Below are 56,223 nucleotides of genomic sequence, written 5' to 3'. Positions count from 1 at the left end.
TGCCGTTGGTGGCGGCGGTGACGCGCGGGTCGGCGGAGACCGTACGGGTGCTGCTGCGGCACGGTGCGGACGCCGGGTCGCAGCGGGCCGCTCTCGACGAGGCGCGGCGGTGGCTCGCGCTGGACACCGAGCAGGAGGCGCGTCGGCAGCTGGAGGAGAGTTACGGGGGCGCGTTCGGTTCGGTCGCGCGCCGGGTCGTCGAGGAGGGCGGGGTGACGGTCCTGGTCGAGCTGGTCGGTGCGGGTGCGCCCTGGGCGGGCGCCGAGCAGCAGAGCGGCCATGCGGCGATCGCCACGCTGCTGGAGGCGGAGCTGGGGATCCGGGCGCCGTTCGAGGAGTTGGCCGACCGGGCGCTGCGCTGCGGGGATCCGGCGGACGACGACTGGGCCGAGGCGATGCACGCGCTGCAGCTGCGGGGGGACGAGGAGACCTTCCAGGCGGCGGTGGCCCGGGCGGCGAGCGCGGATCCGCTGCAGCGGGCGTTCGCGGCGGATGTGCTGGGGCAGTTGGGCTTCGCCACGCAGAACAGGCCGTTCGTCGCGCGCAGTCTGCCGTTGCTGCTGGATCTGGCCGACCGTACGGCGCAGGCAGCGGATTCGGCCGGGGGCGACGTGCTGATCGCGTCGGTGGTGCAGGCGCTGGGCCACCACGATGACCGGGCCGCGCTCCCCGCGATCCTGCGTCACGCCGGGCACCCGGACGCGGAGGTACGGCTGCGGGTGGCGCTCGCGCTGCACGGTCTGGTCGAGGCGGCGGACAGTGCCGCGGTGGACGCGCTGATCGTACTGAGTGAGGACTCGCATCCCCGGGTGCGGGACTGGGCCACGCTGGGTCTGGCGACGGTGGACGCGGACACCCCGCGGCTGCGGGAGGCGCTGGCGGCCCGGCTGGACGATGCCGATCCGGACACGGCGGCCGAGGCGGCCCGCGGTCTGGTGATGCGCGGGGATCCGCGCGCCACGGACACGCTGATCCGGATCCTGGCGGACGAGGACCCGGACGGTTACGCGCACGGCACGGCGCTGGAGGCGGTCGGCGACGTGGCCGATCCGGCGGTGCGGAGCCGGTTGGAGCGGACGCTGCCGCGCTGCCGCTGACCGCGCCGCCTCGTTCCCGGAGGGCGGACACACGAAAGCGGAGGCAGGGTGAGTGTGCACCCCGCCTCCGCCCCGGACGAGATCAGGCGGCGGCCCTGCGACCGCCCTGTCCGCCCTGGCTGCTGCCGCGGCCCTGTGCGCCACGGCCTGCTCCGCCGCGGCCCTGACCGCCCTGGCTCTGTGCGCCACGGCCCTGGCCGCCGGCCTGGGCCTGGCCTGCGCGGCCCTGACCGCCACGGCGTCCGCGGCTGCCGCGCGCCTGGCCGGACGACCCGGCGGCACCCGCCGCGGGCCTGCTGGGCCGGGAGCGCCGCTGCGGGGCGGTGGCCTGCTGCGGCACGTCGACGACGACGGCCACCCCGGAGGGCTCCTGCGCCCCGGTGATCCGGGTGAGTTCCTCGTCGCTGGACTTGACCCGGGCGGTCTGCGGGGTGATGCCCGCGTCCGACATCAGCCGGGTCATCTCCCGCTTCTGCTCCGGGAGTACGAGCGTGACGACGCTGCCGGACTCACCGGCGCGGGCGGTGCGCCCGCCGCGGTGGACATAGTCCTTGTGGTCGGTGGGCGGGTCGACGTTCACGACCAGGTCGAGGTCGTCGATGTGGATGCCGCGCGCTGCGACGTTCGTCGCGACGAGCGCGGTGACCTGCCCGTTCTTGAACTGGTCGAGGGTGCGGTTGCGCTGCGGCTGGGAACGGCCGCCGTGCAGTCCGCCCGCCCGTACGCCGCTGGCGAGCAGCCGCTTCACGAGCCGGTCCACGGACCGCTTGGTGTCCAGGAAGAGGATCACCCGGCCGTCGCGGGCGGCGATGCGCGTGGTGACGGCCTTCTTGTCGGTCTCGTCGGCGACGTACAGCACGTGGTGGTCCATCGTGGTGACCGCGCCCGCGGACGGGTCGACGGAGTGCACGACGGGGTCGGTGAGGAACATCTTGACCAGGCGGTCGATGTTCTTGTCCAGGGTCGCGGAGAACAGCATCCGCTGGCCGCCCGGCTCGACCTGCTTCAGCAGCGCGGTGACCTGCGGCATGAAGCCCATGTCGGCCATCTGGTCGGCCTCGTCGAGCACCGTGATGCCGACCTGGTCGAGGCGGCAGTCGCCGCGCTCGATGAGGTCCTTGAGCCGCCCGGGGGTGGCCACGAGCACCTCGGCGCCGCGGCGCAGGGTGCCGGACTGCTTGGCGATGGACATGCCGCCGACGACCGTGGCGAGCCGCAGGTTCACCGCGGTGGCGTACGGGGTCAGGGCGTCGGTGACCTGCTGCGCCAGTTCACGGGTGGGGACCAGGACGAGGACGAGCGGTGCCTTCGGCTCGGCGCGGCGGCCCGCGACCCGGGCGAGCAGCGCGAGTCCGAAGGCGAGGGTCTTGCCGGATCCCGTGCGTCCGCGGCCGAGGAGGTCGCGGCCCGCGAGGGAGTTCGGCAGGGTCGCTGCCTGGATCGGGAAGGGGTCGGTCACGCCCTGGGCCGCGAGGGTCTTCAGGAGTGCGGCGGGCATGTCCAGCTCGGCGAAGGCCTCGACGGCGGGCAGCGCGGGGGTGATGGTGTCCGGCAGCGTGAATTCGGCAGGCCTGGGAGCTGCCTTGCGGGCCGGAGACTTTGCGGGGGCCTTGCCTCGGCCCCTCGACGGACTGTTGCGTGCGGGGCGTGCCGGGCGTTCAGCGGAGCGGGTCATGCAGTTCTAGCCTTCCTGCCAGGTGTAGGACAGCACAAACCGGGACCCGCACCATGGAGGTGCGGGCCCCGGTCAGCGAGGTACGCGTCCGACAATTAGGCCGGGACGATGTTCTCCGCCTGCGGGCCCTTCTGGCCCTGCGTGACGTCGAAGGAGACCTTCTGGCCCTCCTGGAGCTCACGGAAGCCCTGGGTGGCAATGTTGGAGTAGTGGGCGAAGACGTCGGCGCCGCCGCCGTCCTGCTCGATGAAGCCGAAGCCCTTTTCCGAGTTGAACCACTTCACGGTACCGGTGGCCATAACATTCTCCTCAACAGGTGCAGTGCCGGAAATTCGCACTTTACGAATTCCGCGTCGCCGCATTGAACCCCATCCGGAGAAAGCCGGAAAACAATAATGCGCCTGTCGGAGCATTCCCGTCAGGCGCACATAAAGTTCATGGGTACCAAAACTGCAACAACGTCAGCCTAGCACGTCTGCCGCCCGGATGTGTGGACGCGGGGCGGAGTCAAACGATCTCCGACCCGGGGCGCCGACCGGCCCGGGTCCGTGCTCCCACCTCGGCCGAAGCTCAACTCGGTCCTTCCGGAAGCACAGTTGGCCTCGAAGTCCCGGCACTTCCGGCAGCCGTGCGTATCGGTGCGGCCCACCCAGGGGGTACCGGAAAAAAGTATTCGCCCGCGTGCGGCACCGGCCGAAACTCCGGCCCGTCCGCCGCGCGGGCCGGTTCCCCTACGGGTGACGACACAATCGCCGTTCTGTTGACGTTCATCCGTGCGAAGGATCCTCGCTCTTTTTCGGCCATTCCCTCCGGCCGCACGGGGCGGCGGGCACGGCCCTCGGGACGCGTCCGGCCGGTGAGGTTCCGGGCACCCCACTCCGCGTGCCGGGCGGGAGCCTCCGCAGCCTAGGATTCCCGGCATGATCGCCGAACTGCAGTGCATAGTGCTGGACTGCCCCGACCCCGCCGGCCTGGCCGCGTTCTACGAGTCGGTACTCGGCGGCAGCGTCAACCGGCCCGACCCCCGCTGGGCGCTCAGCGCGGACTGGTCGACGCTGCACACCACGGCCGGGCTGGTCCTCTGCTTCCAGCGCGCGGAGAACTACCACCCGCCGGCCTGGCCCGACCCGACCCGGCCCCAGCAGTTCCATCTGGACTTCGGCGTCCCCGACCTGGACCGCGCCGAGGTCGAGGTGCTCGACGCGGGTGCCCATCTGCTCGACGACAGCGCAGCGGACTGGCGGATCTACGCGGACCCCGCCGGACACCCCTTCTGCCTGGTCCGGCACTGAGCCGGGACCACGGGCGGGCTCAGCCGGCGGACCGCTCGCCCGTGCTGCGCTCGACGCAGAACTCGTTGCCCTCGATGTCGGCGAGCGTCGCCCACCCCCGGCCGTCCGGCCGCCGGTGGTCCTCGACGAGGGTGGCCCCCAGCTCCAGCAGCCGCTCGACCTCTTCCTCGCGGGTGCGGTCCGTCGGCTGAAGGTCCAGATGCAGCCGGTTCTTCACCGCCTTGGGCTCCGGGACCTGGATGAACAACAGGCCGAAGCCGGGGGCCTGGATGAGCGCCTCGGGGTCACCGGGCTTGTCCTCGTCGGTCAACGGGATGTCGAGCACCTTGGCCCAGAAACTGCCGAGCCGGTAGGCGTCGGCGCAGTCGACCGTCACATGGCGTACAAACGAAGTCATGATCGCATCATGCCGCAACACGCCTGCGGCGCAAGGGAATTCAGGCGTCCGGGACCCGGTCCCGCAGGGTGACGAGCGCGGTGTGCCCGTCGGCCCGCAGTACGCCCGGGGCGTCCCCGGTGACCAGCGCGGCGTCCCCCGGCCCCAGGGCGACCCCGGCGTCCTCCAGGACCGCTGCGCCGTCCAGCGCCACGATCAGTACGGTCGCACCCGGCGGGACGCCGACGGCGGTCCTGCCCCGTACGACCGAGGTGAGCGCCTCGGTGAGTGCCCTGCGGTACATCACGTTGAAGTTCACGACGGGGCCGTCCAGCAGCCTGCCGTACGTCTCCGTGTCACCGGCGAAGTCCTGCGGCGCGAACCGCTCGGCGACCCGGCGCCGCTCACCGCCCACCGTGAGTTCCATCCCGGCGCCCTCGGCCACCGTCAGGGTCCTGGCGACTTCGGGGAACACGGAGAACGGCCCGTCGGCGCCGACCTCCGCGAGGCTCACCCGCCAGGCGAAGGTGTCCGTCCCCGCGCCCTCGGGCCGGGCGGCGATCTCACGGGTCACTCCGCCGCCGTTCTTCCAGGGGGCCGCCGTCCGGTCGGCCGCCCGCAGGATCCGTACCGTCATGCCCGCACCGTCCCGTTCGCCCGCGCGGCCCGCAGCCAGAGCGGGAACTCCGCTGTCAGCCGGTCGTACAGCTCCTCGTCGGAGACCTTCCGGGGGTCCTTGCCCGCGTGGAAGAAACCGGCGTTGTCGACGGGCCGGCGCTCGGGCACCGAGAGTTCGTCGAGCTTGCGGAGGAAGTCGAACTGCTTGCTCTTCGGGTTGCCGAAGCCGACGAACTGCCAGAACAGCGGGAGCTTCGCCGCCTTGCAGACGTACCGTTCGGCCAGGCTCTTGACGGCCGGACCGCCGTCGGTCTGGAAGACGACGAGCGCGGGCGCCGTCGGGCCGCTGTCGAGATAGTGGTCGATGACCGCGTCCATCGCGGCGTCGTAGCTGGTCACGCCCATGTGGCCCAGCCCTGCGGCGATCTCCGCGACGCGGCCCGCGTGGTCGCCGAGTCCGATCTCCTCCACCGCGTCGACCTCGGTGGAGAAGAAGACGACGGGGACGCTCCCGTCGTCGTCGAGGTGGGCGGAGAGGCCGAGCACCCGGTCGGCGAGGGCCTGGACGCTGCCGTCGTCGTAGTACCGCTTCATCGAGCCCGAGTAGTCGAGCACCAGGTAGACCGCGGCGCGCTCCCCCTGGAGCCCGTTCTTGCGCAGGGATATCCCCGCGGTCTTGTACAGGCTGACCAGCGCGGGCGCCGTCTCCTGCATCTTCTGGAGGCTGATGGCCATACGACGCTCCGCTCGCTCAGGTGGGCCGGAGCAGCCGAGATTACGACACGGCCCGGGACGCGCCACGGCGCCCACCCAGTGTCCGGTCGGGGACAAGGCAGGCGCCGGGTGCCGGGGGTCCGGAGGTGTCCCCCGGCTGTTCCCGGCCCGCACACCATTGTGCGGGACGTATCGGTGGGCCGTCAGACGACCAGTGCGCGGTCCGTCGGCTTGATCGGGGCGTGCAGCTCGCTGGCGCCGGTGAGGAAACGGTCCACACCACGCGCCGCCGAGCGGCCCTCGGCGATCGCCCAGACGATCAGCGACTGGCCGCGGCCCGCGTCCCCAGCAACGTACACGCCGGGGACATTGGTCGCGAAGTCGGCGTCCCTGGCGATGTTGCCGCGGGTGTCGAGTTCCAGGCCGAACTGCTGCACCAGACCGTTGGCCTGGTCGGTTCCGGTGAAGCCCATGGCCAGGGTGACCAGCTGGGCGGGGATGCGGCGCTCGGTGCCCGGCTGCTGCTCCAGCTTGCCGTCCTTGAACTCCACCTCGACGAGGTGCAGGTACTGGACGTTGCCTTCCTCATCGCCCTCGAAGTGGGTGGTCGACACGGCGTAGATCCGCTCGCCGCCCTCCTCGTGCGCGGAGGTGACCTTGTAGAGCATCGGGAAGGTCGGCCAGGGCTGGGCGGCGTTCCGCTCGTCGCCGGGCCGGGGCATGATCTCCAGCTGGGTCACCGAGGCGGCGCCCTGCCGGTGGGCCGTGCCGACGCAGTCCGCGCCGGTGTCGCCGCCGCCGATGACCACGACGTGCTTGCCCTCGGCGGTGATCGGGGCCACCGTGAGGTCGCCCTCCTGCACCTTGTTGGCGAGCGGCAGGTACTCCATGGCGAAGTGGATGCCGTTCAGCTCGCGGCCCGGTACGGGCAGATCGCGGGAGACGGTCGCGCCGGCGGCGATGACCACCGCGTCGTACCTGCGGCGGAGCTTCGCCGCGTCGATGTCGCGGCCGACCTCCGTCTCGGTGCGGAACTTGGTGCCTTCCGCGCGCATCTGCTCGATACGGCGGTTGATGTGCGACTTCTCCATCTTGAACGCGGGGATGCCGTACCGGAGGAGTCCTCCGATGCGGTCCGCGCGCTCGTAGACGGCGACCGTGTGACCGGCGCGGGTCAGCTGCTGGGCGGCGGCGAGGCCCGCCGGGCCCGAACCGATGACGGCGACCGTCTTGCCGGAGAGGCGCTCGGGCGGCTGCGGGGTGACGTCGCCGCTGTCCCAGGCCTTGTCGATGATCGAGACTTCGACGTTCTTGATGGTGACGGCCGGCTGGTTGATGGCGAGCACACAGGCCGACTCGCAGGGCGCCGGGCAGAGGCGGCCGGTGAACTCCGGGAAGTTGTTGGTGGCGTGCAGCCGCTCGCTCGCCGCCGACCAGTCCTCGCGGTAGGCGTAGTCGTTCCACTCGGGGATGAGGTTCCCCAGCGGACAGCCGTTGTGGCAGAACGGGATCCCGCAGTCCATGCAGCGGCCGGCCTGCTTGCTGATGATCGGCAGCAGGGATCCCGGAACGTAGACCTCGTTCCAGTCCTTCACCCGCTCGTCGACGGGGCGGGTCCGTGCGACCTCACGTCCCGTGGTCAGAAAGCCCTTGGGGTCAGCCATTGGTCGCCGCCTCCATCATCTTCTCGGTGGTCTCGTTCTCGGTGAGACCTGCCAGCTCAGCGGCGTCCTTGGCGGCGAGCACTGCCTTGTAGGTGGTCGGGATGATCTTGCTGAAGCGGTCCGCGGCGGTGTGCCACTCGTCGAGGAGCTTCCCGGCCACGGTGGACCCGGTCTCCTCCTGGTGGCGGCGCACGACGTCGTGCAGCCACTGCTTGTCGGTGTCGTCCACGGCCTCGACGGCTCCGGCGTTGCCGATGTTGACGTTGTCGCGGTCCAGGTCGATGACGTACGCGACACCGCCCGACATGCCTGCCGCGAAGTTGCGTCCGGTCTCGCCGATGACCACGGCACGGCCGCCGGTCATGTACTCGCAGCCGTGGTCGCCCACGCCTTCCGAGACGACGGTCGCGCCGGAGTTGCGGACGCAGAACCGCTCACCGGTGCGTCCGCGCAGGAAGAGCTCGCCGCCGGTCGCGCCGTAGGCGATGGTGTTGCCCGCGATGGTGGAGTACTCGGCGAGGTGGTCGGCGCCGCGGTCCGGGCGGACGACGATCCGGCCGCCGGAGAGGCCCTTGCCCACGTAGTCGTTGGCGTCGCCCTCCAGCCGGAGCGTGACCCCGCGCGGGACGAAGGCGCCGAAGGACTGGCCCGCGGAGCCGGTGAAGGTGATGTCGATGGTGTCGTCGGGCAGGCCCGCACCGCCGAACTTCTTGGTCACCTCGTGGCCGAGCATGGTGCCGACGGTGCGGTTGATGTTGCGGATGGCGACCTGCGCGCGGACCGGCTGGGCCGACTCGGCGGAGTCGGCGTCCAGCGCGTCGGCGGCCAGCTTGATCAGCTGGTTGTCGAGCGCCTTCGCCAGGCCGTGGTCCTGCGCCGCGGTCCGGTGGCGTGCCGCGTCCTCGGGCAGATCCGGTACGTGGAAGAGCGGCTTGAGGTCGAGCCCCTGCGCCTTCCAGTGGTTCACGGCCCGCTCGGTGTCGAGCAGTTCGGCGTGGCCGACGGCCTCCTCGACCGTGCGGAAGCCCAGCTCGGCGAGGATCTCGCGGACCTCTTCGGCGATGAACCGGAAGAAGTTGACGATGTACTCGGCCTTGCCGGAGAAGCGCTCGCGCAGCACCGGGTTCTGGGTGGCGATGCCGACCGGGCAGGTGTCGAGGTGGCAGACCCGCATCATGACGCAGCCGGACACGACGAGCGGCGCGGTCGCGAAGCCGAACTCCTCGGCGCCGAGCAGCGCGGCGATGATCACGTCGCGGCCGGTCTTCAGCTGGCCGTCGGTCTGCACGACGATGCGGTCGCGCAACCCGTTGAGCAGCAGGGTCTGCTGGGTCTCGGCGAGGCCGAGCTCCCAGGGGCCGCCCGCGTGCTTGAGCGAGGTGAGCGGGGAGGCGCCCGTTCCGCCGTCGTGTCCCGAGATGAGGACGACGTCCGCGTGTGCCTTGGAGACACCCGCGGCGACCGTGCCGACGCCGACCTCGGAGACCAGCTTCACGTGGATGCGGGCCGCCGGGTTGGCGTTCTTGAGGTCGTGGATCAGCTGGGCCAGGTCCTCGATCGAGTAGATGTCGTGGTGCGGCGGCGGGGAGATGAGGCCCACGCCCGGCGTCGAGTGACGTGTCTTCGCGACCCACGGGTAGACCTTGTGGCCGGGCAGCTGGCCGCCCTCACCGGGCTTGGCGCCCTGGGCCATCTTGATCTGGATGTCGTCCGCGTTGACCAGGTATTCGCTGGTCACACCGAAGCGGCCGGAGGCGACCTGCTTGATGGAGGAGCGGCGGGCCGGGTCGTAGAGCCGGTCGGCGTCCTCGCCGCCCTCACCGGTGTTGGACTTGGCGCCCAGCTGGTTCATGGCGATGGCGAGGGTCTCGTGCGCCTCCTTGGAGATGGAGCCGTACGACATGGCGCCGGTGGAGAAGCGCTTGACGATCTCGGCGGCCGGCTCGACCTCGTCGACGGAGATCGGCGTCCGGTCCGACTTGAAGCCGAAGAGGCCGCGGAGGGTCATCAGCCGCTCGGACTGTTCGTTCACCCGGTCCGTGTACTTCTTGAAGATGTCGTAGCGGCCGGAGCGCGCGGCGTGCTGGAGGCGGAAGACCGTCTCCGGGTCGAACAGGTGCGGCTCGCCCTCACGGCGCCACTGGTACTCGCCGCCGATCTCCAGCTTGCGGTGCGAGGCGGAGATGCCGGACGCCGGGTACGCCTTGGCGTGCCGGGCGGCGACCTCGGTGGCGACGATGTCGATCCCGGCGCCGCCGATCTTGGTGGCGGTGCCGTTGAAGTACGTGTCGACGAAGCTCTGGTCCAGGCCGACGGCCTCGAAGACCTGCGCGCCGCGGTACGAGGCGACGGTCGAGATGCCCATCTTGGACATGACCTTCAGTACGCCCTTGCCGAGCGCGTAGATCAGGTTGCGGATGGCCTGCTCGGGCTCCAGGCCCTCGATGAAGGTGCCCGCGCGGACGAGGTCCTCGACGGACTCCATCGCGAGGTACGGGTTGACGGCGGCGGCGCCGTATCCGATCAGCAGCGCGACGTGGTGGACCTCGCGTACGTCACCGGCCTCGACCAGCAGGCCCACCTGGGTGCGCTGCTTGGTACGGATGAGGTGGTGGTGGACGGCGGAGGTGAGCAGCAGCGAGGGGATCGGGGCGTGCTCGGCGTCGGAGTGCCGGTCGGAGAGGACGATCAGCCGGGCGCCGGCCTCGATGGCGGCGTCCGTCTCGTCGCAGATCTCCTTCAGCCGGGCGGCGAGGGATTCGCCGCCCCCGCCGACCCGGTAGAGGCCGGAGAGCGTGGCGGCCTTCATGCCGGGCATGTCGCCGTCGGCGTTGATGTGTATGAGCTTGGCCAGCTCGTCGTTGTCGATCACCGGGAAGGGCAGTGTCACGCTGCGGCAGGACGCGGCGTTGGGCTCCAGGATGTTGCCTGCCGGGCCGAGCGTGGAGCGCAGCGAGGTGACGAGCTCCTCGCGGATGGCGTCCAGCGGGGGGTTGGTGACCTGGGCGAAGAGCTGGGTGAAGTAGTCGAAGAGGAGCCGGGGGCGCGCGGAGAGCGCGGCGATCGGCGAGTCGGTGCCCATGGAGCCGAGGGGTTCGCCGGAGGTGCGGGCCATCGGGGCGAGGATGACGCGCAGCTCTTCCTCGGTGTAGCCGAAGGTCTGCTGGCGGCGGGTGACCGAGGCGTGGGTGTGCACGATGTGCTCGCGCTCGGGGAGGTCCTCCAGCTCGATCTCGCCGGTCTCCAGCCATTCCGCGTACGGCTGCTCGGCGGCGAGGCCCGCCTTGATCTCGTCGTCCTCGATGATGCGGTGTTCCGCGGTGTCGACGAGGAACATCTTGCCGGGCTGGAGGCGGCCCTTGCGGACGACCTTCGCGGGGTCGATGTCGAGGACGCCGACCTCGGAGGAGAGCACGACGAGGCCGTCGTCGGTGACCCAGTAGCGGCCGGGGCGCAGACCGTTGCGGTCGAGGACCGCGCCGACCTGGGTGCCGTCGGTGAAGGTGACGCAGGCCGGGCCGTCCCAGGGCTCCATCAGTGTGGCGTGGTACTGGTAGAACGCGCGGCGGGCCGGGTCCATGGAGTCGTGGTTCTCCCACGCCTCGGGGACCATCATCAGCACCGAGTGCGGCAGCGAGCGGCCACCGAGGTGGAGCAGTTCGAGGACCTCGTCGAAGGAGGCGGAGTCGGAGGCGTCCGGGGTGCAGAGGGGGAAGATCCGGTCCAGCTTCTGCGGTCCGAAGAGGTCGGACGCGAGCTGGGACTCGCGGGCCTTCATCCAGTTGCGGTTGCCCTTGACCGTGTTGATCTCGCCGTTGTGCGCGACGAAGCGGTACGGGTGGGCCAGCGGCCAGCTGGGGAAGGTGTTCGTCGAGAAGCGCGAGTGCACCAGGGCGACGGTGGTGGCGAAGCGGCGGTCGGAGAGGTCCGGGAAGAACGGCTCCAGCTGCCCCGTCGTGAGCATGCCCTTGTAGACGATCGTGCGGGCGGAGAGCGAGGGGAAGTAGACGCCGCCCTCGCGCTCGGCGCGCTTGCGCAGCACGAAGGCCTTGCGGTCGAGGGCGATGCCCGTCGCGGGGGCGCCGTCGCCGTCCGGGGCGTCGGCGACGAAGAGCTGGCGGAACTCCGGCATGGTGGCGCGGGCGCCGCTGCCGAGGAGGTCCGGGGTGACGGGGACCTCGCGCCAGCCGAGGACGGTGAGGCCCTCTTCGGCGGCCAGCGTCTCGATCCGTGAGACGGCTGCGGGGCTGTCGTCGAGCGGCAGGAACGCGATGCCGACGGCGTACGCGCCCGCCTCAGGGAGGTCGAATCCGGTGGCTTCGCGGAGGAAGGCGTCCGGTACCTGGAGCAGGATTCCCGCGCCGTCGCCGGAGTCCGGCTCGGAGCCGGTGGCGCCGCGGTGTTCGAGGTTGCGCAGTACGGTCAGCGCCTGCTCGACCAGTTCGTGACCGGCCACACCGGTAAGAGTGGCCACGAACCCGACACCACAGGCGTCGTGTTCGTTGCGGGGGTCGTACAGCCCCTGCTGGGCGGGGCGACCGTCCATGGGCGACCAGGCGTGGGTGCGCATCGGCTCTCCCGTCGTCGTCGTGGCATATGCAATGGCACAGGGACGACGTTGGCCCTCTGCGAAATTTCGAGCAGGTTACATGATGGGACGCTTCTCGAAAAGCGGATGTTTCATTCCAACATGCGGACACCGGACAGGCGGTGAAGGCGGGGCTGTACGGCCGTATCGGTGTCCGTGTGCCCGGAGCGGAGCAGGCGACGTTGCCCGCAGCGTCTTCGCCTTATGCCCGGTGGCTCTTCGCTCAAAACCGCAGGCAGTCGACTGGTTGTGCCGAACTGCACATACCGCCTCACCCTACGGCGGTGCCGAACAGTGCGCCCAGTGCGTACGTGATACCGGCAGCCGCTCCTCCCAGTGTCAGCTGGCGGAGCCCGCTGTACCACCAGGAGCGCGCGGTGACCCTCGCGACCACCGCACCGCAGCCGAAGAGCCCGACCAGTGCGAGCAGCAGCGCGGGCCACAGGGTGGTGGCGCCGAGCAGGTACGGCAGCAGGGGCAGCAGCGCGCCCAGCGCGAAGGCGCCGAACGAGGAGAGCGCGGCGACGAGCGGCGAGGGGAGGTCGTCGGGGTCGATGCCCAGCTCTTCCCTGGCGTGGATCTCCAGAGCCTGCTCGGGGTCCCGGGAGAGCTGCTCGGCGACCGCCGCCGCCAGCTCGGGCTCCACGCCGCGCGATACGTACAGCGCGGCCAGTTCCTTCATCTCGTCCAGCGGGTGCTTGCGCAACTCCCGTCGCTCGACGTCGAGTTCGGCCTCCACGAGTTCGCGCTGCGAGGCGACCGAGGTGTACTCGCCCGCGGCCATCGAGAACGCCCCGGCGGCGAGCCCAGCGAGCCCGGTGATAACGAGGGTGCGGTGCGAGACGTCGCCGCCCGCGACGCCGGTCATCAGGGCGAGGTTGGAGACCAGCCCGTCCATCGCTCCGAAGACGGCGGGGCGCAGCCAGCCGCCGTTGACGTCCCGGTGCGTGTGGTTGTCGCGGTGCGCCTCGTGCAGCGCGGCCTCGTTCTCCATGATGGACACCGGCCCCCACCCTCTTTCTGCCGTCACGGCACCTCGTCGTTCCCGCGAACACGGTCGTTCCCGCGAACAGGGTCGAAAGTACGCACGAAAAATGACTCCCGCCAGCAAGGAAGGCCGTACTTACCAGGGGCGACGAGACCTCGGACCAGGCCCGACGTGATCTTCAGGGAGTGCCGTCGAGACATGGATCACACCACTGGCTCATTGACGTCCGGGGTGGGCGTCACCAATATCTGTAAACGTTTCCAGTTACTGAAAACCTTTACAGCGATTCACTCCACAGATGCTCAGGGGACAGGAATGACGCAGAACGGGCCGCCGACCATCGTGTCGATCGCCGAGCACGCGGGGGTTTCCATCGCGTCCGTCTCCCGGGTGCTCAACGGGGTGGGTGCCCGTCCCGACACCGTGCGCAGGGTCGAAAGCGCCGTGGCGGAGCTCGGCTACGTACCGAACGCGGTGGCCCGGTCCCTCAAGGGCGGCAGGACCCGGCAGGTCACCTTCGCGATGGAGGACATCGGCAACCCGGTGTACGTCGCGATGGTCCGCGGGATCCAGGCCGTCACCAGGGCGGCCGGTTACCGGCTGCTGCTGCACTCCACGGACGCGGTCGTCGAGGACGAGCTCGCCGCGATCCACAGCCTCGGCGACCGCACCAGCGACGGCCTCATCCTCTGCCCGATCCGGATCACCGACGCCTACACCCAGGCCCTGAACGCCGCCGCGGCCCCGGTGGTGATCATCGGCTCGCTGCCCGGACACGGCCCCGTCGACAGCGTGCGCGCGGACTCGGTACAGGGGGTCGGCCTCGCCGTACGGCATCTGTACGAGACGGGGCGGCGCAGGATCGCCTTCGTCAACGGCCCGCTCGACACCGTTCCTGGACGCAACCGGGCGACCGGCTACCGGGCGGCCCTCGCCGCTCTCGGCCTGCCCTACGACGAGTCGCTCGTGGTCAGCACCGACTTCGACACCGAGGCGGGCGCCGACGCCGCCGAGCAGGTGCTGGCCGCCTCCCCCGACGCGCTGTTCTGCGCCAACGACCAGCTGGCGGTCGGCGCCGTCCGGACGCTGCACGCCCACGGCCTGCGCATCCCCGACGACATCGCCGTCGCCGGGATGGACGACAGCACCCTCGCCCAGGCCGCCTGGCCGCCGCTGACCAGCGTCGACCTGGGTTCCGTCGAGCGCGGCAGGCGCGCCGCCGAGCTGCTGCTCGCCCGGCTCGGCCAGGGCTCGGCACCCGATTCCCCCCAGCACAGCACCGCCCAACCCCGCCTTGTCGTACGCGCGTCCACCGCGCCGGCGACAGACCTGGAGAACCCGAGGTCCGCATGAGTCTCACCGCAGCCCGGGGCAACGAGGCCCCGGAGCACCGCGGCACCCCACCGCCCCGCACACCCGAGCAGCGCAAACGCGCGCTCGGTCTGGACCGGGGGGCATGGTTCCTGCTGGCGCCCGCCCTGATCCCGATCCTGGTGCTGAGCGTGGGCCCCCTGCTGTACGGCTTCTCGCTCGCCTTCACCGACTCGCAGGCCGGGCGCACCACGTCGACGCAGTTCACCGGCCTGGCCAACTTCACCGATCTGCTGCACGACTCGCTGTTCTGGGAGTCGTTCCGGATCGGGATCATCTGGGCCGTCAGCGTCACCGCGCTGCAGTTCGTGCTGGCGCTGGGCCTGGCCCTGCTGCTCAACGAGAACCTGCGCTTCCGCTGGCTGGCCCGGACCCTCGCGCTGGTGCCGTGGGCGATGCCCGAGGTGGTCGTCGGCATCATGTGGCGGCTCGTCTACCACCCGGACGCGGGCATCCTCAACAAGACCCTGATGCAGCTGCACCTGATCAGCGAGAACGTCGACTGGCTGACCAGTCTCTCGGTCGCGCTCCCGGCCGTGATCGTGGTCGGCGTGTGGGCGGGGATGCCGCAGACCACCGTGGTGCTGCTGGCCGGACTGCAGAACGTGCCGGTCGAGCTGAAGGAGGCCGCGAACCTCGACGGCGCCGGGATGTGGCGCCGCTTCACCACGGTCACCTGGCCGGCGATCAAGCCGGTGGTGATCGCCGTGACCGCGCTGAACTTCATCTGGAACTTCAACTCGTTCGGCCTGGTCTACGTGCTGACGCAGGGCGGACCCGGCGGGAAGACCCGGCTGCCGATGCTCTTCTCCTACGAAGAGGCCTTCAAGTACGGCCAGTTCGGCTACGCCGCCGCCATGGGCCTGGTGATGGTCGCCCTCATCGCTGTCTTCCTCACCCTGTTCCTGCGCAAGAAGCTGAAGGAGGAGACGGCATGAGTGTCCCCACGCGGCTCCGCGCCCGGCGGACGGCCGGTCGCACCGGCCAGTACCTCGCGCTCCTGTGCTACCTGGTCTTCCTGGCCTTCCCGCTGCTGTGGCTGGTGTCCACCGCGTTCAAGTCCCCCCGGGAACTGGGCGCGATCGACCCCACCTGGCTGCCCCGGCACCCGACCCTGGACAACTTCAGGGCGGCCTTCGACGCGCAGCCACTGCTGCACTCCGCGCTCAACAGCCTGATCGTGGCGGGCAGTGCCACGGTCATCTCGGTGGCGCTCGCGGTGCCCGCGGCGTACGCACTGGTCCGCTTCCGCAGCCGGATGACCAAGGTCGCCAACGGCTGGGTGCTGGTCAGCCAGATGTTCCCGTTCGTACTGATCATCATCCCGCTGTTCCTGGTGCTGAAGAACCTGCACCTGATCAACTCGCTGGCCGGGCTGATCGCGGTGTACGTGGTCTGGAACCTGCCGTTCTCGCTCTGGATGCTCCAGGGGTACGTCAAGGCCGTGCCCATCACCCTGGAGGAGGCCGCGTCCGTCGACGGCGCGAGCCGGCTGCGGACCCTGGTCAGCGTGGTGTTCCCGCTGCTGACGCCGGGTCTGGTCGCGACGGCGATGTTCACCTTCGTCACCGCGTGGAACGAGTTCTTCTTCGCCCTCGTGCTGCTCAAGTCCCCGGAGAACCAGACGATGTCCGTGATCCTCACCCGTTTCCTCGGCGCCGAGGGCGTCGCGGACCTGGGACCGCTCGCCGCGGCCTCCGTCATCGCCACCATCCCCAGCCTGCTGTTCTTCGCGCTGCTCCAGCGCCGGCTGGTCGGCGGCATGCTCGCAGGGGCGGTGAAGGGCTGATGCGTACCCCTACTCGCAGCCGGGGCCGCAACCGGGTCCGTACCGCGGTCACGGCGCTGGCCGCCGCTGCCGCTCTCACCTTCGTCGCGGGCTGCGGCAGCGGGAGCAGTGACAGCTCCTCGGGCCGCATCACGCTCCAATTCCTCAGCCTGGCCTGGCAGAAGGACTCCGTCGCCGCCAACAAGGCGCTCGTCGACGAGTGGAACAAGCAGCACCCCGACGTCCGGGTGAAGTACGTGCAGGGCAGTTGGGACGGCATCCACGACCAGCTGCTGACCTCCTTCGAGGGCGGTCAGGCGCCGGACATCATCCATGACGACGCCTCCGACCTCACCGACTTCGCGTACGGCGGCTACCTCGCCGATCTGCGGACGATGCTGCCGAAGTCGCTGAAGGAGGACATCCCCCAGCAGTCGTGGGGGACCACCACCTTCGACGGCGGCGTCTACGGGGTGCCGTTCCTCCAGGAGCCCCGTGTCCTGGTCGCCAACACGAAGCTCCTCAAGGCGTCCGGCGTACGGATCCCGACCGCCGCCCACCCGTGGAGCTGGTCGGAGTTCCAGCAGGTCTCGAAGAGGCTCACGGTCCAGGGGGCCGACGGCAGGACGAAGCAGTACGGCGTCGCCTGGTCGATGAAGGAGCCGGTGACCCAGTCGGTCAACGGCTCGGTCTCCACCGGCGGGAAGATCTTCGAGCGGGTGGACGGCAAGAACAAGGTGAGCTTCGACGCCGCCGACTCGGCCGTCGCCCAGATCATCAACCGCCAGATCAACCAGGACCACACCGCGCCGAAGAGCAGCCTGGGCATGGGCGGCGCCGATACGCTGCCCGGTTTCTTCGCCGGCAAGTACGCCATGGTGCCGGTGAACTTCTCCTACCGGCAGCAGATCGAGCAGCAGGCGCCGAAGGGCTTCGGCTGGACCGTACTGCCACTGCCGGCGGGCAGCGGGCCCGAGGGACGGACGCAGGGTGTCGTCCCGCAGACCCTCTCGGTCTCGCAGGACTCCCGGCACAAGCAGGCCGCCGTCGACTTCATCTCCTTCCTGACCCAGGGCAAGAACGCCGCCCGGCTCGCCCTCGGTGACTGGCTGCTGCCCAACAGCCGCACGGCGCTGAAGGATCCGGCGCTGAACACCCCCGAGAACGGCTGGCGCACGGGCAGTCAGCTCTTCGGCGAGCTGGTCCCCTCCCCCGTACTCGGGGTCCGGGGCTACGCCGAGTGGAAGGACAAGATCGCCACTCCGGCCTTCCAGGAGTACTACAACGGCTCGATCGGTCTCGGCTCGCTGCGCTCGAAGCTCGCCGGTGACGGCCAGCGGGTCCTCGACCGGTACCAACGCTGACGCCTCCCGCGCCCGCCCCTCGTACAACCCCAGAAATGAGCACGATCAGCAGCATGAGCGGCAGCCCCGATCCCTCCCCCGCAGCAGGCGAACCACCCGTGACCCGGCTCCGGGCCGAACGGGCCGACGTCCCGCGTTCGTTGCGCGACCGTGCGCGCGGCGCGCTCCTGGGTCTCGCCGTGGGCGACGCCCTGGGCGCCCCGGCGGAGAACATGAAGCCCTCCCAGATCCGGGAGCGCTGGGGCCGTATCGAAGGGTTCGTCCTGGACGAACCGGCCGGTACCGACGACACCGAGTACGCGATCTTCTCGGGGCTGCTGCTCGCCGAGCACGGCTCGGCGCTCACCGTCGCGCATGTCGAGGCGGCGTGGCACCTGTGGATCGCGGACCGCGACGAAGGGCCGTTCCGGGGCGCCGGGTTCAGTGAGCGCGGCACCCTGGAGAACCTGCGGCGCGGGCTGGCCGCGCCCATCTCGGCGCAGCACCGGCACGCGTGGAGCGACGGGCTGGCGATGCGGGCCGCGCCCTTCGGGGTGTACGCGACGGGGCGGCCCGCCGAGGCCGCCAGGCTGGTCGCGGTGGACGGCACGGTCAGCCACGACGGCGAGGGGATCTACGGCGGGCAGGCCGTCGCCGCGGGGGTGGCCGCCGCGATGGTGAGCGACAGCCCGGACGCGGTGGTGCAGGCCGCGCTCTCGGTGGTTCCCGAGGACTCCTGGACCGCGCGCTCGCTGCACCGGGCGGTGAGCGCGGCCCGCCGCGCGGTGCCCGCTCCCGACGGCAACCCGCTGCCCGTCGAGCGCGCGGTGCGCTCCGCCGTGGTGATCGGCGGGTACCCGTGGACCGATCTGGCGCCCGAGGCGGTGGGGCTCGCCTTCGGTGCGTTCATCGCGGCCCGCGGTGACTTCCGGGGGTCCGTGCTCACGGCCGTCAACATGGGCCGCGACGCCGACACGACGGCGGCCGTGGCGGGGGCGCTCGCGGGGGCGCTCGGCGGGGCGGCCGGTATCCCGGCGCACTGGGCGGACGCGATCGGCCCGGTACTCGGCAGTTGTCTGCCCGCCATGGCCGGGCGCCACATCCTCGATGTCGCCGACCGCCTCGTCCCCCGGGACGGCACACCGCACGACAAGCAGCACGGCATCCAGTACGACGACAGGCAGGCCGCCTCGTGACCACCCAGCTGACCCCGCCCGCCACCGAACCCTCCGGCCCCGGCCCCGCCGCGCGCCCTCCGCTCCGCCGGGTGGAAGGTCTCCTCCTCGGCATCGCCGCGGGTGACGCGGCGGGCTGGCCTGCCGGGCGGCACCGCGCCGCGCTGCTGCCCAACTGGACGCGCCGGCTCACCCGGGAGCTGGACACCTTCGCCGAGCAGAACGCGACCACCACCCTGCCGGTGCCCATCGCGCTCAACCAGCCGCCCGCTCCCCTGCAGTTGGGGCCCTCCGACGACGCGGAGTGGGCGACGTTCACCGCGCAGGCGATCCTGTCCGCCGCGGCGTCCGGGCGCAGTGACCTCCCCGCCCAGCAGCGGGTGCGGTCCGCGCTGGCGCTGGCCTGGAGCGCGCTCGCCGACGAGGTGGCCGCCGCGTCCGCGCGGGCGGACGAGATCGAGTCGGCGCTGATGCCGTTGCGGGCCCGGATCTCCGTACGGGCCGGGCTGGGCAATCTGGCCGCGGGGCTGCGGCCCCCGGCCACCGGCCACGACAACCCGCACCACTTCGACGACGCCGCCTGTGTGCGGGCCGCCGTCCTCGCCGTGGTGCACCCGGGCGATCCGGCCGCCGCCGCCGATCTCGCCGAGTTCGACGCCCGCTACACCCAGGACGGCGACGGGGTGCACGGCGCCCGCGCGATGGCCGCCGCGGTGGCTGCCGCGCTGGGCGGGGCGTCCGTGCAGACCTGCGTGGACGAGGCGCTGGCCCAGCTGCCCGAGGGCAGCGAGATCCGGCGCAACGCACTGCACGCGGTGGCCCTGGCCCGTGCCGCGACGGCTGCTGCCGGGCCGGGCCGGCCGGGAGTCGCGTTCGCGCTGGTCCCCGTCCTGGAGCACGAGATCGTCGACCACGTCTACAGCTACGGGATCGCCGCGGCCGAGACGGTTCCCGTTGCGCTGGCGATGACCCTCGCGGCGGGCGGCGCGCTCGCCGAGGCGGTGCCCAGCGCCGCGTGTCTGTCCCGGGTCGCCGACTCCGCGCCCGCGCTGGCGGGCGCTCTCACCGGTGCCATCGGCGGCGCCGAAGCCCTGCCCGACACCTGGCGGGACAGCTGCCGCACCCTCGTCGGCTGCGCCCTGCCCCAGCTCGCCGGCACGGACCTCGTCGAGGTCGCCGCCCGGCTGGCCTCTCCCCTGCACACCACCCCGGAAGGAACTCGCTCATGACCGCGCCCATCCCCTCTCTGGAGGACCGCACCACCGGCGCCCTGATCGGCGCGGCTGTCGGGGACGCCCTCGGCGGCCCGGTGGAGGGCTGGACACCCGAGGCGATCAGCGAGCGGCACGGCGGCCGCGTCCAGGGCATCGTGGAGCCCTTCTACAAGGAGGAGTGGCGGACCGCCCGCCCCATCGCGCCGTACCACAAGGGCGACGGCCACGTGACCGACGACACCTTGATGACCCATGCGCTGATCCGGGTCTACGAGACGGTGCGCGGCCACCTGGACGCGTACGCGGTCGCCGACCACCTGGTGCCCGATCTGATGGGCACCCCCCGCTGGATCCCCGAACTGGAGGCGGAGGCACTGCCGTTGCAGCGCATCTTCCTCGCCGAGAAGTGGATCGTGGCGCGGCTGCACTACGGGCACATCGACCCGCGCGAGGCCGGTGTCGGCAACATCGTCAACTGCGGCGCCGCGATGTACATGGCGCCGGTCGGTCTGGTCAACGCGGGCAGCCCGGCGCAGGCGTACGCCGAGGCGCTGGACGTCGCGGGCGCCCACCAGTCCAGTTACGGCCGGGAGGCCGCCGCGGTCTTCGCCGCCGCGGTCGCCGCCGCCTGCAAGCCGGGGGCCAACCCCGAGTCGGTCGTCGAGGACGTTCTCGCGCTGGCCAAGGACGGCACCCGTTCGGCCATCGAGGCGGTCTGTGAAGTCGCCGCCGGGCACCACGGGTTCGAGTCGGCGCTGAAGCCGCTGCGGGAGGCGGTGGCCCCGTTCGACACGGTCGGCCCCGAGTACCGCAAGCCGTCGCTGGGTGCCCGCCGCCCGTCGAGGCTGCACTCCATCGAGGAGCTCCCGGTGGCGCTCGGCATGCTGATCGCGGGCCGCGGAGACTTCCGTGAGACGGTCCTGGGTTCCGTCAACTACGGCCGCGACTGCGACTCCATCGCCACCATGAGCGGCGCGATCGTCGGTGCGCTGTACGGAGAGAGTGCGGTGCCCGCCGAGTGGGCGACCGAGGTGGCCACCGCGAGCCGCCTCGATCTGCACGCCCCGGCCGCCGCGCTCGCGGCGGTCACCCGTGAGGTGTTCGCCCACGATCTGGAGCGGCGCCGCGAGCACGAGGCGCTGTTCCACGCCATCGCGAGGCCCCGATGACCGGCCGTGCCGTGCGGCTGACCTGGGTCCAGGCCGAGGACCTGGTGGGCCACGAGCTGCGCCAGGCCGCTCAGGACGGGCGGGACGCCGCGGCGGTCGAACGGCGCTGGACGGCTGCGGGCGGCCATCCGGCCCCCGAGCGGGCGGGGGCTTCGGCCGGGCCCACCGCTCCCGCGCTGCGGGTGCTCGCCGAGGAGATCCTCGACGAACTGGCCTGCCTGGACGCCCCGTCGGCCGCCGACGAGCCCACGGACCTGGACGCGATCAGGGCCCTGTGCTCCGACTGGCCCGCGCCGCCGGTGACTTCGCCGGACCGGGACGCGCTGCGCTCCCGCCTCGAAGCGTCCTGGCTGGGCCGCGCGGCGGGCTGTGTGCTGGGCAAGCCGGTCGAGAAACTGCCGCTCGACGGGATCAGGGCGCTCGCCCGCTCCACCGGCAACTGGCCGCTGGACACCTGGTTCACCGAGGTGGGTCTCGATCCGGAGACCGCCGCGGCCCACCCCTGGAACCGCCGCTCGCGGCCCACCTCGCTCGCCGAGAACATCGACGGCGCGCCCGAGGACGACGACCTCAACTACCCGCTGCTCGGGCTGCTGTTGCTCGACCGGTACGGGCCCGGCTTCAGCACCGCCGACGTGGCGCAGCTGTGGCTGGACGAGCTGCCCGCGGGGCGTACCTTCACCGCCGAGCGGGTCGCGTACCGCAATCTGCTCTCCGGGATCGAGCCGCCGCACACGGCGGTGTACCGCAATCCGTTCCGTGAGTGGATCGGCGCGCAGATCAGGGCCGACATCTTCGGCTGGACGCATCCGGGCGATCCGGCGAGGGCCGCGGCGGCTGCCTGGCGGGACGCGGTGCTCACCCATACGGCGAACGGTGTGTACGGCGAGATGTTCGCCGCCGCGGTGATCGCGTCGGCCACCGGCGGGGACCGCGACGTGCACAGCTGTCTGCGGGCCGGTCTCGCGGTCGTGCCGCCGCGCTCGCGGTACGCCGCCGCGGTGCGCTTCGGCATCGAGCGGGCCACCGCCGAACCGCTGGGCACCGCCGAGGGGTTCGAGACGGTCGTCGACGAACTGCACGCCGCGTACGGCGACCACCACTGGGTGCACGTCCTGCCCAACGCGGCGCTGCTGGCCGCCGCGCTGACCCATGCCGACGGGGACTTCACCGGCTCCGTCTGCCGGGCGGTGTCCGGTGGCTGGGACACCGACTCGAACGGTGCGACGGCGGGCAGTGTCGCCGGGCTGCTCGCGGGCGGCCCCCGGGCCCTGCCCGCGCGCTGGACCGCGCCGTTGAAGAACCGGCTGGCGACCACGGTCGGCGGTCTGGACGGCATCGGCTTCGACGAACTCGCCGAACGCACACTGCGCCACGTACCGGAGCACCCACTCCCGGGACACGCGCTGCGAGTAAGGAACGACGGATGAACGACGACCCGACCGACACCCTGCCGACCGACACCCCGCGGCCCGCTCCCCTGGAGGGGCTGCGCGTCCTCGATCTCGCCACGCTCTTCGCGGGGCCGCTGGCCGCGACGATGCTCGGCGACTTCGGCGCCGACGTCATCAAGGTCGAACACCCCCGCAAACCCGATCCCTCACGCGGGCACGGTCCCAGCAAGAACGGCACCGGGCTGTGGTGGAAACTGCTGGGCAGGAACAAGCGGAACATCACCCTCGATCTCTCGTCGCCGGGCGGTCGGGAGGTGCTGCTCAAACTGGCGGCCGAGTCCGACGTGATCATCGAGAACTTCCGTCCCGGCACCCTGGAGAAGTGGGATCTGGGCTGGGCGGAGCTGTCGGCGGCGAACCCGCGGCTGGTGCTGGCCAGGGTGACCGGCTTCGGCCAGTTCGGCCCGTACTCCCGGCGTCCCGGCTTCGGTACGCTCGCCGAGGCCATGAGCGGTTTCGCCGCGATGACCGGCGAGCCGGACGGGCCGCCGACTCTGCCGCCCTTCGGCCTCGCCGACTCGATCGCCGCGCTCTCCACCGCGTACGCCGTGATGGCGGCCCTGTCGGGGCGGGACCGCACCGGGCGCGGGCAGGTCGTCGACATGGCGATCATCGAGCCGATGCTGGCGGTGCTGGGGCCGCAGCCGCTCTGGTACGACCAGCTCGGCTACGTACAGCCGCGCACCGGCAACCGCTCCAACAACAACGCGCCGCGCAACACCTACCGCACCCGGGACGGCAAGTGGGTCGCCGTGTCGACCTCCGCGCAGTCGATCGCGGAGCGGGTGATGCGGCTGGTGGGACGCCCCGAGTTCATCGACGAGCCGTGGTTCTCCTCCGGGGCGCAGCGCGCCCGGCACGCCGACGAGCTGGACGAGGCGGTCAGCAGCTGGATCGGCCGGCACGACAGGGCCGATGTGGTGGCGGCGTTCGAGGAGGCACAGGCGGCCATCGCGCCGGTCTACGAGATCGGGGACGTGATGGAGGACGAGCAGTACCGCGCGCTGGGCACGATCACCGAGGTGCCGGACGAGGAGCTGGGCACGATCCGGATGCAGAACGTCCTCTTCCGGCTCTCCGAGACACCGGGCGCCATCAGGTGGGCGGGCCGGCCGCACGGCGCCGACACCGATGACGTGCTGTCCGGGCTCGGTCTCGCGGCCTCCGACATAGCCGGGTTGCGCGCGTCCGGAGCGGTCCGATGAACACGCCCCTGACCTGGCTGTACGTACCGGGTGACCGGCCCGAGGTGGTGGCGAAGGCGCTGCTCAGCGGCGCCGATGTGGTGCTGGTCGACCTGGAGGACGCGGTCGCGCCGGACCGCAAGGCGTACGCACGGGACGCCACCGTCGAGTTGCTCGCCGACGTGGCCCCCGGGCCCACCCCGGTCCATGTCCGGATCAACGCGCTGGACGGCCCGCTCGCCGAGGCCGATGTCCGCGCCGTCGCCGGACTCCCCGGCCTGGCCGGACTGCGGCTGCCCAAGGCCAACAGCGCGGCGGACGTACGCCGGGTGGCCCGCTGGGCGGCCGGGGCGGGAGGCCGGTCCGGCCTGGCCCTGTATCCGATTCTGGAGTCGGCGCTGGGAGTGGAGCGGGCCTACGAGATCGCCACGGCGACCCCCACGGTGCGCGGCCTGGCCCTGGGCGAGGCGGACCTCAGGGCGGATCTGGGCATCCGGGACGAGTCGGGTCTGGCCTGGCCGCGCAGCCGTGCGGTGGTGGCCGCGCGGGCGGCGGGCCTGGCCCCGCCCGCCCAGTCGGTGTTCACCGACGTACGCGATCTGGACGGGCTGGCCGCGTCCTGCGAACGGGGCCGGGCGCTCGGGTTCCTGGGCCGCGCGGCGATCCATCCGCGGCAGCTGCCGGTGATCGAGCAGGCCTATCTGCCCACCCCGGCGGAGATCCGCGCGGCGGAGGACATCGTGCTGGCGGCGGTCACGGACGAGGGTGCGCTGGCGCTCCCGGACGGGCGCTTCGTGGACGCGGCGGTGGTGGCGGGCGCGCGGCGCACGCTGGAGCTGGCGGGCCGGCGGGAGAGCGCCTGACGCGGGCCGGTCCTGCCCCGGCGGGGAGAACGCAGAGGGCCGCCCGGCTCGTGCACGGCCGGGCGGCCCTCTGCGTCGCAGCTACGTGGGGTGTGTCAGGCCTTCTCGGCCTTCGCTTCCGCGCCGCCCCCACCGGTCTCGGCTCCGGCGGCCACCACATCGGCGGTGTCCGCTGCCTCCGCCGTGTCCTCGCTGTCGGCAGCGGCCTCGGTGTGCACAGCGTCCTCGGTGCCGGCAGCGTCCTTGGCCGGTGCGGCGTCCTCGGCGTCGGCAGCGTCCTTGGCCGGTGCGGCGTCCTCGGCGTCGGCCACGCTCTCCGTGTCGGCCACGTTCTCGGCGTCGGCCACCGCGGCGGGCTCGACGATCTCCTCACGGCCCGGCCGGAGCTTCGCCGAGACGACGAAGTACGTGGTGGCCAGCAGGAACATGATCAGCGCGGTCCAGTCGTTGAGCCGCAGTCCGAGGATGTGGTGCGCGTCGTCGACCCGCATGTACTCGATCCAGCCGCGCCCCACGCAGTACGCGGCGACGTACAGCGCGAACGCCCGCCCGTGTCCGAGCTTGAAGCGGCGGTCGGCCCAGATGACGAGCAGGGCGACACCGACGCACCAGAGCGACTCGTAGAGGAAGGTCGGGTGGTACGTCCCGGCGACCCGGTTCGTCCCCTCGCTGATCTTCAGCGCCCAGGGCACGTCCGTCGGCTTGCCGTACAGCTCCTGGTTGAACCAGTTGCCCCAGCGGCCGATCGCCTGCGCGAAGGCTAGCCCGGGGGCCAGTGTGTCGGCCCAGGCCGGCAGCGGGATGCCCCGGCGGCGGCAGGCGATCCAGGCGCCGACCGCGCCGAGCGCGACCGCGCCCCAGATGCCGAGGCCGCCTTCCCAGATCTTGAAGGCGTCGACCCAGTCCCGGCCCGGACTGAAGTACAGCTCGTAGTCGGTGATGACGTGGTAGAGCCGACCGCCGACCAGGCCGAAGGGCACTGCCCACACGGCGATGTCGGCCACCGTGCCGGCTCTGCCGCCCCGGGCGACCCAGCGCTTGTTCCCGTACCAGACGGCAACGAAGACACCGATGATGATGCAGAACGCATAGCCGCGCAGCGGGATCGGTCCGAGATGGATCACGCCGGTCGACGGACTGGGGATGTAGGCAAGGTTCATGGCATCGCCGACGCTACATTGCCGGGCGGGTCATCGGGCAACCCACCCGGCAACGTATGAGTAACGAGCCCCGCCGGACCGGGCTCGGGGACCGGCCCCGGAGGGCCGCCCCGGAGGCGGTCAGGCGGAGGGGGTCGGCGAGACCGTGCCCGCCTTCTTGCCCTTGTTCGCCTCGGTGACCCACTTCTTCAGGTTGTCGGGCGAGATCTGCTCGTTCCCCTTCTTCGGGAAGACCGATTCGCCGTTGAGCTGGACGGTCGGCGTGCCGCTGAAACCGCCCTGCTGGAAAGCCGTGTTGGACTTCTTCACCCAGCTGTCGTGCTTGCCGCTGTTGACGCAGGAGGTGAAGGCGGCCGTCGTCAGCCCCTTGACCTTGCCCGCGAGCGCGATCAACTGGCTGTTCTTGGCATAGGGGTCCTGGGTCTCCTCGGGCTGGTTCTCGTAGAGCACGTCGTGGTACTGGGGGAACTTTCCGGCATCCTGCGCGCACGCGGCGGCGTTGGCCGCGCGCAGCGAGCCCGAGCCGCCCATGTTGGTGTCGATGAGCGTGGCGAGGTGGTACTCGACCCTGAGCTGCCCCGAATTCTCCAACTCGTGGATGGTGCTGCGGAAGCCGTTCTCGAACTGGCCGCAGGCCGGGCACCGGAAGTCCTCCCAGACCGTGAGCGTGGACGGCGCGTCGCTCGCGCCCACCGGGACCGCCAGGCTGTCCTTCCCGGTCGCTCCGCTCGGCGCGACGACCGGGCTCGCGCTGTCGCTGCTGCTGTGCTTGCCCGTCTGGGACGCGAACACGCCGATCACGGTGGCCACGGCCAGGACGGCCACCACCGCAGCGCCGACGATCACTCCCCGCTTGCGCCGGTCACGGGCTTTCTGCTTCTCGCGCTCTTCGATGAGCCGCTCTCGGGCGGCCCTCTTCGCGTCTCGGTTCTTCTCGCTCACACCCGCAGCAACGAACCGGGGAGGCACGAGCGTGCCTCCCCGGTCCCAGTTCCACCCGTACGAGCGACGGCGTCAGCTTCTGCGTACGCCCTTGGCCAGTTCGCCCGCCAGTTCGCGTACGCCTTCGAGACCTGCGGCTTCGTCCTCCGCGTCCAGCATCCGCTTGACGAACGCGGATCCGACGATCACTCCGTCGGCGAACCCGGCGACCTCCGCGGCCTGTTCGGCGTTGGACACCCCGAGGCCCACACAGACCGGCAGGTCGCTGGTGGCGCGGGTGCGTTCCACCAGTTCCTGGGCCTGCTCGCCCACCGAGGTCCGGGTGCCGGTGACGCCCATCAGCGAGGCTGCGTAGACGAAGCCGGACCCGGCTGCGGTGATCGTCGCCAGCCGCTCGTCCTTGCTGCTCGGCGCGACGACGAAGACGGTCGCCAGACCGCGCTTCGTGGCGTGTTCGCGCCACAGGGCGGACTCCTGGACCGGCAGGTCCGGCAGGATGCAGCCGGCGCCGCCCGCCTCGGCGAGCTCGGTGGTGAAGCGCTCGACGCCGTACCGGTCGATGGGGTTCCAGTACGTCATGACGAGGATCGGCGCGCCCGTCGCCTCGTACGCCTCGCGCACCGTGCGCATGACGTCGGCGATCTTCACCCCGCCCTTGAGCGCGATGTCGTCGGCGGTCTGGATGACGGGTCCGTCGAGGACCGGGTCGCTGTGCGGCAGCCCCACCTCGACGATGTCGGCGCCGCCCGCGACGACGGCCTTGACGGCGGCGATCCCGCCGTCGACGGTGGGGAATCCGGCCGGCAGATAGGCGATGAGCGCGGCGCGCCCCTCGGCCTTCGCCCCGGCGAGTACCGCACTCAACAACGCTGTGTTCCCGCTCACTTGGCTGCCACCTCGGCATCTGCGTCGTACAGCCCGAAGTACCGGGCGGCGGTGTCCATGTCCTTGTCGCCGCGGCCGGACAGATTGACCACGATCAGTCCGTCCTCGCCCAGCTCCTTGCCGAGGTCCAGCGCACCGGCCAGCGCGTGCGCGGACTCGATGGCCGGGATGATGCCCTCGGTGCGGGAGAGCAGCCGCAGCGCCTGCATGGCCTGGTCGTCGGTGATCGCGCGGTACTCGCCGCGGCCGACGTCCTTCAGATACGCGTGCTCCGGGCCGATGCCCGGGTAGTCGAGGCCCGCCGAGATCGAGTAGGGCTCGGTGATCTGGCCCTCCTCGTCCTGGAGCACGTACGAGCGTGAGCCGTGCAGGATGCCCGGTTCGCCCGCGGACAGGGTGGCCGCGTGCTCGCCGGTCTCGATGCCGTGCCCGGCGGGCTCGAACCCGACCAGGCGTACCCCGGTGTCCGGGATGAACGCGTGGAAGAGTCCGATGGCGTTGGAACCGCCGCCGACGCACGCGGCGACGGCGTCGGGCAGCCGTCCGGCCCGCTCCAGGATCTGCCGGCGGGCCTCCACACCGATCACCCGGTGGAAGTCACGCACCATGGCGGGGAAGGGGTGCGGTCCCGCGACGGTGCCGAAGAGGTAGTGCGTACGGTCCACGTTGGCGACCCAGTCGCGGAACGCCTCGTTGATGGCGTCCTTGAGGGTGCGGCTGCCGGACTTCACGGCGACGACCTCGGCGCCGAGCATGCGCATCCGGGCGACGTTGAGCGCCTGGCGCTCGGTGTCGATCTCGCCCATGTAGATGGTGCATTCGAGGCCGAACAGGGCGCAGGCGGTCGCCGTGGCGACGCCGTGCTGTCCGGCGCCGGTCTCGGCGATGACGCGGGTCTTGCCCATCCGCTTGGTGAGCAGCGCCTGACCGAGCACGTTGTTGATCTTGTGGGATCCGGTGTGGTTGAGGTCCTCGCGCTTGAGGAACATCCGTACGCCACCGGCGTGTTCGGCGAAACGGGGCACCTCGGTGAGGGCGCTCGGCCGACCGGTGTAGTTGACCATGAGGTCGTTCAGCTCGGCCGCGAACGCCGGGTCGGCCTTCGCCCTGTCGTACTCGACGGCGACCTCGTCGACCGCGGCGACGAGCGCCTCGGGGATGAACTTGCCGCCGAAGTCACCGAAGTAGCCCTCGGCGCTGGGGATCCGGCCCTCGGGGTCCGGGATGAAGAATTCTGAAGACATGCGTGATCTCCGCAGGTACGTAAGGGGTGGTACGCAGGAGGTGAAAGGTGTTGCTGAGCTGTCCGCTCAGCGACGCCATCGCATGCCGTTGATCTGGCCGGGCTCGGAGCCGATGTGGTAGCGCACCCGTCGCCCGTGCACCCGCCGTGCGGGCGCACGGCAGCCGCGGGGCTTGCACCCACGCGAGAGACGGGCGATGGCCATGTGGGGTCAGTCCCGTCCGTGGCGCAGCGCCGGGTGGGCGCCCGCGGCGACGAGATCGGCGACGGCGGCCTTGGGGTCGCGGCCGGTGACCAGGGACTCGCCGACCAGGACGGCGTCGGCGCCCGCGTTCGCGTAGGCGATCAGGTCGTGCGGGCCGCGGACACCGGACTCGGCGATCTTGACGATGTGCGCGGGGATCTCGGGCGCGACGCGCTCGAAGGTGCCGCGGTCGACCTTGAGGTCCTTGAGGTTGCGCGCGTTGACCCCGATGATCCGGGCACCGGCCGCGACGGCCCGCTCGGCCTCGTCCTCGTCGTGCGCCTCGACCAGCGGGGTGAGGCCGATCGACTCGGCTCGCTCGATCAGCGAGACGAGCGCCTCCTGCTCCAGGGCGGCGACGATCAGCAGCACCAGGTCGGCGCCGTACGCGCGCGCCTCCCAGAGCTGGTACGCGGTGACGATGAAGTCCTTGCGCAGCACGGGGATGTCGACCTTGGCCCGGACGGCCTCCAGGTCGGCCAGCGAGCCGCCGAAGCGCCGCTGCTCGGTCAGCACGGAGATGACCGCGGCGCCGCCCGCCTCGTAGTCGGCGGCGAGCGCGGCGGGGTCGGCGATGGCGGCGAGCGCGCCCTTCGAGGGGCTGGAGCGCTTGACCTCGCAGATGACCTTGACGCTGTCACCGCGCAGCGCGGCGACGCCGTCCTTGGCCTGCGGGGCCTTCGCGGCGCGCGCCTTGAGCTCGTCGAGGCTGACGCTCGCCTGCCGCTCCGCGAGGTCGGCGCGTACGCCTTCGATGATCTCGTCGAGCACACTCACGCGAGCGGCCCCCTTCCGGGACGGTGTGGATGGATCAGGATCAGCCATGGCGATGGTATCCGTAGAAGGCGCCGGGCCCCGCATCCGGCCGAAGTGAGTTCACTCCGCGGACCTCCCCGGGACACCCGGGGGGCGCTCGGAAGGCGCTCGGAGGGCGCTCGCGCCGGGCGTTCACGGGGCCAGGAAGGAACCCAGGGGGAGGTTCCGTACGACCGAGAAGGCCAGGACCACGGCGCCGATCCCCCACCAGTACACGGGCCTGAGCGTGACCTGCGTCGGTCTGGCCCGTACGGCGCGAATCAGCCACCCCACCATCACCACGGCGAAGACGCCGTACCCGACGACGGCCAGCGCGTTGTCACCGAGCGCCGCCACCAGGTCGCCGTGGGCGACGGCGTGGGCGCTGCGCAGCCCGCCGCAGCCGGGGCAGTAGATGCCGGTCAGCGCGTAGAGCGGGCAGACCGGGTAGTGCCCGGGGTGGTTGGGGTCGACCGAGCCGACGTACGTGAACGCGGCGGCGACGGCGGCGAGGGTGCCGAGCGGGACGAGGAGACGCCGGGCCAGGGGCTCGGGGGCCGCGGGCCCGGGAGCGGGCACGGGGGCGCGGAGGGCGGCAGGCGCTGCGTAGGGATCCACCCGGTGATTGTCCCCGTTCGTGCGAGAAGGCGCAGCCCGTGACCGGACTGCGCCTCACATCGGAATCCGGTCTCAGCCCGCCTGCGCCTCGGAGGCCTGCAGCCTGGCCGCCGCGCTGGCCGCTGACTCCTTCGGCATGCCCAGGCCCGCGGCCTTCATCGCGAGGCCGACGACCCCGCCGAGAGCCACCACGACCAGTCCGGCAACGACCCCCACCGGGCTCGCCATCACCATGAAGGCGCCCGAGACGCAGAAGCCGATGAACGCGATGATGACGCCGGTCCAGGCGGCCGGGGTGTGTCCGTGGCTGGTGCCCGCCATGAGTTGCTCCTCGTTGCTGTGTGTCGAAGCCCTGTGTCGAAGCTCGCTTCCATTGTCGCGCACGGCGACCCCGGAGGATGAGCTGGGGGGTGAGCTGTCCGTCACGCTTCGCGGGTGGGGTCCTCGCCGCGGTCGAGCGCCTTCCAGATCTCCTCGGGCCGCTCGGGGTCCGGTGCCCTGCGGACCTGGCGGGGGCGCGGGGTGCCGTCACGCTCGTAGCGGCTGGACATGGCGGGCCACTGCTTGCCGTAGCGGAGCGCGAGCAGGCCGGCGAAGAGGATGAGCAGGCTGCCGAACGCGGCCACGTAGGGCCACGCCGTGTGGGAGAGCGCGTGGATGGTCGCTGCGGTGTTCCCGGCCGTGGTGGCGGCCTTCTCGTCCAGCGCGGAGTGGTCCCCGGCACCGAGGAAGGCGGCGACTGCCGCTCCGGCTCCGCAGAGGGCGAGCAGCGCGGAGACGAACAGCCGGCCGGCGCTGCGGACGGCGAAGACCGCGACGAGCGCGGCCAGACCGACGATCGCGAGGGCCGTGGGAACGCCGGTGACGTCGCCGCCGTCGGCCGTGAGCGGCAGGGCGCCGCCGCCGACGGAGGCCTTGCCCTCGGACCACGTCTGCCCGGAGGCGAGCAGGACGACGGCGGCTCCGGCTGCGCCGAGCAGCAGGGCGGTGGCAAGACTGCGGCGGCTGCCCGACGAGGCTGCGGCCGGTCCTGCTTCGGATCGGGGCGGGGGTACGGCACTCACGTACCCCACTATCCCTTACGCCTCGATTACCCCGCGAGGCGGTTCGCCGATCCGACCGCGCGGAGGACGGCCGCCGCCTTGTTGCGGCATTCGTTGTCCTCGGACACCGGATCGGAATCGGCGACGACACCGGCTCCGGCCTGCACGTACGCCGTTCCGTCGCGGAGCAGCGCGGTACGGATGGCGATGGCGGTGTCGGAGTCGCCCGCGAAGTCGAGATAGCCGACGCACCCGCCGTACAGTCCGCGCCGCGACGGCTCCAGCTCGTCGATGATCTGCATCGCGCGGGGCTTGGGCGCACCGGAGAGGGTGCCCGCGGGGAAGCAGGCGGTGAGGACGTCGAAGGCGGTGCGTCCGTCGGCGACGCGGCCGGTGACGGTGGAGACGATGTGCATGACGTGGGAGTACTTCTCGACGGACATGAAGTCGACGACCTCGACGGAGCCGGGGGCGCAGACCCGTCCCAGGTCGTTGCGGCCGAGGTCGACGAGCATCAGGTGCTCCGCCCGCTCCTTGGGGTCGGCGAGCAGTTCCTCGGCGAGGGCCTGGTCCTCCTGCGGGGTGGCGCCGCGGTGCCGGGTCCCGGCGATCGGGTGGACCATCGCCCGGCCGTCCTCGACCTTGACGAGCGCTTCGGGGCTGGATCCGACGACGTCGAAGCCGTCGAAGCGGAAGAGGTACATGTACGGCGAGGGGTTGGTCGCCCGCAGCACCCGGTAGACGTCCAACGCGCTTGCCGTGCAAGGGGTTTCGAAGCGCTGGGACGGCACGACCTGGAAGGCCTCACCGGCCCTGATGCGCTCCTTGATGTCCTCGACGGCGTCCTGGTAATCGGGGCCGCCCCAGAGCGCGGTGTACTCGGGCAGCTCGGAGGCGGGAAGGGCCACCGGGGCGGTCTCGGTGGGGCGGGCGAGGTCCGCCTCCATCGCGTCGAGCCGGGCGACCGCGTCGGCGTACGCCTCGTCGACCCCGGTGTCGAGGTCGTTGTGGTTGATCGCGTTGGCGATCAGCAGGACGGATCCGCCCCAGTGGTCGAGCACCGCGAGGTCCGAGGTGAGCAGCATGGTCAGCTCGGGCAGCTTCAGGTCGTCGCGCTCGCCGGGGCCGACCTTCTCCAGCCGCCGCACGATGTCGTATCCGAGGTAGCCGACCATTCCACCGGTGAAGGGCGGCAGTCCGCCCGCCAGGTCGCGCGGGGTGTGCAGCGCGTCGACGGTGGCGCGGAGCGTCTGGAGCGGGTCTCCGTCTACGGGGACGCCGACCGGCGGGGTGCCTTCCCAGTGGGTGCGGCCGTCGCGCTCGGTGAGGGTGGCGGCGGACCGTACGCCGATGAAGGAGTAACGGGACCAGGAGCGGCCGTTCTCCGCGGATTCCAGCAGGAAGGTGCCGGGGCGCTCCGCGGCGAGCTTGCGGTAGAGACCCACCGGGGTGTCCCCGTCGGCGAGGAGTTTGCGGCTCACGGGGATGACGCGGCGGTCGGCGGCGAGCTGGCGGAAGGTCTCAAGATCCATGGCGGAAAGCTTAGGTGCCGCTGCGCCGGGGGGATCCATGCCGTCCCTGTTCCCACACCTTCGAGCGGTCTCCGAGCCTGCGGGGCTCCGGGACGCCTGCCCGCTACCCGAGCAGCACGTCCGCGTCGAAACACGTCCGGTCGCCCGTGTGGCAGGCCGCTCCCGCCTGGTCCACCTTCACCAGGATCGTGTCCGCGTCGCAGTCCAGTGCCACCGACTTCACCTGCTGGGTGTGCCCGGAGGTGTCGCCCTTGACCCAGTACTCCTGGCGGCTGCGGGACCAGTACGTGCAGCGGCCGGTGGTGAGCGTCCGGTGCAGGGCCTCGTCGTCCATCCAGCCGAGCATCAGTACCTCGCCGGTGTCGTACTGCTGGGCGACGGCCGGGACCAGGCCGTCGGCGTCGCGCTTGAGGCGGGCGGCTACGGCGGGGTCGAGATTGCTGGGGGGCGGCGTGCCGGGCGTACGGGTCATGTGTTCATTGTGCCGTGCCGGTGGGGCCGCGCAGGTCGCCGTCCACTGGGCGGAACGGGTCCGGCGGTCGTACGCTGGCGGGCATGTCGACCCATGCCAAACGCGAACGTCTTCTCCTCGCCGACCTGTTGGAGGCGGCGGGGCCCGATGCTCCGACGCTCTGCGAGGGGTGGCGGACCCGCGATCTCGCCGCCCATGTGGTGGTGCGCGAGCGCCGTCTCGACGCGGCGGGCGGGATCATGATCGGCGCGCTCAAGGGGCGCCTGGACCGGGTGCACGGCGAGTTCGCCTCGAAGCCGTACGAGGAGCTGATCCAGCTGATCCGTACGGGTCCGCCGAAGTTCTCCCCGTACGCGCTCAAGCAGGTCGACGAGGGCGCCAACACCGTCGAGTTCTTCGTGCACGCCGAGGACGTCCGGCGGGCCCAGCCCGAGTGGTCGCCGCGTGAGCTGGACCCGGTCTTCGCCGAGACGCTGTGGAAGCGGCTGGAGAAGGCGGCCCGGCTGATGGGCCGGAAGGCCCCGGTGGGTCTGGTCCTGCGCCGTCCGGACGGTCAGACGGCCGTGGCCCACCGGGGTACGCCGGTGGTGACGGTGACCGGGGAGCCCGGTGAGCTGCTGATGTTCGCCTTCGGTCGGCAGGACGCGGCGAAGGTCGAGGTGGAGGGCGACAAGGACGCGTCCGCCAAGGCGATCGAGGCGAACCTCGGGATGTGAGCCGCGGGCCGGTCAGCGGCTCGGGGTTGCGAGCCGGGGGCCGGTCTGCGGATCGGGACGTGAGCCGCGGGCCGGTCAGCGGCTTCGGCACGTCGGCCTGGCCGTGGCCGGTCAGCGCGGGAGCTCCACCCGTCGCAGTACCCGCGACGCGAGTCCGATCAGCCCTCCCGAGGCGCAGACGGCCGCGCTGGCGACGAAGACCGGGCCGGTCCCCCAGGCCCCGATGGCCACACCGGTCACCGGGTAACTGAGCGGTGCGATGCCGAGCGTGAAGAGGGTGGCGACCGAGGTGACGCGACCCAGGTAGGCGGGCTCGGTCACCGACTGGAGCAGCGCTCCGCAGATCGCCCCGCTGAGCCCGGCCAGGGCCCCGACGAACACCCCGGCGAGGGCGGCGAGGGCCACCGACGGCGCGAAGGCCAGTCCGGTGGCGGCTGCCGCCCCGCCCACCAGGGCGAAGGACTGGACGAGCCCGGCGCGCGGTATTCGCCCCCGTACCGCGAGCAGCAGCGAGGCCGCTCCCGCGCCGATCCCGAAGGCGGCGACGATCCAGCCCATCCCGGACGCGCCCCAGCCGCGCTCCTTGGCGAGCAGGGTGAGGCCGACGTTGAGCGGCCCGGTGAAGCCCAGTTCGCCGACGGCGATGACGAGCATCAGCGGGGCCAGTACGTGGTGCCGGCGTATGTAGCGCAGTCCGCCGACCAGCTCTCGCCAGGCCGTCACCTCGCCGCCGTCCTCGGCCGGAGCGGCGTCGGCGGTGGCGGTGGCGTCGGCGGCGGTGGCGGGCAGCGGGGTCATCCGTACCGCGAGCAGCAGGACCAGGGAGACGGCGAAGAGCCCGCCCGCGACGGTGAAGGCGGCGACGGATCCGCCGAGGGCGACCGCGAGCCCGCCGATCGGCGCCCCGGTGACATCGGCGACGCGGGAGGCGAGTCCGCGCAGGCCCTGGACGCGGCCGAGCTGGCCGGGTGTGGTGATGCGCGGCGGCAGCGCGCCGACGGCGGGCAGGAACAGTGCGTCCACCACGCCGAAGACCAGCGCGATCGCGATCAGCAGCCCGAGTGCGGGTCCGGTGAGCAGCAGGCAGGCGGCCGTCCCGAGGATGATCACGGTGCGGGCCGCGTCGCTGCCGATGACGACCCGGCGCGGGCCGAACCGGTCGGCGACGACTCCCCCGCCGAGCATCAGCAGGGCGCGCGGGACGGCGCCGACGGCGAGGACCAGACCGGCCTGCGCGGCGCTGCCGGAGCGGGCCGCGGCCCAGGCCAGTGCCAGGTAGTAGACGTTGTCGCCGACCGTCGACGCGGTGTAGGCGCCGAGCCAGCGCATGATGTTGCCGTCGCGGTGGGCGGGCCGTTCCACGGGGGCCGTGGGGACGGCTGCGGTGGTCGCGTGCATGCCGGGGTCCTCTCGGGTGCTCAGCGTCGGGTGCTTAGCTGCGGGGGCTCAGGTGCAGGGGCTCAGTTGCGGAACGGGAAGCCGTACAGGTGGAGGGCGACGTTCTCGCGCCCGTCCGTCTCACCGGCCCGCTCGGCCGCGCGGGCGCTGTCGCTGTGCTTCTGGATCAGCTCGTCCATCTCCCGGCTGAGCGCGGCGAGTTCACCGGCGGTGAACCGGGGCAGGTACTCGCTGCTGAAGGCGGCGCTGCGCCACTCGGCGGGCCAGACGGACTGGGCGTCGAGGTAGCCCCGGTACATCTCGCTGTGCTGGTCGAAGGAGAGCCGGCTGACGGCCGCATGCGTGGCGGCCCGCTCCGGGGCGTCGCTGAAGTCCTCGTCCCGGTAGGTCAGGGACTGCGAGGCGACCTGCCACCACCGCTCCCTGGCGTCGCCGCTCTGCGTCTCGGCGGGCTCGATCAGCCCGTGGTCGGCGAGCTTGCGCAGGTGGTAGCTGACCAGCGAGACGGCCTCGTCGACCTGGTCGGCGAGCTGGGAGGCGGTGGCGGTACGGGCGATGTAGAGCGCGCGGTAGAGCCGCATGCGCAGCGGATGCCCGAAGGCCTTGAGGGTGTCGAGGTCGGTGATCCTGCGCGGTTCCTGCGGTGTGTCGGCCATGCCCTCACGGTAGGTGGGAAAGAAAAGTTGTGCAATAAATGTTGCGCAACTTCTGTTGCGGATTCTCCGAACGAAAACCCCCTGGCCCGAGGGACCAGGGGGTTTCTCCGCGACAGCGGCAGCTCTACCGCACCGGGTGACCGGCTTCCCGCAGTGCGTCCTTGACCTGCGAGATCCGCAGGTCACCGAAGTGGAAGACGGACGCGGCGAGCACCGCGTCGGCGCCGGCGGCGATCGCGGGCGGGAAGTGGTCCAGGGTGCCCGCGCCGCCGCTCGCGATGACCGGGACGGTCACGTGCTTGCGTACGGCAGTGATCATCTCGGTGTCGTAGCCGTCCTTGGTGCCGTCGGCGTCCATCGAGTTGAGCAGGATCTCGCCCGCGCCCAGCTCGGCGGCCCGGTGCGCCCATTCGACGGCGTCGATGCCGGTGCCCCGGCGACCGCCGTGCGTGGTGACCTCGAAGGATCCGTCGGCGCCGCGGCGGGCGTCGACCGACAGGACCAGCACCTGGCGGCCGAAGCGTTCGGCGATCTCGCGGATGAGTTCGGGGCGGGCGATGGCCGCGGTGTTCACCCCGACCTTGTCCGCGCCCGCGCGCAGCAGCTTGTCGACGTCCTCCGCGGTCCGCACCCCGCCACCGACGGTGAGCGGGATGAAGACCTGCTCGGCGGTGCGGCGCACCACGTCGTACGTGGTCTCGCGGTTGCCGGACGACGCGGTGATGTCCAGGAAGGTCAGCTCGTCGGCGCCCTCGGCGTCGTACAGCTTGGCCATCTCGACGGGGTCGCCCGCGTCGCGCAGGTTCTGGAAGTTGACGCCCTTGACGACGCGGCCGTTGTCCACGTCCAGGCAGGGGATGACCCGTACGGCGAGTGTCATGCCGCTCCTCCCCGGTACGCCTCGACCTCGACCTCGACGACCAGGCTGGGGTCGATGAGGCCGGCGACGATGACCATCGTCGCGGCCGGGCGCACCTCGTCGAACAGTTCCTTGTGGGCGCGGCCGACGTCCTGGACGTCCCGGGCGTGGGTGACGTACATCCGGGTACGGACCACGTCCGCGACGCCGAGGCCGAGTTCCTTGAGCGCGTCGAAGGCCGTGCCGAACGCGGCGACGGCCTGTTCGTAGGGGCCGCCCTCCGCGATCCGGCCGTTGGCCATGGCGGTGCAGCCGGCGACCAGGACCAGGCCGTTGGGGAGTTCCACCGCGCGGGAGTAGCCGATGGAATCCTCCCAGGGGCCACCCGACGCGATCCTGCGGACCTCCGTCATGACGACACCGCTTCGATGGCCTCTTCCAGGGTGAACGCCTTGGCGTACAGCGCCTTGCCGACGATCGCGCCCTCCACGCCGGTGGGGACGAGCGCGGAGATGGCCCTCAGGTCGTCGAGCGAGGAGACGCCGCCGGAGGCGACGACAGGCTTGTCGGTGGCGGCGCAGACGTTCTTCAGGAGCTCCAGGTTGGGGCCCTGGAGTGTGCCGTCCTTGGCGATGTCGGTGACGACGTAGCGGGCGCAGCCCTCGGAGTCGAGTCGGGCGAGGGTCTCGTAGAGGTCTCCGCCGTCCCGGGTCCAGCCGCGTCCGCGCAGGGTCGTGCCGCGTACGTCGAGGCCGACCGCGATCTTGTCGCCGTGCTCGGCGATGATCTTCGCGACCCACTCGGGGGTCTCCAGCGCGGCGGTGCCCAGGTTGACCCGGGTGCAGCCGGTGGCGAGCGCGGCGGCCAGCGAGGCGTCGTCGCGGATGCCGCCCGACAGCTCGACCTTGATGTCCATGGCCGCCGACACCTCGGCGATCAGCTTCCGGTTGTCGCCGGTGCCGAAGGCGGCGTCGAGGTCCACCAGGTGCAGCCACTCGGCGCCCGCGCGCTGCCAGGCGAGCGCGGCTTCGAGGGGCGAGCCGTAGGAGGTCTCGGAGCCCGACTCGCCGTGGACGAGGCGGACCGCCTGGCCGTCACGGACATCGACGGCCGGGAGGAGTTCGAGCTTCTTCTGCAAGGCGGACATCACAGGGTTCCGATCCAGTTGGTCAGCAGCTGGGCGCCGGCGTCGCCGGACTTCTCGGGGTGGAACTGGGTGGCCCACAGCGCGCCGTTCTCGACCGCCGCCACGAAGCGCTCCCCGTGGGTGGCCCAGGTGACGCGGGGCGAGCGGATCCGGGCGTTGGTGACTTCGAGGGACCAGTCGTGCGCCGCGTAGGAGTGCACGAAGTAGAAACGCGCCTCGGCGTCGAGCCCGGCGAAGAGCTGCGAGTCGGCAGGGGACTCGACGGTGTTCCACCCCATGTGCGGTACGACGTCGGCCTTGAGCGGGCCGACCGTGCCGGGCCACTCGTCGAGCCCCTCGGTCTCCACGCCGTGCTCGATGCCGCGCTCGAAGAGGATCTGCATCCCGACGCAGATGCCCATGACGGGGCGGCCACCGGAGAGCCTGCGGCCCACGATCCAGTCGCCGCGGGCCTCCTTGAGGCCCTTCATGCAGGCGGCGAACGCGCCGACGCCGGGGACCAGCAGCCCCTCGGCGTTCATCGCCCGGTCGAAGTCACGGGTGATCTCGACGTCCGCGCCGACATGCGCGAGCGCCCGCTCCGCGGAGCGGACATTGCCGAAGCCGTAGTCGAGTACGACGACCTTCTTCGGTGTGCTCATGTCGTCCAGATTCCCTGGATGCGCATCACACCCGCGGCCAGGCACATCACGGCGCCGATGGAGAGCAGCACGATGAGGCCCGCGGGCATCTTCTGCTTGGCGAAGGAGTAGACGCCGCCGGCGAGGAAGAGGCCGACGACGATGAGAATGGTGTTGAGGCCAGTCATGCTTACAGCGCGCCCTTGGTAGAAGGAAGGATGCCCGCTGCTCGCGGGTCGTGCTCGGACGCGTAACGCAGCGCCCGCGCCAGGGCCTTGAACTGGCACTCCACGATGTGGTGGGCGTTGCGCCCGTACGGTACGTGGACGTGCAGTGCGATCTGTGCCTGGGCGACGAAGGACTCCAGGATGTGCCGGGTCATCGTCGTGTCGTACGCGCCGATCATCGGAGCCATGTTCTCCGGCTCGGTGTGCACCAGGTACGGGCGGCCCGAGAGGTCCACGGTGACCTGGGCGAGCGACTCGTCCAGCGGCACCGTGCAGTTGCCGAAGCGGTAGATCCCGACCTTGTCGCCGAGCGCCTGCTTGAAGGCGGCGCCGATCGCGAGGGCGGTGTCCTCGATGGTGTGGTGGGAATCGATGTGCAGGTCGCCGTCGGTCTTGACCGTGAGGTCGAAGAGGCCGTGGCGGCCGAGCTGGTCGAGCATGTGGTCGTAGAAGCCGACGCCTGTCGACACATCGACCTTGCCGGTGCCGTCGAGATTGATCTCGACGACGACCGAGGTCTCCTTGGTGGTGCGTTCCACCCGTCCGATGCGGCCCACGCGGGTCATGCGGTGATCTCCTTGTGCAGTGCGCGTGCCGCTTCGAGGAACGCGTCGTTCTCGGCCGGGGTGCCCACGGAGACCCGCAGCCACCCGGGAACCCCGTTGTCCCTGATGAGGACCCCGTGGTCGAGGATGGTCCGCCAGGCGGCACGGGCGTCGTCGAACCGGCCGAACTGGATGAAGTTCGCGTCGGACGCGGTGACTTCGTATCCGGCCGCGCGCAGCTCGACGACGATCCGGTCGCGCTCCGCCTTCAGCTGCTCGACGTACTGGAGCAGCGTATCGGTGTGCTCCAGGGCGGCGAGCGCGGTGGCCTGGGTGACGGACGAGAGGTGGTACGGCAGCCGCACCAGCTGGACGGCGTCGACGACCGCGGGGTCCGCGGCGAGGTAGCCGAGCCGCAGCCCGGCGGCGCCGAACGCCTTGGACATGGTGCGGGAGAGCACCAGGTTCGGGCGGCCCTCGATCAGCGGGAGCAGCGAGGGAGCGTGGCTGAATTCGCCGTACGCCTCGTCCACCACGACCATCGAGGGGCCCGCCGCCTGCGCGGCCTCGTACAGCGCGAGGACCGTACCGGCGTCGACCGCGGTGCCGGTGGGGTTGTTCGGCGAGGTGATGAAGACGACGTCCGGCCGGTTCTCGGCGATGGAGCGGGTCGCCGCCGCGACGTCGATGGTGAAGTCCTCGTGGCGCGGGCCGGAGATCCAGCCGGTGCCGGTGCCGCGCGCGATGAGCGCGTGCATCGAGTACGAGGGCTCGAAGCCGATCGCCGTGCGCCCCGGTCCGCCGAAGGTCTGGAGCAGCTGCTGGATGACCTCGTTGGAGCCGTTCGCCGCCCAGACGTGGGCGGCGGTGACCTCGTGTCCGGCGGTGCGGCTGAGGTACTTGGCCAGCTCGGTGCGCAGCTCGACCGCTTCCCGGTCCGGGTAGCGGTTGAGGGTGCGGGCCGCCTCCCGGACGCGTTCGGCGATCCGGTCGACCAGCGCCTCGGGCAGCGGGTACGGGTTCTCGTTGGTGTTCAGCCGTACCGGGACGTCCAACTGGGGCGCCCCGTAAGGCGACTGGCCGCGCAGTTCGTCGCGTACGGGCAGGTCGTCGATGCGGGTCATGCGGTCGGCACCTGCCATCCGAACCGGGCCTTGAGCGCCGCGCCGTGCGCGGGCAGGTCCTCGGCCTCGGCGAGCGTCACCACGTGGTGGGTGACCTCGGCGAGTGCGTCGCGGGTGTAGTCGACGATGTGGATGCCGCGCAGGAACGACTGGACGGAGAGGCCCGAGGAGTGGCAGGCGCAGCCGCCGGTGGGCAGCACGTGGTTGGACCCGGCGCAGTAGTCGCCGAGCGAGACCGGGGCCCACGGGCCGACGAAGACCGCTCCGGCGTTGCGGACCCGGGCGGCCACCGCGGCGGCGTCGGCGGTCTGGATCTCCAGGTGTTCGGCGCCGTACGCGTCGACGACCCGCAGGCCGTCGTCGACCGAGTCGACCAGGACGATCGCGGACTGCCTGCCCTCCAGGGCGGGGACGATCCGGTCCTCGATGTGCTTGGACGCGGCGACCTGCGGGGCGAGCTCCTTCTCGACCGCGTCGGCGAGCTCCGCCGAGTCGGTGACCAGGACGGCGGCGGCCAGCGGGTCGTGCTCGGCCTGGCTGATCAGGTCGGCGGCGACGTGCACGGGGTCGGCGGTGGAGTCGGCGAGGACCGCGATCTCGGTCGGGCCCGCTTCGGCGTCGATCCCGATCCGGCCGGTGAAGTACCGCTTGGCGGCGGCGACCCAGATGTTCCCGGGGCCGGTGACCATGTTGACCGGGGGGCAGGACTCGGTGCCGTACGCGAACATCGCGACGGCCGTGGCGCCGCCCGCCGCGTACACCTCGTCGATGCCGAGCAGCGCGCAGGCCGCCAGGATCGTGGGGTGCGGCAGCCCGCCGAACTCGGCCTGGGCCGGGGACGCGAGCGCGATGGACTCGACGCCCGCCTCCTGCGCGGGGACCACGTTCATGATCACGGAGGAGGGGTAGACGGAGCGTCCGCCCGGCGCGTACAGCCCGACACGCTCGACCGGTACCCACTTCTCGGTCACTTTGCCACCGGGAACGACCTGGGTGGTGTGCTCGCTGCGGCGCTGCGCGGCGTGCACCAGCCTGGCGCGCCGGACCGACTCCTCCAGCGCCGCCCGTACCTCCGGGTCGAGCTGTTCCAGGGCGGTCCGCAGCGCTTCGGCGGGCACCCGTACCTGTGCCAGACGCACTCCGTCGAACCGCTCCGCGTACTCGACCAGCGCCGCGTCACCGCGATGGTGCACGTCCTCGCAGATCGGCCGCACCTTTTCCAGGGCGGCGCTCACGTCGAAGTCGGCACGGGGCAGCAGGTCACGCAGGGCGCCACCCTCGGGGAGGGCACCGTCGCGCAGATCGATTCGGGAGATCATGCAACCAATTCTCTCAGACCGCCCGGGGCGTCCGGTCGCCTGTATCAGTGGCTGATACACACCCAGCCCCCCGAAGGTGACCATTAGCGTTCACTCCATCACTCGTGGGCGGGAGGGGGCGGCAGTGACCGAAGCGCAGTACGACAACGACGCGCCCGACTGGCTGACCGGCGCCGAGCTGGGCATGTGGCAGGCGTTCCGGAACGGGTCCACCTACGATCTGCGCACCCGCAACCCGGTCATGGACAACCCGTTCTCGGAGCGCACCTGGGGCCCGGAACGCACCGTCCGCGCGCGTGTCGTGGCCCTGCTGCTGCTCAGCGGGCCGCAGGCGCTGGCGGGCCGGGTCGCCGCGCTCAAGCTCAGCGGTGTCCAGATCACCGGCGCGCTGGATCTGGCGGGCGGCACGGTCAAGCCGTACGTGGAGCTGACCAACTGCCGCTTCGAGGACGAGGTGCTGCTGCCCGAGTGCCGGGTCACCACGGTCCGTATGGTCGGCTGCGCCGTTCCCCGGCTGGAGGCGGCCCGGCTGCACACCGAGGGTGATCTGCATCTGCCGCGCTGCCGGGTGGCCCACGGCATCCGGCTGACCGACGCGCAGATCGGCACGGACCTGCTGATCAACATGATCGTGGTGCACCCGGACCGCAAGGGCCGCTCGATCGCGGCCGACGGGCTGTACGTCGCGCAGGACCTGCAGGCCGAGATGATCGAGTCGTACGGCGAGGTGAGTCTGCGGGCGGCCCGGATCGGCGTCTCGCTGAGCCTGAACGGCAGCAGGCTGTTCAATCCGGACGGGCGGCGGGCGCTGAACGCTCCCCAGCTGTCGGTGGAGCGCACGCTCTATCTGACGGCGGCCGGGGTGGCACCGGACGGCGCGGGCACCAGCACCACTCCCCCGTACGGCATCGGGCCGACCCCGGAGTTCGGCACCCGGCTCCAGCCCTTCGAGTGCGTCGGCGGGGTACGGCTCGACGACGGGCGGTTCGGCGACGCCGTGGATCTACGGAGCGCGAAGTTCCGGATGCGCAGCGACCAGGAGCTCTCGCTGCGCCGGATCCAGACGCCCGAGCTGCGTTTCCTCGGGGACCGCCCGGAGCGGGGGCGGGTGGTGCTCTCGGGTGCCAAGGTCGTCAACCTGGTCGACATGTCGGCGAGTTGGCCGGGCCCCGGCGGGCTGGCGATGGGCGGCTTCACCTACGAGAACCTCATCCCGGTCGGCCACTTCCCGCTGGCCAGCCGCCTGGAGTGGGTGTCGGCCGCGACCCCGGAGTACGCGCCGGAGCCGTACGAACGGCTGGCGTCGGTGCTCCGCAACAGCGGCGAGGACGCGGACGCCCGCGAGGTGCTGCTGGCCAAACAGCGCAGGCGGCGCGAGACGCTGCCGCTCGCCGCCAAGATATGGGGCTACCTCCAGGACTGGACGGTGGCGTACGGCTACCGCCCCGGGCGGGCCGCGCTGTGGATGGCGGTGCTGTGGGCGGCGGGCACCCTGGCGTTCTCGCACTACGACCCCGCGCCGATGAACGCGGACGGGCACCCGCAGTGGAACGCCGCGCTGTACGCGCTGGATCTGCTGATCCCGGTGATCAATCTCGGCCAGGACGGCTACTGGAAACTGTGCGGCGGCTGGCAGTGGGCCGCCGCCGCGCTGATCGTGCTGGGCTGGATCCTGGCCACGACGGTCGCGACCGGCGCGACCCGGCTGCTGCGCAGGGGATAGCAGGGGGATCCCGCAGAGGATCGCGCGCGGGAGGGATCCCGCAGAGGGATCGCGCAGGGCGGAACAGGGGCAGGACAGGGGCGGTGCGGCACCGGCCCGATCCGGCGGGGCTTTGCCTTGCCTTGACCTCCGCCCGTACAACCACCACGCCGATACCAAAGCTTCACAGCTTGCCCCTGGCTCCCTCCTCACCTGCGGATTTCAATGGTCCGCACCATGTCCTATCTGCCTCATCTGCCTCGGCTGCCGTATCTGACGTCCCTTCGCTCCCTGACCGGTTCCGCGTCGCGCAGACTGCGGCACGGGCGGGCGGAGCCTGCCGTCGGGGCGCGTGACGACAACGAGGTGCTGCTCGACGACCCCGGCGCGCGGCTGGCGCCCGCGCTCGTGGCCGCCGCGGTGGGTGACCACCGGCCGGCCGCCGAGCTGCTGGCCGCCACGCGGGACGCCGCCGAGTGGGAGGACCGGGACCGCTTCACCGCCCGGCTGGCGGTGTTCACGCACAGCCGGCCCGAGTGGCTGGCGGACTGGCTGCGCACCGCGCCGTACGACCCGGACGCGCTGCTCGTCAAGGCCGAGCTGGCCGTGCTCAAGGCCTGGGACTCGCCCGCGCGCGCCGAGCGGCTGCGGGAGGTGGGTCCGCTCATCGACTCGGCCGCGGCGGGCGATCCGCGCGACCCGGTGCCCTGGCGCATCGCCCTGGACCACGCGCGCGGGGTGCATGCGACGCACTCGGCGTTCGAGTCCCTCTGGGAACAGGCGCTGCGCCGCTCGTCCCGGCACTACGGCTGCCATGTCGCCGCGCTCCAGTACCTCTCGGCGCAGTGGTACGGATCGCACCGGGAATGCTTCGACTTCGCCGAACAGGCCGCGGACGACGCCCCGCCCGGGTCGCTGGTAGAGGCGCTGCCGGTACGGGCGGCCTTCGCCTATCTCCTCGGCGGCGGGCACCTCGCGGTCGCCCGGGAGCGGATCGAGGCGGCGGCCGACCGGGCCGTCGCGCTGTCCGCCGGACACGAGGCGGGCGACATCCGGTACGCCGAGGTACGCAATCTCCTGGTGTACGTGCTGATCAGCCAGGAGCGGTGGGCCGACGCGGCGGAGCAGTTCCGGCTGATCGGCCCCGAGGTGACCTCGTTCCCGTGGGCGCAGCTCAGCGACGATCCGCTGGGCCGCTTCCTCGAACTGCGCGCCAGGGCACGCCTGCTGGCCGCCCCGGGGGGTCCGCAGCGCGGGCGGCCGGGGCGCGCCCGCCCTCGCGGCCATTACGCTTGACCGCTGTGACCACCGCGCGCCTCCCCCTGTTCCCGCTGAACACGGTGCTGTTCCCGGGCCTCGTACTGCCTCTGAACATCTTCGAGGAGCGTTATCGCGCCATGATGCGCGACCTGCTCAAGGTGGACGACGAGGCGGAGCCACGCCGTTTCGCGGTGGTCGCCATCCGGGACGGGCGGGAGGTCGCGCCGACGCTGCCCGGTCTGCCGGGTGGGGCCGCGGTCCCCGAGCCCGGACCGGCGGCCGGATTCGGCGACGACCCGATCCAGGCGCTGCACCGCATCGGCTGCATCGCGGACGCGGCGACGATCCGTGAGCGCGACAACGGCAGTTTCGAGGTGCTGGCCACCGGCACGGCCCGGGTCCGGCTGCACTCGGTGGACGCCAGTGGCCCGTATCTGACGGCTGAGGTCGAGGAGCTCCCGGAGGAGTCCGGCGACGACGCGGGCGCGCTCGCGGACGGCGTGCTGCAGGCCTTCCGCGCGTACCAGAAGCGGCTGGCGGGGGCCCGTGAGCGCACCCTCACCACCGGCGCCGAACTGCCGGACGAGCCTTCGGTGGTCTCGTACCTGGTGGCGGCGGCGACCGTGCTCGACGTACCCGCCAAGCAGCGGCTGCTGGAGGCACCGGACATCGCGACGCGGCTGCGCGAGGAGCTGAAACTGCTGCGGGCCGAGACCGCGATGATCCGGCACCTGCCTTCGCTGCCCGCCACGGATCTGACCCGGTCGCCCACGAACCTCAACTGACGCACCGATCGCCTCCGGACGACCGCATCGCGCATCACCGCGTCACCCCAACACGCGTCACCGCAACACGCGTCACCGCAACACGCGTCACCGCAACACGCGTCACCGCATCACCGCATCACCGCATCACCGCATCACCGCATCACCGATCCGAGGAGCAGCCCCCGTGGCGAAGAAGGCGAAGAAGCAGTCGGGCGGCACCCCCGCCACGGTCGCGCTGACCGCGGCGGGCACGGCGTACACCCTGCACACGTACGAGCACGACCCGGCCGCGCCGTCCTACGGCGAGGAGGCGGCCGAAGCGCTGGGGGTCACTCCGGACCGGGTCTTCAAGACGCTGGTGGCCGATGTGGACGGCGAGCTGACCGTGGCCGTCGTGCCGGTGGCCGGTTCCCTGGACCTGAAGGCACTGGCCTCGGCGGTGGGGGGCAAGCGTGCGGCGATGGCGGATCCGGTGGCCGCGGAACGCACCACGGGGTATGTCCGGGGCGGCATCTCCCCGCTGGGCCAGCGCAAGCAGCTGCGGACGGTGCTGGACGCCTCCGCTTCCGCGCACACCACGATCTGTGTCTCGGCGGGGCGCAGGGGCCTGGAGGTCGAGCTGGCGCCGGGTGATCTGGCGGGGCTGACGGCAGCGGTGGTCGCGCCGATCGGGCGCGCGTAGGCGGTCGCCGGACGCGGACGGGCCGGGGCGGGTGCGGACCGGGGCGGGCGCCGCGCGGTGCGGGGCGCCCGCCGGGCCGACGCGTACTACGCCCCTGCGGGCCCGTCCCCCGCGCCCGGTGGCACCGGCGCGGGCGGCGGCGTTGCGTCCGGCGCGGGCGGCGGCGTCCCGTCCGGTCCTCCGTACGGGTGCGTCCACACCGGCTCGGGGTCCCGCGGCCCGAACACCGCGGTGACGCCCAGATGCACAACCATCGCCGCCACCGGCCAGGCCAGCAGCGCCCCCTTGGCCGCCAGTTTCAGCGGTGCGTCGAACGTGACGCCCTTGCCCGCCGCCCTGGCCGCCGCGACCACGTCGTGCGTCGGTCCGAGCCAGGTGCCGATGCCCCAGGCGACCAGCGAGCCGAGCAGTCCGCCCAGCGCGAGGCCGAGCACCAGCAGTACTCCGCCGCGCTTGCGGCAGAGGAAGACGACGGCCGCGCTCACCACCCCGAACGCCAGGCCGAGCAGGGCGAACGTGCCGTCCGCGCCGATCGCCTGCTCGCCCTCGGAGTCCTTGAGGTAGACGTTCTTGCCGTCGGAGATCAGCGGGACGCGCGGCGCGAGCCACAGCCACAGGACGCCGAGCAGGATGCCCGCGACCGTCACCAGGAGGGCGACGAGAGCCGCCTGTCCCAGCTCCGCCCAGGTCCCGGGCCCTTCGTCCTCGGCCGGACCCGGCCAGGGGGTGGCTCCCGTAGGACCCCGGTGCCACGGGTCGTCGTTCGGCGGCGGCTGCGGAGGTGTCAGTGGCGCGGTCACTCTGCCATCGTGCCAGGCAGCCCTGTGTGCCGCCTCACCGGACCGCCGCCCGCCGGTACGCCCAGGTCGCGACGGCCAGCGACACGACGCCGACGGCCGCGCAGACCGCGAGGTCGATCCCGGTCGCGGACCAGTCGGGGTGGTCGCCGAACGTACGGGCCAGCGCCTCCACACCGTAGGTCGAGGGCAGCAGATCACGTGCGTACGCGATCGGCTCGGGCAGCCGCCCGGCCGGCAGTACGCCCAGCAGCAGTGCGGCCGACATGCCCAACTGGCCGAGCAGCGTAGCCAGTTCCTGGCGCGGCGCGAGCAGCCCCAGCGCCGCGCCGAGACCGGCGAGCGCCGCCCCCGACAGGGGGATCACCGCGGCGAGCACCCAGAGGTGCGCCAGCGGCAGCTGGAAGAGCACGGACCCCACGACGGCGGTGACCACCGTCCCCGGCACGGTGAAGGAGGCGTACGCCCCGGCCGTACCCAGCACCACGGACGCGGGCGGCACCGGGAGCGTGGCGTAGTGGTCGAGTCCGCCGCTCGCCCTCAACTGCCCGAAGTACTGCGCGAGCAGATTGAGCGCGACGAAGGCCACGACCAGGACGGACGAGCCCGCCACCACGGCCCGCGCCTCGTCTCCCCCGTCGACCACCCCGCGCATCAGGACCATGATCCCGACGGACTGGAAGGTCGCGACGAACAGCAGCGGGATACGGGCCACCCGGGCGCGGGACAGCTGCGCCCGGTAGACGGCGGCGAGCGCGGGCAGCAGCCGCGCCCGTGGCGCGAGCGGCGCCGGGGAGCCCTCCGGCTCGCTGCGCGCCGGGGTCACCGGCTGCGCGGAGACTACGGTGGTCACGCTTTGACCAGCCCTTTCGTACGGCCGCCGAGCGCCATGTAGACGTCTTCCAGGCTCGGCGTGGACAGCGTGAAGTCGTCGAGTGCGGTGAAGGCGGGCCCGCCGGTCACGGCCGCGACGGCGGCGCGCGCCTCGTCGGGGGGCAGCCGCAGCACCCAGCGGCGCCCCGACTCCTGGGCGGCCTCGCGCAGTGCGGCGACCTCGGGGATGTCGAGCGGCGCCCGTTCCCGCCAGACCAGTTCGACCCGGATCTCGCCCGCGATCTCGGCCTTCAGTCCGGCGGGGGTGTCGCAGGCGATCACCCGTCCGCGTTCGATCACGGCGACCCGGTCCAGCACGGTCTCGGCCTCGATGACGTTGTGGGTGACGAGCAGGACGGTCGCCCCGTGCTCGGCCCGCCGCCGGTCGACCGCGGCCCACACCGCGCGCCGGGCGACCGGGTCCATACCGGTGGTCGGCTCGTCCAGGACGAGCAGCCGGCGGTCCCCGACGAGCGTCGCGGCGAAGCAGGCGAGCCGCCGCTGTCCGCCGGAGAGCTTCTTCAGGGGCCGTCCGGCGATGTCGGTGATGCCGAGCTCCTCCAGGACCGCGTCCCGTTCCCTGCGCGCGTCCCGGGTGGCGAGTCCGCGCAGCCGTCCGGTGGTCTCGGCGGCGAGGGCGACGGTCAGCTCGTCGAGCGCCGTCGACTCCTGCCCGAGGTACCCGAGGAGCCGCGCGGCCCGCTCGGGGTGCCGTACGAGATCGTGGCCGAGGACGTCGACGCTGCCCGAGTCGGGGCGCATCAGGCCGGTGAGCTGGCGTACGAGGGTGGACTTGCCCGCGCCGTTGGGCCCGAGGAGTCCGAAGATCTCGCCGCGCCGCACCGTGAGGGAGATCCCGTCGGTGGCGCGTACCTCGGGCGTGGCGGGGGTCCCGCGCCTGCCGCGCGCGGCCGGGTACGTCTTCACCAGATCGCGCACCACGCACACATTGCCCGTACTCACGAGGGACGAGCCTACGGGGTTCCGCGGCCCCGAACGCCCCCGGGGCCGGTTCGGCGCCCCGGACAGGGCCTACTCCCCGGCCGGTGCGTGCTCCGCCGCGGCCCGCACGTCGATCTCACGCCAGAATCCGGCCCTGATCGCATAACGGTCGTGCTCGTCGATCTGGTCGTCCTTGTGGGCGAGCAGGCCGAACCGGGCCGCGTACCGCAGCAGCTCGCCGTCGATCCGGTGCGGGATGCGCGGGTACATCGTCGAGAGTTTCTGCACGTGGCCCGGGTCGGGCAGGCGCTCCATCCACCGCCTGGCGAAGACCTGTCCGACCTCGAAGGGGTCGCCGCCGACCGTGGTGATGTCCTCCTCGCGGTCCGCCCACCGCTGCTCGGCGCTGGTGAGCTGGGCGAGTGTCAGCAGGGACGCGGTCTCCGGGGGCTCGCCGATCTGGCTGCCGGGACGCTCCACCCAACCCCGTTCGGAGGACCAGCGCAGGGTCGCGTTGGCCGGCTGCGGGGCGGGGGGCTGCGGGCCGGGGCCGCGCAGGCCCGCCAGGTCCTTGGGGGTGGGTACGCCGCCCTTGGCCGCGGCGTGTTCGTGCTCCGCCTCGGTCGGTGCCTGGGGGGCCGGTCCTGTCGTCGAGGCGTTGTGCACGGCAGCGGCCTGGGCCGCGCGCTCGGCCGACGCGGCGAGCGCGGACTCGGGCAGCGGGGCGGAGAGGATCGCGGCGATCTCCGGGCGGGGCACGGGAGGGGGCGCGCAGACCCCGCCGAGATCCCTGGCCCGGACCGCCTTGGTGATCCAGGCCCGGTCGAGGACCCGGCGTTCGTCGGCCTCGGCCACCAGGTCCTCGGACTGGTTGTAGTCCCCGTCGGCGGCCTGCACGGCCCACAGGTGCACGGCGACGCCGTGTTCCTTGGCGGACATCAGCCCCGGCAGCAGATCACCGTCGCCGGTGACGAGCACGATGTCCGAACAGGCGCGGTTTCTGGCCAGTTCGGTCAGCTCGGCGTGCATCGCGGCGTCGACGCCCTTCTGTGCCCAGCGCCCGTCGCTCCTGGTCAGTGCCCCCAGCCGGACGGTCACCCGTGGCATGACCCGCAGCCTGCGGTGCTCGGGCTGCGGTACGCGGTCGGGGGCGCCGTCGAACCAGTAGATCCGGAGCAGCGGCTGCTCCGTGTCGCCCTCGGCCCGCTCGCGCAGCCCCTGGATGAGGGCGGCGTGGTCGACGGTGATCCGGGAGCGGGCGGGCTCCCCCGCGAGGAGACTCGCGGCGGCGCCCAGCAGGTATCCGGCGTCCACCAGGACTACGCAGCGGTCCACGCGATCCACCCTCTTTCGGGTACCTCGGGAGAAGGGGAAGTGTTTCGGGTTTCCTTCGAGTCTGCCCGACCGCGCGAGGGTTAACGGCCGGAACTCGATCATCGGCGTGGCGCCACCCGAAGTTGGTCCGAAGTGGCCTTGCACAAGCCCTCATTACGCACGGTAATGATCCAAAATGCGGCGGTCCGGGCGGTATGTGAATCTGATCGCGACCCTGGCCCCTGGGGTCCGCCCGGCACCGATCCGCCGGGCCGGCCCTGATCCCCGTCAAGGAGGCATCACCATGGCCAAGCACAAGAACCGCAACAAGCAGGGCAGTCAGCATGATCGCTCGTCCGCCGCGGAACGCGGCAGCCAGGACGCGCAGTCCAGCTCCTTCGAGTCCGAGAACCAGTCCTCGCAGTCGACGCCGCAGGGCAGCCCGGCTGATGTTGCGCGTAAGCACCAGAGGCGATTCGGCCACAACTGATCTTCGCCGTAATGATGTCGAGGGGCGCGCCGTGCACGGCGCGCCCCTCGGTCATGTGAAGCGGTCGGTCAGGTGAAGCGGTCGGTCATCCGGCCAGGCATGCCGGGCCGAGCAGCACCTTCAGATCTCCGAACAGGGCCGGATCGGGCTGGACCCGGTGCCGGTCGAGCCGGAGGACCGTGGTCTTCCGGGAGCCCTGGAGCTTGATCCGGACCTCGGAGTTGCCGCGGTGGTGGGAGAGGATCTCGCCGAGCCTGCTGACCATGGGCGGGGTGACCTTCACCGTGGGAATGGTGATCGTCACCGGGGCGTTGGTGCCCGCCGACGACAGGTCGGGGACCTGGAGTTCCATGGCGACGAGGCGCGGGATGTCCTCGCGCTTGTCGAGGCGGCCCTTCACGAACACCACGGTGTCCTCGACCAACTGGGTCGACACCAGTTGGTAGGTCGCCGGGAAGAACATGCACTCGATGGAGCCCGCCAGGTCCTCGACGGTCGCGATGGCCCAGGCGTTGCCCTGCTTGGTCATCTTGCGCTGGAGGCCGGAGATGATGCCGCCGATGGTGACCACGGCGCCGTCGGAGTGCTCACCGCCGGTCAGTTGCGCGATGGCCGCGTCGCTCTTGTCCGACAGGACGTGTTCCAGGCCGAAGAGCGGGTGGTCGGAGACGTAGAGCCCGAGCATCTCCCGTTCCTGGGCGAGGAGGTACGACTTCTCCCATTCGATGTCGGAGAACTCGACGTCGAGCCCGAAGCCCGGCTCGCTGCTGTCCTCCTCGCCGCCGCCGAAGAGGTCGAACTGCCCCTCGGCCTCCTTGCGTTTGACCGCGACCACGTTGTCGATCATCGGCTCGAAGTGCGCGGTGAGGCCCTTGCGGGTGTGGCCCATCTCGTCGAAGGCGCCCGCCTTGATGAGGGATTCCGTGGTGCGCTTGTTGCAGGCGACCGCCTCGACCTTGTCGAGGTAGTCGGGGAAGGAGCTGTACTTCCCCTTGGCCTTGCGCGAGCGGATGATCGACTCCACCACGTTCGTACCGACGTTGCGGACCGCGGTGAGGCCGAAGAGGATCACGTCGTCGCCCTGGGCGGCGAAGTTCGCCTCGGACTCGTTCACGTTGGGCGGCAGCACCTTGATGCCCATGCGGCGGCACTCGTTGAGGTAGATCGCCGACTTGTCCTTGTCGTCGCGCACCGAGGTGAGCAGCGCCGCCATGTACTCGGCCGGGTAGTTGGCCTTGAGGTAGGCGGTCCAGTAGGTGACCAGGCCGTACGCGGAGGAGTGCGCCTTGTTGAACGCGTATCCGGCGAACGGCACCAGCACGTCCCAGAGCGCCTTGATCGCCGCGTCCGAGAAGCCCTTGTTCTTGGCCCCGGTCTCGAAGAGCACGAAGTTCTTCGCCAGTTCGTCGGCCTTCTTCTTGCCCATCACGCGGCGCAGGATGTCGGCCTCGCCGAGCGAGTAACCGGCGACGATCTGGGCGGCCTTCTGCACCTGCTCCTGGTACACGATCAGGCCGTAGGTGAGACCGAGGACCTCCTGGAGGGGCTCCTCCAGCTCCGGGTGGATCGGGGTGATGTCCTGGCGCTTGTTCTTGCGCTCCGCGTAGTTGGTGTGCGAGTTCATGCCCATCGGGCCCGGCCGGTAGAGGGCCGAGACGGCGGAAATGTCCTCGAAGTTGTCGGGCTGCATCTGGCGCAGCAGGGAGCGCATCGGGCCGCCGTCGAACTGGAACACCCCGAGCGTGTCACCGCGGCAGAGCAGTTCGAAGGTCTTCGGGTCGTCCAGCGGGAGGGCCAGCATCTCCAGGTCGACGCCCTTGTTGGCCTTCACCATCTTGACGGCGTCGTCCATGATCGTCAGGTTGCGCAGGCCCAGGAAGTCCATCTTCAGCAGGCCGAGCGACTCGCACTGGGGGTAGTCCCACTGCGTGATGGTGACGTTGTCCGTGTGCCTGACCCAGACCGGGGCGTGGTCGACGATGGGTTCGCTGGACATGATCACGCCGGCCGCGTGCACACCCATCTGCCGGACCAGGCCCTCGACGCCCTTGGCGGTGTCGATGACCTTCTTCACGTCCGGTTCGTTCTCGTACATCCCCCGGATCTCGCCCGCCTCGTTGTACCGGGGGTGCTTCGGGTCGGTGATACCGCTGAGGTCGATCCCCTTGCCGAGGACGTCGGCGGGCATCGCCTTGGTGAGGCGGTCGCCCATCGCGTACGGGTAGCCCAGCACCCGCGCGGAGTCCTTGATCGCGTTCTTGGCCTTGATCTTTCCGTAGGTGCCGATCATGGCCACCTTGTCCGCGCCGTACTTCTCGGTCACGTACCGGATCACCTCGACGCGCCTGCGTTCGTCGAAGTCGATGTCGACGTCGGGCATGGAGACGCGCTCGGGGTTGAGGAACCGCTCGAAGATCAGCCCGTGCGTGATCGGGTCGAGGTCGGTGATGCCCATGGCGTACGCGACGATCGAACCGGCGGCCGAACCACGGCCGGGGCCGACCGCGATGCCGTTGTTCTTGGCCCACATGATGAAGTCGGCGACGACGAGGAAGTACCCCGGGAACCCCATCTGGATGATGATGTCCATCTCGTACTCCGCCTGCTTCTGGCGGTCGTCGGGGACACCTCCCGGGTAGCGGCGGCCCATGCCGACCCGGACCTCTTCCTGGAACCAGGTGATCTCGGTGAAGCCGTCCGGGATGTCGAACTTCGGCATCAGGTCGCGCTTCTCGAACATCCCCGTGGTGTCGACCTGCTCCGCGACCAGCAGGGTGTTGGCGCAGCCCTGCTGCCAGGCGTCCGACGAGTCGATGGCGTACATCTCGTCGGTCGTCTTGAGGTAGTAGCCGGTGCCGTCGAAGCGGAAGCGGTCCGGGTCCGAGAGGTTCTTGCCGGTCTGGATGCAGAGCAGGGCGTCGTGCGCGGTCGCCTCGTGGGCGTACGTGTAGTGCGAGTCGTTCGTCACCAGCGGCGGGATGCCGAGCTTCTTGCCGATCTCCAGCAGGCCTTCGCGGACCCGGCGCTCGATCTCGATGCCGTGGTCCATCAGCTCCAGGAAGTACCGGCCCTCACCGAAGATGTCCTTGTAGTCCGACGCCGCCTGCAGCGCCTCGTCGGTCTGGCCGAGCCGCAGCCTGGTCTGCACCTCGCCCGACGGGCAGCCGGTGGAGGCGATCAGGCCCTCGGACCACTGGGAGATCGTCTCCTTGTCCATACGCGGCCACTTCTGCAGCCAGCCCTCCGCGTACGCGTCCGAGGACAGCTTGAAGAGGTTGTGCAGACCCGTGCTGTTCGCCGCCCAGATCGTCTTATGCGTATATCCACCCGAACCGGACACGTCGTCGCGCTTCTGGTGCGGCTGGCCCCACTTGACCTTGCGCTTGTTCCGCCGGGACTCCGGTGCGACGTACGCCTCGATGCCGATGATCGGCGTCACACCCGCCTTCTTCGCCGAGTGGAAGAAGTCGTAGGCCCCGTGGAGGTTGCCGTGGTCGGACATCGCGATGTGCGACATCCCCATCTCGTTGCAGGCGTCGAACATGTCCTTGAGCCGCGCGGCACCGTCCAGCATGGAGTACTGCGTGTGGACGTGAAGGTGCGTGAAAGGCGGCTTGGTCACGGTGGATGCCTCCGGCGAGCTGAGTGAGGGAACAGCGTGGAAGTCTACGTCGACCCACTGACAACGGTGGGGCACTCCCGCACCACGCCGTGCGTTGAGCCCGGTGGAACAGCTGTCCCAAATGTCATGTACCTGGAGGCACTCGCGATGTCGGTCCCGCAGTCCAGCTCCGAGGAGCGCGGCGAGCAGATACTCGCCGTTTTCGGCACCGCCTTCGGTGAGCTGCTGGCCGCCGATCCGGCCGCTTTCCGGGTCAAGTTCCGGAAGATGGCGGCCTCGGCGTTCGCGTTCTACCGCGGCTCGGCCTGCCTCTTCTACCAGGACCTGCGCGGGAGCGCCGAGGGCGGACCGTACCTGGACGAGCGTACGGGCCGGGTCTGGGTGCACGGTGATCTGCACGCCGAGAACTTCGGCACCTACATGGACGCCAACGGCCGGCTGGTCTTCAACGTGAACGACTTCGACGAGGCCTATGTCGGTCCCTTCACCTGGGACCTCCAGCGCTTCGCCGCCTCCCTGGCGCTGCTCGGCCACGCCAAGGCGCTCAGCGACGCCCAGATCACCGAGTTGGTGGAGATCTACGCGGCGGCCTACCGCGAGCGCATCCACGTCCTGGCGTCGGGCGCCCCGGACGACGACGTACCGCCGTTCATGCTGGACACCGCCGGGGGGCCGCTGCTCGGCGCCCTGCGTTCGGCCCGTGCGCGCACCCGGTTCGCGCTGCTGGACTCGATGACCGAGATACGGGAGCACGAGCGCCGGTTCACCGCCGACGGCGGCGCGATCGAACTGGACGCCGCCACCCGGTACAAGATCCTGGCCGCCTTCGACGGCTACCTGGAGACGCTGCCCGAGTCCAGCCTGGGCCGCCCCGACTCGTACCGCGTCAAGGACGTGGTGGGCCGCCGTGGCATCGGGATCGGCTCGGCCGGGCTGCCCTCGTACAACATCCTGCTGGAGGGCCACAGCGACGCCCTGGAGAACGACGTGATCATCTACATGAAGCAGGCGCAGACCCCGGCGGCCTCCCGGCACATCACCGACCCGGCGGTCCGTGGCTACTTCCGGCACGAGGGCCACCGCACGGTGATCTCGCAGCGCGCGCTCCAGGCCGCCGCCGACCCGTGGCTGGGCTGGACCGAGCTGGACGGGGCCGGGCAACTGGTGGCGGAGGTCTCGCCGTACGCGGTGGATCTGGACTGGTCGGACATCGACGACCCGGAGGAGATCGCGGCCGTGGTCGCCGACCTCGGGCGGGCCACCGCGACCATGCACGCCGCCGCGGACGACGAGAGCGGGCACTCGCTGGTGCCGTTCTCGACGGAGCGGGCCATCGACGCGGCGATCGCCGCCGACGAGGACGGGTTCGGCAGGCTGCTGGTGGACTTCGCGCACGCGTACGGCGAGCGGACCCGGGCCGACCACGCGATCTTCGTCGAGCTGTTCCGCAACGGCCGCGTCCCCGGCCTCCGGGCGGACGACCGGCCGGGGCGGGCGGCCCCGGTCTCGTGAACCCGGCCGACCGGAACGCGGCCCCGTGATCCGGTCCTGAATCCGGTCTCATGAACCTTTAAGGGACCCTTACCCCGGCGCATGACAGACTCTGGCCCGATGGACATATCAGGGACGCAGCTCAGAGCGGTTCGCGCGGCGCTTTTCACCGCGCTCGTCGTGAC

At 71.4% G+C, this 56,223-nt stretch carries 54 protein-coding genes (2 of these 54 running past the window's edge); 20 read left to right on the top strand and 34 right to left on the bottom strand.

Annotated features, from left to right (window positions below):
- A protein-coding gene (locus tag NBY69_RS25225; protein ID WP_250303768.1) for an ankyrin repeat domain-containing protein crosses the window boundary here: on the top strand, window positions 1-1,097 show its 3' portion. Its footprint begins 433 nt before the window's first position; the window shows 1,097 of its 1,530 coding nt (coding positions 434-1,530); its start codon lies beyond the left edge, outside the window; the stop codon is at window positions 1,095-1,097.
- Window positions 1,098-1,179: 82 nt separating this feature from the next.
- Here NBY69_RS25225 and NBY69_RS25220 read toward each other — a convergent pair whose 3' ends face one another.
- Window positions 1,180-2,772 carry a DEAD/DEAH box helicase gene (locus NBY69_RS25220; RefSeq protein WP_250303767.1) on the bottom strand — a complete coding sequence of 531 codons (1,593 nt, stop codon included), beginning with the start codon at window positions 2,770-2,772 and terminating at the stop codon, window positions 1,180-1,182.
- 95 nt (window positions 2,773-2,867) lie between these two features.
- Window positions 2,868-3,071, bottom strand: a complete 204-nt coding sequence (locus NBY69_RS25215) for a cold-shock protein (RefSeq protein ID WP_015607926.1) — start codon at window positions 3,069-3,071, stop codon at window positions 2,868-2,870.
- 621 nt (window positions 3,072-3,692) lie between these two features.
- Here NBY69_RS25215 and NBY69_RS25210 point away from each other — a divergent pair.
- Window positions 3,693-4,064, top strand: a complete 372-nt coding sequence (locus NBY69_RS25210; RefSeq protein WP_250303766.1) for a VOC family protein — start codon at window positions 3,693-3,695, stop codon at window positions 4,062-4,064.
- Window positions 4,065-4,083: 19 nt separating this feature from the next.
- On the opposite strand, the gene NBY69_RS25205 is transcribed toward NBY69_RS25210, so the two are convergent.
- The 6 genes from NBY69_RS25205 to NBY69_RS25180 form a co-directional block, all read right to left on the bottom strand.
- Window positions 4,084-4,461 carry a VOC family protein gene (locus NBY69_RS25205; RefSeq protein ID WP_250303765.1) on the bottom strand — a complete coding sequence of 126 codons (378 nt, stop codon included), beginning with the start codon at window positions 4,459-4,461 and terminating at the stop codon, window positions 4,084-4,086.
- A gap of 40 nt (window positions 4,462-4,501) precedes the next feature.
- Window positions 4,502-5,077: a HutD family protein gene (locus NBY69_RS25200; protein ID WP_250303764.1), complete on the bottom strand. Its 576-nt coding sequence runs from the start codon at window positions 5,075-5,077 to the stop codon at window positions 4,502-4,504.
- Window positions 5,074-5,793, bottom strand: a complete 720-nt coding sequence (locus tag NBY69_RS25195; RefSeq protein ID WP_250303763.1) for a VWA domain-containing protein — start codon at window positions 5,791-5,793, stop codon at window positions 5,074-5,076. The genes NBY69_RS25200 and NBY69_RS25195 overlap by 4 nt, the downstream gene beginning before the upstream one ends.
- A 182-nt stretch (window positions 5,794-5,975) precedes the next feature.
- Window positions 5,976-7,436 (bottom strand): glutamate synthase subunit beta, encoded by a 1,461-nt coding sequence (locus NBY69_RS25190; protein ID WP_250303762.1) that lies wholly within the window; start codon window positions 7,434-7,436, stop codon window positions 5,976-5,978.
- The gene (gene gltB / locus NBY69_RS25185; RefSeq protein ID WP_250303761.1) at window positions 7,429-12,006 is read right to left on the bottom strand and encodes a glutamate synthase large subunit; all 4,578 of its coding nucleotides are present in this window, start codon (window positions 12,004-12,006) and stop codon (window positions 7,429-7,431) included. Before gltB ends, NBY69_RS25190 begins: the two co-directional genes overlap by 8 nt.
- Window positions 12,007-12,295: 289 nt before the next feature.
- On the bottom strand, window positions 12,296-13,027 hold the full coding sequence (locus NBY69_RS25180) for a VIT1/CCC1 transporter family protein (RefSeq protein ID WP_250303760.1): 732 nt from the start codon (window positions 13,025-13,027) through the stop codon (window positions 12,296-12,298).
- Between the two features lie 300 nt (window positions 13,028-13,327).
- Here NBY69_RS25180 and NBY69_RS25175 point away from each other — a divergent pair, with 300 nt between their 5' ends.
- Genes NBY69_RS25175 through NBY69_RS25130 form a run of 10 tightly spaced genes read left to right on the top strand, consistent with a single transcriptional unit; the run spans window position 13,328 to window position 24,553 of the window.
- Window positions 13,328-14,365, top strand: a complete 1,038-nt coding sequence (locus tag NBY69_RS25175; RefSeq protein ID WP_250303759.1) for a LacI family DNA-binding transcriptional regulator — start codon at window positions 13,328-13,330, stop codon at window positions 14,363-14,365.
- Complete coding sequence (locus tag NBY69_RS25170) at window positions 14,362-15,321, top strand: carbohydrate ABC transporter permease (RefSeq protein ID WP_250303758.1); 960 nt, start codon at window positions 14,362-14,364, stop codon at window positions 15,319-15,321. The genes NBY69_RS25175 and NBY69_RS25170 overlap by 4 nt, the downstream gene beginning before the upstream one ends.
- Window positions 15,318-16,172, top strand: a complete 855-nt coding sequence (locus NBY69_RS25165) for a carbohydrate ABC transporter permease (protein WP_250303757.1) — start codon at window positions 15,318-15,320, stop codon at window positions 16,170-16,172. Before NBY69_RS25170 ends, NBY69_RS25165 begins: the two co-directional genes overlap by 4 nt.
- Window positions 16,172-17,515 carry a sugar ABC transporter substrate-binding protein gene (locus NBY69_RS25160; protein ID WP_250303756.1) on the top strand — a complete coding sequence of 448 codons (1,344 nt, stop codon included), beginning with the start codon at window positions 16,172-16,174 and terminating at the stop codon, window positions 17,513-17,515. The genes NBY69_RS25165 and NBY69_RS25160 overlap by 1 nt, the downstream gene beginning before the upstream one ends.
- A gap of 35 nt (window positions 17,516-17,550) precedes the next feature.
- Window positions 17,551-18,690 (top strand): ADP-ribosylglycohydrolase family protein, encoded by a 1,140-nt coding sequence (locus tag NBY69_RS25155; RefSeq protein WP_374211331.1) that lies wholly within the window; start codon window positions 17,551-17,553, stop codon window positions 18,688-18,690.
- Between the two features lie 8 nt (window positions 18,691-18,698).
- Window positions 18,699-19,898, top strand: coding sequence for an ADP-ribosylglycohydrolase family protein (locus NBY69_RS25150; protein WP_250303873.1), 1,200 nt, complete (start codon window positions 18,699-18,701; stop codon window positions 19,896-19,898).
- Entirely contained in the window at window positions 19,895-21,052 is a 1,158-nt protein-coding gene (locus tag NBY69_RS25145) for an ADP-ribosylglycohydrolase family protein (RefSeq protein ID WP_250303755.1), read from the top strand. The genes NBY69_RS25150 and NBY69_RS25145 overlap by 4 nt, the downstream gene beginning before the upstream one ends.
- Entirely contained in the window at window positions 21,049-22,482 is a 1,434-nt protein-coding gene (locus NBY69_RS25140; RefSeq protein ID WP_250303754.1) for an ADP-ribosylglycohydrolase family protein, read from the top strand. Before NBY69_RS25145 ends, NBY69_RS25140 begins: the two co-directional genes overlap by 4 nt.
- Entirely contained in the window at window positions 22,479-23,711 is a 1,233-nt protein-coding gene (locus NBY69_RS25135) for a CaiB/BaiF CoA-transferase family protein (RefSeq protein WP_250303753.1), read from the top strand. Before NBY69_RS25140 ends, NBY69_RS25135 begins: the two co-directional genes overlap by 4 nt.
- Complete coding sequence (locus tag NBY69_RS25130) at window positions 23,708-24,553, top strand: CoA ester lyase (protein WP_250303752.1); 846 nt, start codon at window positions 23,708-23,710, stop codon at window positions 24,551-24,553. The genes NBY69_RS25135 and NBY69_RS25130 overlap by 4 nt, the downstream gene beginning before the upstream one ends.
- 95 nt (window positions 24,554-24,648) lie before the next feature.
- Here the strand turns inward: NBY69_RS25130 and lgt are convergent, their stop codons facing one another.
- The 11 genes from lgt to hisI all read right to left on the bottom strand — a co-directional run bounded on the left by lgt (window position 24,649) and on the right by hisI (window position 33,487).
- Window positions 24,649-25,713 carry a prolipoprotein diacylglyceryl transferase gene (gene lgt / locus NBY69_RS25125; RefSeq protein ID WP_250303751.1) on the bottom strand — a complete coding sequence of 355 codons (1,065 nt, stop codon included), beginning with the start codon at window positions 25,711-25,713 and terminating at the stop codon, window positions 24,649-24,651.
- 120 nt (window positions 25,714-25,833) lie between these two features.
- Entirely contained in the window at window positions 25,834-26,655 is an 822-nt protein-coding gene (locus tag NBY69_RS25120; RefSeq protein WP_250303750.1) for a thioredoxin domain-containing protein, read from the bottom strand.
- A 72-nt stretch (window positions 26,656-26,727) separates the two neighbouring features.
- Entirely contained in the window at window positions 26,728-27,540 is an 813-nt protein-coding gene (gene trpA / locus NBY69_RS25115) for a tryptophan synthase subunit alpha (RefSeq protein WP_250303749.1), read from the bottom strand.
- Window positions 27,537-28,784 (bottom strand): tryptophan synthase subunit beta, encoded by a 1,248-nt coding sequence (gene trpB, locus NBY69_RS25110; RefSeq protein ID WP_250303748.1) that lies wholly within the window; start codon window positions 28,782-28,784, stop codon window positions 27,537-27,539. Before trpB ends, trpA begins: the two co-directional genes overlap by 4 nt.
- A 66-nt stretch (window positions 28,785-28,850) precedes the next feature.
- Window positions 28,851-28,988, bottom strand: coding sequence for a tryptophan biosynthesis modulator TrpM (gene trpM / locus NBY69_RS37680; RefSeq protein ID WP_368078203.1), 138 nt, complete (start codon window positions 28,986-28,988; stop codon window positions 28,851-28,853).
- Window positions 28,989-28,994: 6 nt separating this feature from the next.
- Entirely contained in the window at window positions 28,995-29,804 is an 810-nt protein-coding gene (gene trpC, locus NBY69_RS25105; RefSeq protein ID WP_250303747.1) for an indole-3-glycerol phosphate synthase TrpC, read from the bottom strand.
- Window positions 29,805-29,975: 171 nt separating this feature from the next.
- Window positions 29,976-30,440: a DUF2752 domain-containing protein gene (locus tag NBY69_RS25100; RefSeq protein ID WP_374211330.1), complete on the bottom strand. Its 465-nt coding sequence runs from the start codon at window positions 30,438-30,440 to the stop codon at window positions 29,976-29,978.
- Between the two features lie 72 nt (window positions 30,441-30,512).
- Window positions 30,513-30,761 (bottom strand): HGxxPAAW family protein, encoded by a 249-nt coding sequence (locus NBY69_RS25095; RefSeq protein ID WP_250303746.1) that lies wholly within the window; start codon window positions 30,759-30,761, stop codon window positions 30,513-30,515.
- Window positions 30,762-30,862: 101 nt separating this feature from the next.
- Complete coding sequence (locus NBY69_RS25090; protein WP_250303745.1) at window positions 30,863-31,513, bottom strand: TIGR02234 family membrane protein; 651 nt, start codon at window positions 31,511-31,513, stop codon at window positions 30,863-30,865.
- 17 nt (window positions 31,514-31,530) lie between these two features.
- A complete protein-coding gene (locus tag NBY69_RS25085; protein WP_250303744.1) occupies window positions 31,531-33,015 on the bottom strand; it encodes an anthranilate synthase component I in 1,485 nt (494 codons plus the stop codon).
- A gap of 103 nt (window positions 33,016-33,118) precedes the next feature.
- Entirely contained in the window at window positions 33,119-33,487 is a 369-nt protein-coding gene (gene hisI, locus NBY69_RS25080) for a phosphoribosyl-AMP cyclohydrolase (RefSeq protein ID WP_250303743.1), read from the bottom strand.
- An 83-nt stretch (window positions 33,488-33,570) separates the two neighbouring features.
- Between hisI and NBY69_RS25075 the strand changes: the two genes are divergently transcribed.
- Window positions 33,571-34,203 (top strand): TIGR03085 family metal-binding protein, encoded by a 633-nt coding sequence (locus tag NBY69_RS25075; RefSeq protein ID WP_250303742.1) that lies wholly within the window; start codon window positions 33,571-33,573, stop codon window positions 34,201-34,203.
- A gap of 111 nt (window positions 34,204-34,314) precedes the next feature.
- On the opposite strand, the gene NBY69_RS25070 is transcribed toward NBY69_RS25075, so the two are convergent.
- The 10 genes from NBY69_RS25070 to hisD all read right to left on the bottom strand — a co-directional run bounded on the left by NBY69_RS25070 (window position 34,315) and on the right by hisD (window position 42,098).
- Window positions 34,315-35,601, bottom strand: a complete 1,287-nt coding sequence (locus NBY69_RS25070; RefSeq protein WP_250303741.1) for an MFS transporter — start codon at window positions 35,599-35,601, stop codon at window positions 34,315-34,317.
- Window positions 35,602-35,663: 62 nt separating this feature from the next.
- Window positions 35,664-36,257: a helix-turn-helix domain-containing protein gene (locus NBY69_RS25065; protein ID WP_250303740.1), complete on the bottom strand. Its 594-nt coding sequence runs from the start codon at window positions 36,255-36,257 to the stop codon at window positions 35,664-35,666.
- A 124-nt stretch (window positions 36,258-36,381) separates the two neighbouring features.
- A complete protein-coding gene (gene hisF / locus NBY69_RS25060; RefSeq protein ID WP_250303739.1) occupies window positions 36,382-37,137 on the bottom strand; it encodes an imidazole glycerol phosphate synthase subunit HisF in 756 nt (251 codons plus the stop codon).
- A complete protein-coding gene (locus tag NBY69_RS25055; RefSeq protein ID WP_250303738.1) occupies window positions 37,134-37,529 on the bottom strand; it encodes a RidA family protein in 396 nt (131 codons plus the stop codon). The genes hisF and NBY69_RS25055 overlap by 4 nt, the downstream gene beginning before the upstream one ends.
- Window positions 37,526-38,263, bottom strand: coding sequence for a bifunctional 1-(5-phosphoribosyl)-5-((5-phosphoribosylamino)methylideneamino)imidazole-4-carboxamide isomerase/phosphoribosylanthranilate isomerase PriA (gene priA / locus NBY69_RS25050; protein WP_250303737.1), 738 nt, complete (start codon window positions 38,261-38,263; stop codon window positions 37,526-37,528). Before priA ends, NBY69_RS25055 begins: the two co-directional genes overlap by 4 nt.
- Complete coding sequence (hisH, locus tag NBY69_RS25045) at window positions 38,263-38,904, bottom strand: imidazole glycerol phosphate synthase subunit HisH (RefSeq protein WP_250303736.1); 642 nt, start codon at window positions 38,902-38,904, stop codon at window positions 38,263-38,265. The genes priA and hisH overlap by 1 nt, the downstream gene beginning before the upstream one ends.
- Window positions 38,901-39,071: a hypothetical protein gene (locus NBY69_RS25040; protein ID WP_250303735.1), complete on the bottom strand. Its 171-nt coding sequence runs from the start codon at window positions 39,069-39,071 to the stop codon at window positions 38,901-38,903. The genes hisH and NBY69_RS25040 overlap by 4 nt, the downstream gene beginning before the upstream one ends.
- Before the next feature lie 2 nt (window positions 39,072-39,073).
- Window positions 39,074-39,667: an imidazoleglycerol-phosphate dehydratase HisB gene (gene hisB / locus NBY69_RS25035; protein ID WP_250303871.1), complete on the bottom strand. Its 594-nt coding sequence runs from the start codon at window positions 39,665-39,667 to the stop codon at window positions 39,074-39,076.
- A gap of 5 nt (window positions 39,668-39,672) precedes the next feature.
- Window positions 39,673-40,779 carry a histidinol-phosphate transaminase gene (locus NBY69_RS25030; protein ID WP_250303734.1) on the bottom strand — a complete coding sequence of 369 codons (1,107 nt, stop codon included), beginning with the start codon at window positions 40,777-40,779 and terminating at the stop codon, window positions 39,673-39,675.
- Window positions 40,776-42,098 carry a histidinol dehydrogenase gene (gene hisD, locus NBY69_RS25025; protein WP_250303733.1) on the bottom strand — a complete coding sequence of 441 codons (1,323 nt, stop codon included), beginning with the start codon at window positions 42,096-42,098 and terminating at the stop codon, window positions 40,776-40,778. The genes NBY69_RS25030 and hisD overlap by 4 nt, the downstream gene beginning before the upstream one ends.
- Before the next feature lie 184 nt (window positions 42,099-42,282).
- Here hisD and NBY69_RS25020 point away from each other — a divergent pair, with 184 nt between their 5' ends.
- From NBY69_RS25020 to ybaK, 4 genes are all read left to right on the top strand, one after another.
- Window positions 42,283-43,821 carry an oxidoreductase gene (locus NBY69_RS25020; RefSeq protein WP_374211337.1) on the top strand — a complete coding sequence of 513 codons (1,539 nt, stop codon included), beginning with the start codon at window positions 42,283-42,285 and terminating at the stop codon, window positions 43,819-43,821.
- A 216-nt stretch (window positions 43,822-44,037) separates the two neighbouring features.
- Window positions 44,038-45,096, top strand: a complete 1,059-nt coding sequence (locus NBY69_RS25015) for a hypothetical protein (RefSeq protein ID WP_250303731.1) — start codon at window positions 44,038-44,040, stop codon at window positions 45,094-45,096.
- A gap of 5 nt (window positions 45,097-45,101) precedes the next feature.
- Window positions 45,102-45,845 carry an LON peptidase substrate-binding domain-containing protein gene (locus NBY69_RS25010; RefSeq protein WP_250303730.1) on the top strand — a complete coding sequence of 248 codons (744 nt, stop codon included), beginning with the start codon at window positions 45,102-45,104 and terminating at the stop codon, window positions 45,843-45,845.
- A gap of 166 nt (window positions 45,846-46,011) precedes the next feature.
- The gene (gene ybaK, locus NBY69_RS25005; protein WP_250303729.1) at window positions 46,012-46,509 is read left to right on the top strand and encodes a Cys-tRNA(Pro) deacylase; all 498 of its coding nucleotides are present in this window, start codon (window positions 46,012-46,014) and stop codon (window positions 46,507-46,509) included.
- A gap of 86 nt (window positions 46,510-46,595) precedes the next feature.
- Here ybaK and NBY69_RS25000 read toward each other — a convergent pair whose 3' ends face one another.
- The 4 genes from NBY69_RS25000 to NBY69_RS24985 form a co-directional block, all read right to left on the bottom strand.
- On the bottom strand, window positions 46,596-47,309 hold the full coding sequence (locus NBY69_RS25000; RefSeq protein WP_250303728.1) for an ABC transporter permease: 714 nt from the start codon (window positions 47,307-47,309) through the stop codon (window positions 46,596-46,598).
- Window positions 47,310-47,343: 34 nt separating this feature from the next.
- A complete protein-coding gene (locus NBY69_RS24995) occupies window positions 47,344-48,159 on the bottom strand; it encodes an ABC transporter permease (protein WP_374211329.1) in 816 nt (271 codons plus the stop codon).
- Entirely contained in the window at window positions 48,156-49,127 is a 972-nt protein-coding gene (locus tag NBY69_RS24990; RefSeq protein ID WP_250303869.1) for an ABC transporter ATP-binding protein, read from the bottom strand. The genes NBY69_RS24995 and NBY69_RS24990 overlap by 4 nt, the downstream gene beginning before the upstream one ends.
- An 84-nt stretch (window positions 49,128-49,211) precedes the next feature.
- Window positions 49,212-50,465: an NYN domain-containing protein gene (locus NBY69_RS24985; protein WP_250303727.1), complete on the bottom strand. Its 1,254-nt coding sequence runs from the start codon at window positions 50,463-50,465 to the stop codon at window positions 49,212-49,214.
- A 274-nt stretch (window positions 50,466-50,739) separates the two neighbouring features.
- Here NBY69_RS24985 and NBY69_RS24980 point away from each other — a divergent pair, with 274 nt between their 5' ends.
- Window positions 50,740-50,925 (top strand): hypothetical protein, encoded by a 186-nt coding sequence (locus NBY69_RS24980; RefSeq protein WP_250303726.1) that lies wholly within the window; start codon window positions 50,740-50,742, stop codon window positions 50,923-50,925.
- Between the two features lie 85 nt (window positions 50,926-51,010).
- Here NBY69_RS24980 and dnaE read toward each other — a convergent pair whose 3' ends face one another.
- Window positions 51,011-54,547 (bottom strand): DNA polymerase III subunit alpha, encoded by a 3,537-nt coding sequence (gene dnaE, locus NBY69_RS24975; RefSeq protein WP_250303725.1) that lies wholly within the window; start codon window positions 54,545-54,547, stop codon window positions 51,011-51,013.
- 147 nt (window positions 54,548-54,694) lie between these two features.
- Here dnaE and NBY69_RS24970 point away from each other — a divergent pair, with 147 nt between their 5' ends.
- Both NBY69_RS24970 and NBY69_RS24965 read left to right on the top strand, forming a co-directional pair.
- A complete protein-coding gene (locus NBY69_RS24970; protein ID WP_250303868.1) occupies window positions 54,695-56,059 on the top strand; it encodes a DUF2252 domain-containing protein in 1,365 nt (454 codons plus the stop codon).
- Between the two features lie 99 nt (window positions 56,060-56,158).
- On the top strand, window positions 56,159-56,223 hold the beginning of the coding sequence (locus tag NBY69_RS24965; RefSeq protein ID WP_250303724.1) for a hypothetical protein. The gene runs 619 nt beyond the window's last position; the window shows 65 of its 684 coding nt (coding positions 1-65); the start codon lies at window positions 56,159-56,161; the stop codon falls past the right edge of the window.

Origin of the sequence: Streptomyces sp. A 4/2 (assembly GCF_940670765.1) — a bacterium.
Lineage (GTDB): Bacteria > Actinomycetota > Actinomycetes > Streptomycetales > Streptomycetaceae > Streptomyces.
Note: the sequence above shows the minus strand (reverse complement) of the source record. Positions and strands in the feature narration are given on the sequence as shown.

Coding starts and splice junctions, on each gene's coding strand:
- NBY69_RS25015 (WP_250303731.1), top strand. CDS start 44,038: ATGTCCTATCTGCCTCATCTGCCTCGGCTGCCGTATCTGACGTCCCTT.
- NBY69_RS25040 (WP_250303735.1), bottom strand. CDS start 39,071: ATGACTGGCCTCAACACCATTCTCATCGTCGTCGGCCTCTTCCTCGCC.
- NBY69_RS25205 (WP_250303765.1), bottom strand. CDS start 4,461: ATGACTTCGTTTGTACGCCATGTGACGGTCGACTGCGCCGACGCCTAC.
- hisI (WP_250303743.1), bottom strand. CDS start 33,487: ATGACCCGTACGCCCGGCACGCCGCCCCCCAGCAATCTCGACCCCGCC.
- NBY69_RS25215 (WP_015607926.1), bottom strand. CDS start 3,071: ATGGCCACCGGTACCGTGAAGTGGTTCAACTCGGAAAAGGGCTTCGGC.
- NBY69_RS25140 (WP_250303754.1), top strand. CDS start 21,049: ATGACCGGCCGTGCCGTGCGGCTGACCTGGGTCCAGGCCGAGGACCTG.
- NBY69_RS25165 (WP_250303757.1), top strand. CDS start 15,318: ATGAGTGTCCCCACGCGGCTCCGCGCCCGGCGGACGGCCGGTCGCACC.
- NBY69_RS25020 (WP_374211337.1), top strand. CDS start 42,283: ATGTGGCAGGCGTTCCGGAACGGGTCCACCTACGATCTGCGCACCCGC.
- trpB (WP_250303748.1), bottom strand. CDS start 28,784: ATGTCTTCAGAATTCTTCATCCCGGACCCCGAGGGCCGGATCCCCAGC.
- priA (WP_250303737.1), bottom strand. CDS start 38,263: ATGTCCGCCTTGCAGAAGAAGCTCGAACTCCTCCCGGCCGTCGATGTC.
- NBY69_RS25170 (WP_250303758.1), top strand. CDS start 14,362: ATGAGTCTCACCGCAGCCCGGGGCAACGAGGCCCCGGAGCACCGCGGC.
- trpM (WP_368078203.1), bottom strand. CDS start 28,988: ATGGCCATCGCCCGTCTCTCGCGTGGGTGCAAGCCCCGCGGCTGCCGT.
- NBY69_RS25210 (WP_250303766.1), top strand. CDS start 3,693: ATGATCGCCGAACTGCAGTGCATAGTGCTGGACTGCCCCGACCCCGCC.
- NBY69_RS25160 (WP_250303756.1), top strand. CDS start 16,172: ATGCGTACCCCTACTCGCAGCCGGGGCCGCAACCGGGTCCGTACCGCG.
- hisD (WP_250303733.1), bottom strand. CDS start 42,098: ATGATCTCCCGAATCGATCTGCGCGACGGTGCCCTCCCCGAGGGTGGC.
- NBY69_RS25055 (WP_250303738.1), bottom strand. CDS start 37,529: ATGACGGAGGTCCGCAGGATCGCGTCGGGTGGCCCCTGGGAGGATTCC.
- NBY69_RS25075 (WP_250303742.1), top strand. CDS start 33,571: ATGTCGACCCATGCCAAACGCGAACGTCTTCTCCTCGCCGACCTGTTG.
- NBY69_RS25175 (WP_250303759.1), top strand. CDS start 13,328: ATGACGCAGAACGGGCCGCCGACCATCGTGTCGATCGCCGAGCACGCG.
- NBY69_RS25195 (WP_250303763.1), bottom strand. CDS start 5,793: ATGGCCATCAGCCTCCAGAAGATGCAGGAGACGGCGCCCGCGCTGGTC.
- NBY69_RS25200 (WP_250303764.1), bottom strand. CDS start 5,077: ATGACGGTACGGATCCTGCGGGCGGCCGACCGGACGGCGGCCCCCTGG.
- NBY69_RS25190 (WP_250303762.1), bottom strand. CDS start 7,436: ATGGCTGACCCCAAGGGCTTTCTGACCACGGGACGTGAGGTCGCACGG.
- hisF (WP_250303739.1), bottom strand. CDS start 37,137: ATGACACTCGCCGTACGGGTCATCCCCTGCCTGGACGTGGACAACGGC.
- NBY69_RS25130 (WP_250303752.1), top strand. CDS start 23,708: ATGAACACGCCCCTGACCTGGCTGTACGTACCGGGTGACCGGCCCGAG.
- NBY69_RS25085 (WP_250303744.1), bottom strand. CDS start 33,015: ATGGATCTTGAGACCTTCCGCCAGCTCGCCGCCGACCGCCGCGTCATC.
- NBY69_RS25030 (WP_250303734.1), bottom strand. CDS start 40,779: ATGACCCGCATCGACGACCTGCCCGTACGCGACGAACTGCGCGGCCAG.
- NBY69_RS25155 (WP_374211331.1), top strand. CDS start 17,551: ATGAGCACGATCAGCAGCATGAGCGGCAGCCCCGATCCCTCCCCCGCA.
- lgt (WP_250303751.1), bottom strand. CDS start 25,713: ATGAACCTTGCCTACATCCCCAGTCCGTCGACCGGCGTGATCCATCTC.
- NBY69_RS25095 (WP_250303746.1), bottom strand. CDS start 30,761: ATGGCGGGCACCAGCCACGGACACACCCCGGCCGCCTGGACCGGCGTC.
- NBY69_RS25145 (WP_250303755.1), top strand. CDS start 19,895: ATGACCGCGCCCATCCCCTCTCTGGAGGACCGCACCACCGGCGCCCTG.
- gltB (WP_250303761.1), bottom strand. CDS start 12,006: ATGCGCACCCACGCCTGGTCGCCCATGGACGGTCGCCCCGCCCAGCAG.
- NBY69_RS25065 (WP_250303740.1), bottom strand. CDS start 36,257: ATGGCCGACACACCGCAGGAACCGCGCAGGATCACCGACCTCGACACC.
- hisH (WP_250303736.1), bottom strand. CDS start 38,904: ATGAGCACACCGAAGAAGGTCGTCGTACTCGACTACGGCTTCGGCAAT.
- NBY69_RS24980 (WP_250303726.1), top strand. CDS start 50,740: ATGGCCAAGCACAAGAACCGCAACAAGCAGGGCAGTCAGCATGATCGC.
- NBY69_RS25220 (WP_250303767.1), bottom strand. CDS start 2,772: ATGACCCGCTCCGCTGAACGCCCGGCACGCCCCGCACGCAACAGTCCG.
- NBY69_RS25070 (WP_250303741.1), bottom strand. CDS start 35,601: ATGCACGCGACCACCGCAGCCGTCCCCACGGCCCCCGTGGAACGGCCC.
- NBY69_RS24970 (WP_250303868.1), top strand. CDS start 54,695: ATGTCGGTCCCGCAGTCCAGCTCCGAGGAGCGCGGCGAGCAGATACTC.
- NBY69_RS25135 (WP_250303753.1), top strand. CDS start 22,479: ATGAACGACGACCCGACCGACACCCTGCCGACCGACACCCCGCGGCCC.